We start from the raw sequence: 56088 nt of genomic DNA, 5'->3' as shown, positions 1-56088 counted from the left end.
CGCGCGGTCGACCATCGGCGCCCTCGCGGCCGACCGCGCCCGGATCACCGACGCGGCCGAGCTGCAGGAGCTGCTGCGCAGAGTCGCCCTCCGGGCGGAGCGCTGGGGCGAGCGCCTCGGCTACGACCGCGCCGCGATCCTCGACCGGGCGGGGCTCGCGCTCGCCGCCAACCGCGACCGGCTGATCGAGGTGATGGCGTCGGAGACCGGCAAGACGGTCGCCGAGGCCGACCCCGAGGTGTCCGAGGCGATCGACTTCGCCCACTACTACGCCACCCGCGCCCGCGAGCTGGACGCCGTCGGCGGCGCCACCTTCGTGCCCGAGCGCGTCACCGTGGTCGCGCCGCCGTGGAACTTCCCGGTCGCCATCCCGGCCGGCTCGATCCTCGCGGCGCTCGCCGCGGGGTCGGGAGTCGTCGTCAAGCCGGCACCGCAGGCCCGGCGCTCGGCGGCGGTGCTCGTCGAGGCGCTCTGGGACGCCGGGATCCCGCAGGACCTCGTCGCGCTCGTCGACCTCGACGAGGAGACGCTCGGCCGCGCCCTGATCACCGACTCGCTGGTCGACAGGGTGCTGCTCACCGGCTCCTACGAGACCGCGAAGCTCTTCCGCTCCTGGCGGCCCGACCTGCCGCTGCTCGCCGAGACCAGCGGCAAGAACGCGATCGTCGTCACCCCGCACGCGGACTACGACCTCGCCGTCGCCGACATCGTGCGGAGCGCGTTCGGGCACGCCGGGCAGAAGTGCTCGGCCGCCTCGCTCGTGATCCTCGTCGGCTCGGTCGCCCGCTCGAAGCGGTTCCGCGCGCAGCTGGTCGACGCCGTCACCTCGCTCCGGGTCGGCTGGCCGAGCGACCCCGCCGCCGCGATGGGCCCGCTGATCGAGAAGCCGACCGGCAAGCTCGCGCACGCGCTGACCACCCTCGGCGCCGGGGAGTCCTGGCTCGTCGAGCCGAAGAGCCTCGACGACACCGGCCGGCTGTGGTCGCCGGGCGTGCGCGAGGGCGTGACCGAGGACAGCTACGCCCACCTGACCGAGTTCTTCGGCCCGGTGCTCGGGATCATGCACGCGGCGACCCTCGAGGACGCGATCCGCCTGCAGAACGCCACCGACTACGGGCTCACCGCCGGGCTGCACTCGCTGCACTCGGACGAGCTCGCCCTCTGGCTCGACTCGGTCGAGGCCGGCAACCTCTACGTCAACCGCGGCATCACCGGGGCGATCGTGCGCCGCCAGCCGTTCGGCGGCTGGAAGCGCTCGTCGGTCGGCGGCGGGGCGAAGGCCGGCGGCCCGAACCACCTGATCGGGCTCGGCTCGTGGAAGCCCTCGCCGGCCCGACCGTCGACGACGCTGCACCTGCGCGGGCTGGACGACCGCGCCCGGCAGTTCATCGAGGCCGCGCAGTCCTCGCTGCAGTTCGAGCAGTTCGACCTGCTGCGCCGCTCGGCGCTCTCGGACCAGCTCGCCTGGGCGACCGAGTTCGGCGTCGTCACCGACATCTCGAAGGTCGGCGTCGAGCGCAACCTGTTCCGCTACCTGCGCGTGCCGGTCGCCGTGCGGCTCGCCGACGGCGGCGACCTCGGCGAGCTCCTGCGCGTCATCGCCGCGGGGCTGCTCGTGCGGGCGCGGCTCGACGTCTCGACGTCGATCCCGCTGCCGCCCAAGGTGGCCGGGATGCTCGCCGGAGACGAGCTGCTCGAGATGGCGGGCCTGGCGCCGAAGGTGGTCGTGGAGTCGGATGCGCAGTGGCTCGCCCGCGCCGCGGCCGGCCGGATCACCGCGTCGCGCATCCGGATCGTCGGCGACATCGTCTCGGACCGGGTGGACGCCTTCGGCGGACCGCAGGGCGGCACCGCGCCCTCCCTCGGCCCGGACGCCTCGGCCGAGGTGCTGCAGGTCGCCCGCGACTCCACCCGCTCGTTCACCGACGTGGTCAGCGGGATGACCCGCGGCAGCACCGGCAAGCCCGTTCCGCTGGTGCGCGCGGACGGCTCGCGGGTGCCGCTCGCGACGGCGCTCGCCGAGGCGCTCGGCGGCTCGCCGGACGTGGCGATCTACGCCGACCCCGTCACTCCGGCCGGCCGGGTCGAGCTGCTGCCGTTCCTCCGCGAGCAGTCCATCTCGATCACGAACCACCGCTTCGGCGCGCCGATCGACCTCTCCGACGACGTGCTGTGACGTCTTCCGAGCCGCCCCCTGTGCGGCTCGGCGCGGTCGGCTCGCGGAGTGGGCGCGTTCCGCAGAGCGGGGTGCGTGCGGCTTCGTGGAGTCGCTGGCACGCGAATCCGCGGATCGCCTCGTGAGTGGGCGCCGATTCGGAGGCGGGACGTCGCAAGGTCCTGCTCGCTTGCTTACTTGTCGCGGCAACAAAGGGCTAGGCTGGGGGGATGGACGCCGGGGGAGTGGAAGCAGCGGGTGCTGACGGCACGCGCTGGCTCACGCAGGAGCAGCTCTCCGCGTGGCTGCGGTTCGTCGCGGTGGTCGAGCTGCTGCCCGGCGCGCTCGACACGCAGCTGCAGCGCGACGCGGGCCTGACCCACTTCGAGTACATGACCCTCGCGATGCTCTCCGAGGCGCCCGAGCGCGCGCTGCGGATGACGACGCTGGCCGCCCGCACGAACGCGACCCTCCCGCGGCTCTCGCACGTCGTCACCCGGCTGGCCGCCCGCGGCTACCTCGAGCGCCGGCCGTGCCCGACCGACGGGCGCGCGACCAACGCCGTCCTCACCGACGCCGGCCTGCAGAAGATCGTCGACACGGCGCCCGGCCACGTCGCCACGGTGCTCGCCGACGTGATCGACCCGCTCGACGCCGAGCAGATCCCGCAGCTCGCGGACATCATGACGCGGATGCTGACGCGCCTCGATCCGGAGGGCCGGATGACCGTCGACGCCGTCCGCTCGGCCCTCGGCGATCCCGCCCGGCCCGATCGCGACGACCCCGCCGACCGCGACTGCTGAGCCTCTGGTGGGCGGAACCGCCGCGTGCCATCCTCGACCCGTGCGCTACGCGACGACGCTCCTTCAGATCGGGAACAACACCGGCATCGAGGTGCCGCCCGAGGTGCTCGACGCCCTCGGCGGCGGCAAGCGGCCGGCGGTGAGCGTCGTCGTCAGCGGCTACGCGTTCCGGGGCACGGTCGGCGCGATGGGCGGCCGCGCGCTGATCTCCTTCTCGTCCGACAAGCGCGCCGCGACGGGCCTCGCCGGCGGCGACCCGATCGAGGTCGACCTCGAGCTCGACACCGCACCGCGCACCGTCGCCGTCCCGGAGGACCTCGCCGCCGCCCTCGACGCGGCCGGGGCCACCGCCGCCTTCGACGCGCTCTCGCCGAGCGCGCGGAAGGCCCACGTCACCGCCGTCGAGGGCGCCAAGGCCGCCGAGACGCGCGCCCGCCGCGTCGCCACGGTGGTGGCGAAGCTCGGCGGCTGACACCGGCGGATCTCGATACGCCCGCTGCGCGGGCTCCTCGATCAGCAGGACGGCGGGGCGTATCGAGACTCGCCCCCGGAGTAGTCACAGCGGCTGACGCGCGGCCCGGCGACTGCTCGATAGGCTGCCGAGCGGTGCGCCACGGGGGAGTGCCGCGGGCGCACGAGCGCCGGAGTCGGGGGACAGACATGGGTGCGGTTCGACGATGGGTGTTCCCGATCCTGTGGCTGGTGGTGATCGGCGCGGTCGCGGTCGCGCTGGTGAAGATCGCCTTCTTCCCGGACGGGTCCGCCGAGGCCGATCCGACCGTTCCCACGGGTGAGCTGACGGAGCCGACCGTCGTCGTCGGCCGGGGCACCGTCACCAATGACCTCACCCTGCAGGGCACCGTCGCCGCCGACCCGGCCGTGCCCGTCAAGGCGACCGCCGTCGGCACCGTCGACGACGTGTACATCACCCAGGGCGCCACCGTCGCCTCGGGCGACCTGATCTACGACATCCGCGTCGAGACCGTGCGCGAGCCGGTCGAGACCACCGGCCCCGACGGCCTCGTCACCGTCACCCAGCCGCCGCCCTCGGTCCGCTTCGAGCGCGTCTACGCCCCGGCGGCCGGCGTGCTCAGCGCCCTCGGCGTCATCCACGACCAGGCCGTCGCGGTCGGCGAGGTCACCGGCCAGGTCGCCCCGCCGACCTACGCCGTCACCGGCTCGATCGACGCCGAGCAGCTGTACCGGATCCAGAACCGGCCGACCGAGGCGCAGATCGCCGTCACCGGCGGCCCGGCCGCCTTCACCTGCACCGGGCTCACCATCACCACGCCGCTCGCGGGCGAGGGCGAGACGCCGACGGGCGAGACCGGCGGCACGGGCGCGACCGGCGGCTCCGGCACCAGCTTCCGCTGCCAGGTCCCCGGCGAGGTGACCGTGTTCCCCGGCCTCGCCGCCACTGTCACCCTCGCGGGCGGCCTCGCCGAGAACGTGCTCGTCGTGCCGACCACGGCGGTCGAGGGCACCGCCGAGTCGGGCGTCGTCTACCGCCTCGCCGAGGACGGCTCGACCGAGGAGGTCCCCGTGACCCTCGGTCTCACCGACGGCGTCAGCATCGAGGTCACCGGAGGCGTCGACGAGGGCGCCGAGCTGCTGCAGTTCGTCCCCGGCGCGGCCGCGGGCGAGGGCGAGCAGCTCGAGGGGAACTGCGTGCAGAACGCCGACGGCTCGGTCTACTGCTCGTGACGGACGGACTCGTGACGGACGGGAAGCGCACGATCCTGCGGCTCGAGGGGATCCGCAAGGTCGTCCCGCTGCCCGACGCGCCTCCGCTGACCATCCTCGACGGCGTCGATCTCGAGGTCGGCGAGGGCGATCACGTCTCGGTCGTCGGGCGCAGCGGCTCCGGCAAGTCGACGCTCCTCAACATCCTCGGCCTGATCGACGAGCCGACCGAGGGGCGCATGCTGCTCGAGGGGAAGCCGACCGAGACGCTCTCCTCTCGGGCCCGGGCGCGGATCCGCGGCGGCAGCATCGGCTTCATCTTCCAGCAGTTCAATCTGCTCGAGGGCCGGACGGCCCGCGAGAACGTGATGACGCCGCTGCTCTACGCCACCGGCAGCGAGTTCTGGCGCCGCGCGGCGCTGGCCGCCGAGATGCTGGAGCGGGTCGGGCTCGGGCACCGGGTCGACTCGATGCCCGGCCGGATGTCCGGCGGCGAGCAGCAGCGGATCGCGATCGCGCGCGCCCTGGTGCGCCGCCCGCGGCTGATCCTCGCCGACGAGCCGACCGGCGCGCTCGACACCGACACGGGGGAGAGCGTGATGAGCCTGCTCGACGAGATCGCCCAGGAGTCCGGCTCGGCCCTGGTCACGATCACCCACGACCCGGCCATCGCGGCCAGGGCCGAGCGGCACTACCGGCTCGACCACGGCAGGCTCAGCGCCTCGACGTCCGCGACCGCCGCCCCCGCGACGAGCTCGGGGCGGCACTGATGGGCGGCCTCACCGGCGTCGTCGGCGCCATCGTCGAGGCGTGGACCGAGCTGCGCATCCACCGCGGCCGCGTGCTGCTCTCGCTGATCGGCGTGGCGGTGGCCGTCGCGGCCCTCACCGGCGTCGTCGCCGCGGGCGGGATCGCGCGCCAGGCGAACATCGAGGTGTCGGAGCGCAGCAGCGGCCGACCCGCCAGCCTCTTCCTCAGCGCGTACACGACCGGCCCCGAGGGCGTCGTCGACCCCGTCGTGATGCAGGCCGCGTGGGAGAAGGTGCTCGAGCGCTACCGCATCGACTACGCGAGCCGCACGACCTACGGCGGCACCCGCGTGCAGTTCGCGGACGGCGCCGTCGACGTCGGGATCACCGCCGTCGACCAGCCCTACGCCGAGATGCACCGGGTGGAGCTGGCGAGCGGCACCTGGTTCGCCGAGGGCGACGAGCGCCGTCTCGCTCCCGCGCTCGTGATCAACGAGGTCTTCTGGGAGCGCCTCGGGCGCCCGGATCTGCGCACCCACCCGACGGCGACGCTCCTCGGCGGGGAGCACGACACCACTGCCGTCGTGATCGGGGTGACGCCGTCCAACCAGTACGACACGACTCCGAGCGCGATGATGCTCGTCGACGCCTACTCGGCCGTCGCGCCCGAGGCGGACCCCGCGTTCGGCGGCCCGCAGCTGCCGAACTACGAGATGTGGGTGCCGCTCGAGATCGCGGACCCGCTGATCGAGGCCGTCAAGCGCGACGTGACGGCGGCGCTCGGCCCGGGCTTCGAGGCCGACGTCTACCGGCAGGACTACCTGAGCTACGACTCCGACCCCTTCGCGGTGCTCACCTGGGTGATCGGCGGTGTCGCCGGGCTCGTGCTGGCGCTCGGTGCGCTCGGGCTGCTCAACATCGCGCTCGTCACCGTGCGGCAGCGGATCCGCGAGATCGGCATCCGGCGCAGCTTCGGCGCCTCCTCGGGGCGGATCTTCTTCTCGATCATGATGGAGAGCGTCGTGGCGACGGTCGTCGCGGGCGTGGTCGGCGTGACGATCGCGGTGATCCTGGTGACGAACCCGTGGACCGTCGCCTTCGTCGAGGAGAACGGGATCAGCGACATCCCGCCGTTCCCGGTCGAGGCGGCGCTGCTCGGGCTCGGCGCGGCGACGCTGGTCGGCGCGCTCGCCGGGCTCGTGCCGGCGATCGTCGCGGTCCGGGTGAAGGTGATCGACGCGATCCGGTACTGAGGGCGCGGCTCAGGGCAGAGTCAGCACGAGCTCGTCGCCGTCGACGTCGACGCTCGCGTCGGAGTAGTGCGGGATGCGCGGCAGCCCGCGGGTGGTCTCGGACTCGTGCGCTCCGACGACGACGACGCGCATGCCGGCGGCGAGGCCCGCGAGGATCCCGGCCTCCGCGTCCTCGAAGACGACCGCGTCGGCCGGGTCGACGCCGAGGAGCCCGGCGGCCGCGAGATAGCCGTCGGGCGCGGGCTTGCCGTGCACGACGTCGTCGGCGGTGACGACGGCAGCGGGGGAGGGGACGCCCGCGGCAGCGAGGCGACCGGCGGCCAGCGCCGGACTCGCGGAGGTGACCAGCGCCACGCGGTCGCGGGGGATCGCCGCCAGGAAGTCGACGGCGCCCGGGATCTCGACGGTGCCCTCCGTGTGCTCGAGCTCGTAGGCGTTCAGCTCGCCGACGATCCCCGCCACGTCGCTGCCCGCGGGGGCGAAGCGGCGCACGCTGTCCTCCGCACGGACCCCGTGCACGGCGCCGAGGACCAGGCTCGCGTCGAGTCCGAAGCGCTCGGCGAAGGAGCGCCAGATCGTCTCCACCACCGCGGTCGAGTCGACGAGGGTGCCGTCCATGTCGAAGAGCAGGGCGCGGGCGCGGAGGGTGTGCGGCATGCGTCCATCCTGGCGGAGGCCCGTGCACGGCGTCCGCTCAGGCGGAGGAGAGGTCGCGGCAAGGCCGCGCCCAGGTGCGACCGGGGATCGCGGCGATACGCTCGACTCCGATGGCGGGCAGAGCGCCCGAAGGGGAGCGGAGGACGCGATGACGGACGACCAGGCCGGCAACGAGCACGGCGGCGACGACCGGAACGGCGAGCAGGAGCGGGGCACGTCCTCGGGTCCGCGCGCGGGCTGGTACCCGGACCCCGCCGGCTCGCCGCGACAGCGCTGGTGGGACGGCCAGGGCTGGACCGACTCGCTGCGCGACGCCCCGCAGAGCGCGGCCCCACAGGCTCCTGCCGCCCCGACCGCTCCCGCCGCGCAGAGCACCCCGCAGCCTCCCGCGGCGCCGCAGCCGCCGATCGTGCCGCCCGTCTCCGGCCCCGCCTACGGCGAGACCTCGAGCGGCCAGGCCACGAGCTACGGCCAGTCCGCGTCCGGGCAGTCCGCTCCCGAGCGCGAGATCCCGCAGCAGCCGCGGTACGGCGAGCAGACGTCGCAGCAGCCGTACGCTCAGCAGCCCCCGTACAGCGGACAGCCGAAGTACAGCCAGCAGCCGCAGCAGGAGTACAGCCAGCAGTACCCGCAGCAGTACGGCCAGCAGTACGGCCAGCAGCCCGCCTCCGCCGGCCGCCCCGCGCCGCAGCCGCGCGACCCGAGCATCGTCACCAGCACCCCGTGGATCTGGGTCGTCGTGCTCCTGCCGCTGCTGTCCGCGCTGTCGATCTTCCTGCTCCCGCCGGACGCGATCGCCGCCTCGGCCGTCTCGTCGACCTACGGTCCGCGCGCCACGATGGGCATGTCGACCGCCTACCTCGTCGGCCTCGGCGCCGTGCAGGTCGTCGGCTTCCTGATCTACGCCGCCGAGGTCGTCTTCGCGTTCCTCGACTACCGCCAGCTGAAGAAGGCCGGCGTGCAGCGCCCGTTCCACTGGGCCTGGGCGTTCCTCGCCGCTCCCTACGTCTACGTGATCGGGCGCAGCGTCGTCGTGAAGCGCGTGACCGGCGGCGGCCTGCTCCCGCTGTGGATCTTCCTCGGCGTCGTGGCGGTGTCCTTCATCATCGCGATCGGCTGGACCGCCACGCTGTTCTCGGAGATGATGCAGACGTTCCCGTCCGCGGGACTCTGATCCGCCGAGAGCCCCGAGCCGACCGAGGGAGCCCCACTGTGATCAACGGCGACGTGTCGTTCTGGTGGGCCTCCCTCGGTCGTTCCACGCCCCGTCCGGCGCTTCCCGGCCCGCTCGACGTCGACGTCTGCATCGTCGGCGCCGGCTACACCGGGCTGTGGACCGCGTACTCGCTCGCGAAGACCGACCCGTCGCTGCGGATCGCGATCCTCGAGCAGCGCTTCGCCGGCTTCGGCGCCTCGGGCCGCAACGGCGGCTGGCTGACGAACGAGATCACCGGAGGCGTCGCCTCCTACGCCCGGACGCACGGGGCCGAGGCGGTCGACCGCTTCCAGCTCGCGATGAATCAGACGGTCGACGAGGTGATCGCGGTCGCCGCGGCCGAGGGGATCGACGCGGACATCGTCAAGGGCGGCGAGTTCCAGGTGGCGCGCGGCGAGGCGCAGCGGGCCCGCCTCCTGGCCGCCGCGGCGGCGGCCCGCGCCCGGGCGCACACCGATGTCGAGCTGCTCGATGCGCGGGAGACCGCGGCCCGGATCGCGGTCGACGGCGCCTCGGCCGGCCTCTGGCATCCGCACTGCGCGCGCCTGCACCCGGCCAAGCTCGCCGACGGACTCGCCCGCACGGTCGAGGCGCTCGGCGTGCGGATCTTCGAGGACACCCGGGTCGACGAGATCCGGCCCGGTGCGGCCGTCACGGCCCGCGGCGTCGTCCGCGCGCCGATCGTGCTGCGCGCGACCGAGGGCTTCACCGCCGCGCTCGCCGGGCACCACCGGGAGTGGCTGCCGATGAACTCGTCGCTGATCGCGACCGAGCGGCTCGCTCCGGAGGTCTGGGACGAGATCGGCTGGGCGGGCCGCGAGACGCTCGGCGACGCGGCGCACGCCTACATGTACGCGCAGCGCACGGCTGACGACCGGATCGCGATCGGCGGGCGGGGCGTGCCCTACCGCTTCGGCTCCCGGATCGACCGCGACGGGGCGACCGATCCGCGGACGGTCGGCCGGCTGCGCGAGATCCTCGAGCGGTTCTTCCCGGTGCTGCGGGGCGTCGGCATCGAGCACGTGTGGTCCGGCGTGCTCGGCGTCCCGCGCGACTGGCACGCGACCGTCGGACTCGACCGAGCCACCGGCCTCGGCTGGGCGGGCGGCTTCGTCGGCACCGGGGTCACGGCGACGAACCTGGCCGGCCGCACCCTCCGCGATCTGGTGCTCGGCGAGAGCACGCCGCTCACCGAGCTGCCGTGGGTCGGCCACCGGGTGCGCCCGTGGGAGCCGGAGCCGCTGCGCTGGCTCGCGGTCACCTCGCTCTACCGCGCCTACGGCCTGGCCGACGCGGCGGAGGCGCGGGGCCGGGCGACGACGTCACCGCTCGCGAGCCTCGCCGACGTGGTTGCCGGACGCTCGCACTGAGCGGGAGCGATCCCGCTACGCCTCGCCGCGCTGGATCAGGCGGGAGAGCACGATCGCGGAGCGGGTGTGGTCGACGTTCGGCGCGATGCGGACCTTCTCGAGGGCGAGCTCGAGGCTCGGGATGTCGCGCGAGCGGATGTGCACGATGGCGTCGGCCGAGCCGGTGACCGTGCCGGCGTCGACGACCTCGGGGACGGCCGAGAGAATGCGGCGCAGCTCGTCGGGGGCGACGGTGCCGCGGCAGAACAGCTCGACGTAGGCCTCCGTCGCCATGCCGTCGACCGCCGGGTCGACCTTGATCGTGAAGCCGCGGATGACGCCGTCGGCCACGAGCCGGTCGACGCGGCGCTTCACGGCGGACGCGGACAGCCCCACGACACCGCCGATGTCGCCGTAGCCCGCGCGGGCGTTCTGGCGCAGCAGATCGAGGATCTTCCGATCGATGTTGTCCATGCGTCGAGCCTAGGGGCGGGGTCGGAGCCGGTCGGGCACCCGCGCGATCACGGCGGGTCCGCGCCTGAGGGCGGGTGTCTCGAGACGCGCTGCGCGCTACTCGATCAGCAGGAGGCGCGGGGGAGGGAAGGGTAGCCTTGCCTTCTACCGAGCGAGGAAAGGGAGGCGCCGCATGCCCGCCTTCCTGGACGAGCTGGGGTTCGTGGAGCTGCTCGCGGCGCTGTTCGTGATCGTGCTGCTGCGGGCGCAGGCGACGTACTGGCTCGCGCGGGCGGTCGTCACCGGGGCGGCCTCGCGCCGGTGGGGGCGGTGGCTGGAGTCGCCGGCTCTGAAGCGCGCGTCGGCACTGCTCGCCCGCTACGGGGCGCCCGCGGTCACCGTGAGCTTCCTCACCGTCGGACTCCAGACCATGATCAACGCGGCGGCCGGAGCGGCCCGGATGCGGTTCGGCGTCTATCTGCTCGCGATGCTGCCGGGTTGCGCGGCCTGGGCGCTGATCTACGCGACCGTCGGCTTCGCCGTGCTCTGGGCGGTGATCGGCGCCGCGGCCGGCTCGCCGCTGGGCGTCGCGGTCCTCGTCGCGCTCGCGGCCGCGGTCGTGACGGCGGCAGTGCTGCTGCGCCGGCGCGGCATCGCCCGCTGACCGCCCCGCGGAGGGATGCGGATCACCACTGGCGGAAACACCTCGCTCGGCTATATAGTTGCACTCGGTCAATAGTTGACCGCCGTCAACTAGTACCGCCGCATCGCCACCGGTGCCGCATCGTGAACAAGGAGCCGTATGTCCCGCGCAGAGCGCACGCGCACTCGAGAAGAGCGCACCACCCCCACCGGCCCCGACGGGGCCATGTCGCACCGCCAGGTGCTCGAATCCCTCAGCGGACTGCTGCTGGGCATGTTCGTCTCGATCCTCGCGGGCACGGTCGTGTCGACCTCGCTGCCGCTGATCATCTCGGACCTCAAGGGCGACCAGAACGCCTACACCTGGGTCGTCACCGCGACGCTCCTCGCGACCACCGTCTCCACCCCGCTCTGGGGCAAGTTCGCCGATCTCTTCAACCGCAAGCTGCTCATCCAGCTCGCGCTCGCGCTGTTCGTGATCGGATCGGCCGCGGCCGGCTTCTCGCAGGACACGAACATGCTGATCGTGTTCCGCGTCTTCCAGGGCCTCGGGGCCGGCGGCCTCGCGGCGCTGAGCCAGATCATCATGGCCGACATCATCAGCCCCCGGGAGCGCGGCAAGTACGCCGGTCTCTTCGGCGGCGTGATGGCGATCGGCACGGTCGGCGGCCCGCTGCTCGGCGGCGTCGTCACCGACGCGTTCGGCTGGCGCTGGAACTTCTTCATCGCGCTGCCGGTCGCGATCGTCGCGATCATCCTGCTCCAGGTGACGCTGCGCCTCCCCGCGCACCCCAAGCGCACGGTCAAGATCGACTACCTCGGTGCGGTCCTCATCGCGGGCGGCGTCTCGCTGCTGCTGATCTGGGTCTCGCTGGCCGGCAAGAACTTCGACTGGGCCTCCTGGGAGACCGCGGTCATGGTCGGCGGCTCCGTCGTGCTGCTGGTCGCCGCGGTGATCACCGAGCTCACGGTCGCCGAGCCGATCATCCCGATGGGGATGTTCAAGAACCGCACCTTCAGCCTCGCCGTCGTGGCGAGCATCTCGGTCGGCGTCTCGATGTTCGGCGTCGCGGTGTTCCTCGCGCAGTACATGCAGCTCTCGCGCGGCGCCACGCCGACCCAGTCGGGTCTGCTGACGATCCCGATGATGGCGGGCCTGCTGATCGCGTCCACCATCTTCGGCGGGATCATCTCGCGCACCGGCAAGTGGAAGGCGATCATGGTCTCGGGCGGCGTGCTCGCGGTCGTCGGCACCTTCCTCCTCAGCACCCTGCGCTACGACACGAACCTCGTGCTGGTGGGCGTCTTCATGGCGATCCTCGGCGCGGGCCTGGGCATGCTGATGCAGAACCTGGTGCTCGTCGTGCAGAACTCGATCGACATCAAGAACCTCGGCGTCGCGACCAGCGCGGTCACCTTCTTCCGCAGCCTCGGCGGCACGGTGGGCGTCTCGGTGCTGGGCTCGATGCTCGGCACGGTGATCGCCGACCACATCAAGACCGGCATCGCCGGACTCGCGCCGGCCGACCAGGCGATCGCCGCCCAGGCGCTCGGCAGCGGCACGATCCCGCAGGTCAACACGCTCCCGGACGCCGTGCGCGTCGTGGTCGAGAGCGCCTACGGCATCGGCGTCGGCGACGTCTTCCTCTACAGCATCCCGCTCGCGGTCATCACGCTGATCGCGGTCCTGCTGCTGCCGAACGCGCCGCTGGGCACGATGAACGCCGTGCAGCGCAAGACGGAGCCCTCGGGCGTCGTCGCCGGTGCGGAGGACGCGCTGATCGCGGCCTCCGACGGCCAGGCGGGCCTGCGCCCGGTCGGGCAGACCACCCGGAGCGACGACGCCGTGCACGCCGAGGACGAGGTGCACGGCCGCCACGCCGCTCCCGTCGCCCACGCCCGGCACGCCGCGACCACCACCGGCAGCCCCGCCACCACCGGCGCTATCGACGTGGCCGAGCGCCCCTGATGACCGCCGCACCGGCCGTCCCGACCCTCGCACCGGCTAGCGCGCTGCTCCAGGTCGAGGAGCAGATCACCGCGCTCGCCGTGCAGGTCCGGACGGCCGTCCGCGACGCGGCGGCGAGCATCGACCCCGGGCTGCCGCCGTTCGGGCTGCGGCTGCTGCGGATGCTGGAGCGCTGCGGTCCCGTGCACTCCAGCGTCGCGGCCGAGCGCCTCGGCGTCGACCGCAGTGTGATCAGCCGTCAGATCCGCCAGCTCTGCGCGCTGGAGCTGGTGGAGACCGCCGCCGATCCGGCCGACGGCCGCGCCCGCTTCCTCACGCTGACCGCCGTCGGCCGCGAGCGGATGGGCGACCTGGGCGGGCAGCAGCGCCAGCGGATGCAGGAGGCGCTGAGCAGCTGGCCCGAGGCCGACCTGCTCGCCTTCGCCGGCTACCTCGAGCGGCTCACGACGGCGGGCTGACGGCCGTCGGCCCGGCGGCGGGCGATCCCACCAGCGTCGCCACGTGCACGACGAAGGCGCGGCGGCGCTCGCGAGTGCCGTCGCCCCCGCGCTGGGCGAACGGCGTCAGGTGCCAGATCTCGCAGAGCCCGAGCAGGGCGATGAAGAGGTCCTCCGCCGACCAGCTCGCGTCGACGATCCCCGCCCGCTGCCACTCGAGCACACGCGCCTCCGGCGCGGGGCGGCTGCCGAGCCGCTCGCCCGCCTCCTCCCAGACTCCGCCGCCCTCGAGCCGCGCCCAGGTGAGCAGGCGGAGGAACTCGGGGCGGTCCCAGACGTGGTCGAACATCCGGCCGGCGAGATCCGGCAGGTCGGCCGCCTCGGCGAGCAGCGTCGCGTCGAGGGCCTCGAGCGCCCCGACCACGGTCGAGACGAACAGTCCGCGCTTGCCGCCGTAGTAGGCGTAGAGCCGCTCCTTGTTGAGGCCGGCCGCCGCGGCGACCCGGTCGACGCGGGCGCCGGCGAAGCCGTGCTCGGCGAACTCGGCGGTCGCGGCGCGGAGGATGCGCTCGCGGGCGGGCATCACCGCATCCGTCTCGAGATCTTCTGCAGCCACGCTTACCTCCTCGGCGCTCGAACTGTACACTCGTCGATGCCCAACCAACCAGTTGGGGTGGTCTAGCCTCACTGCCGCGGCTCGGATCCGGACCCGCCGGTCCCGCTCCCTCCGCTTCGAAAGGCTCAGCAATGCCCGCGCCCTCCTCCTCCCGCCGCTGGTGGGTCCTCGTGATCCTCGCGATGACCCAGCTCGTCGTCGTCCTCGACGGCACGATCGTCACCATCGCCCTCCCCGCCGCGCAGGCCGACCTCGGCCTCACCGACGTCGAGCGCCAGTGGGTCGTCACCGCCTACGCGCTCGCCTTCGGCGCGCTCCTCCTGCTCGGCGGCCGCATCGCCGACTACACCGGCCGCAAGCGCACCTACCTGATCGGCATGGTCGGCTTCGGCGCGGCCTCCGCCTGGGGCGGCGTCGCCTCCTCCGGCACCGAGCTGATCGCCGCCCGCGGTCTGCAGGGCGCCTTCGCCGCACTGCTCGCCCCCGCCGCCCTCGCGCTGCTCACCGTGTCCTTCCCCGGCGGGCGCGAGCGCAACACGGCCTTCGCCGTCTTCGGCGCGGTCGCCGGAGCGGGCGCCGCGGTCGGCCTCGTCCTCGGCGGTCTGCTCACCGAGTTCGCCGACTGGCGCTGGTGCCTCCTGGTCAACGTCCCCGTCGTGCTGGTCGGCGTCGTCGCCGGCGCGCTGCTGGTGACCGAGAGCCGCGCCGAGGGCCGCAACCGCTTCGACATCGCCGGCACGATCACCGTCGCGCTCGGCCTCGCGAGCCTCGTCTACGGCTTCACGCTCGCCGAGCAGGGCTGGCTCCGCGTCGACACTCTCGGCTTCCTGATCGCCGGCGTCCTGCTGCTCGCGGTCTTCGTCCGCATCCAGGCGCGCTCCGACCACCCCCTGCTGCCCCTGCGCATCGTCACCGACCGGATCCGCGGCGGCGCGTTCCTGATCCAGGCGATCGTCGGCAGCGTCATGATCGGCTCGACCCTCTACCTCACCCTGCACCTGCAGCTCGTGCTCGGCCTCGCGCCGCTCGAGGCGGGCCTCGCGAACCTGCCGATGACCGTCACGATCATGATCGTCGCGGGCATCGCCACCAAGCTGCTGCCGACCGTCGGCCCGCGCCTGCTGATGATCGTCGGCCCGCTGATCGCGGCCGCCGGCCTGCTCTCCCTCAGCCGCATCACCGCGGACGGCTCCTACCTCGTGCAGGTGCTGCCCGGCCTGATCCTGCTCGGCGTCGGCATGGCGATGATCTTCGTGCCGGTGCAGAACGTGGCGCTGACCGGGATCGCCGGCCACGACGCCGGTGCCGCCGGCGCGACCGCCAACGCCGCGATGCAGATCGGCGGCTCGATCGGCCTCTCCGTCTTCACCACGATCTACGCCGGAGTCGCGGGGGAGCAGTCCTCGCCGGTCGCCTTCGTCGACGGCTACTCCGCAGTGTTCGTCGCGGCGGCCGTCGGGCTGGTGCTCGCCGCGGTCATCGCGTTCACGATGATCCGGATCAAGAAGGAGCAGTTCCTCGCGCAGGCGCCGCGGGAGGCCGTCGCGCACCTGGGCTGACCCCCCCCGGCCGGCCCGCTCGGCTGATTAGGCTGGAGAGGACATGCGCGCCCTCACCGACCAGCAGATCCGCGACTCCTTCGTGAACGCCTCCCGCAAGGAGGTCGCGGATCTCTCGCTCCCCGCCGGCTTCGACGACCTCGACTGGGAGTCGTTCGACCATCTCGGCTGGCGCGACAGGAAGATCGGTCGCCGCGCCTATGTCGTCGTGCCGCTCGAGGACCGGCTCGTCGGCGTCCTGCTCCGCCAGGCCGACGCGAACCCGCGCTCGCGGGCGCAGTGCTCCTGGTGCCGCGACATCCGCCTGCCCAACGACGTGGTCTTCTTCGGCGCGAAGAAGGCCGGCCCGGCCGGGCGCGCGGGCGACACCCTCGGCACGCTGGTCTGCGCGGACTTCCAGTGCTCGGCGAACGTCCGCACCCGGCCCTCGGTCGCCTACGTCGGCTTCGACGTCGAGGCGGCGAAGGCCGAGCGGATCGCGACGCTGCGCGTGAAGACGACCGGCTTCGTCCGCGAGGTGCTCGGCGAGAGCTGAGCCGCCCCGCCGTCTCAGTGCCGCCGTCTCAGCGCCGCGTCGAGGCGCGGACGTGCATCCGCTCGCCCTGGCGCCCGAACAGGCTGAGGAACTCGACCTGCTGCTCGTCGGCCCGGCCGAACCAGTGCGGCACCCGGGTGTCGAACTCCGCGGCCTCGCCCGCCGGCAGGACGATGTCGTGCTCGCCGAGCCGCAGCCGGAGCCGCCCGCTGAGGACGTAGAGCCACTCGAAGCCCTCGTGCGTGCGCTGCTGCTCCGGCGCGGGGATCGGTCCGGCGGGGATCGTGGTCTTGAAGGCCTGCAGGGCGCCCGCGTCGCGGCTGAGCGGCTGGATCCGCATCCCGTGCCGGGTGAACGGCCGCCCGTGCACGCGCGGGTCCTCGGGCGCGGCGCCGACCAGCTCGTCGAGCGGCGTGCCGAGCGCGCGGGCGATCGGGAGCAGCAGCTCGAGCGTCGCGCGCCGGCCGCCGCTCTCCAGCCGCGAGAGCGTGCTCGCGGAGATGCCGGTCTCGGCGGCGAGCGAGGCGATCGTGCGGTCGCGGCGGAGGCGGAGGCGCCTCAGCCGCGGTCCGACGGCGGCGACGATCTCGTCGTCGGAAGGAGGGTCGTGCTCGGAGTGCTCGGGCATGCCCCGATCCTGGCACCCGGGCCGCGCGGTCGTGCCGGAACGGCACGGATCCTCGACGGACCGCGGCCGCCACCGGATGCTCGGGACATGACCGCTTCAGACCTCCCCGACGTCCTCGTCGCCGGTGCCTCCTTCGCCGGACTCGCCGCCGCCACCGCCCTCGGCCGCAGCCTCCGCGACGTGCTCGTCGTCGACGGCGGGCCGCCCCGCAACGCGCCCTCGCCCGGCGCCCACAACGTGCTCACCCGCGACGGCACCGCGCCCGTCGAGCTCGCCCGCCTCGCCCGGATCGAGGCCGAGGGCTACGGCGCACGCGTCGTCCCGGGGCGGATCGTCAGCGCCTCGGTCGCCGACGGCGGCGTCACGGCCACCCTCGCCGACGGCACCGTGCTGCGCGCCCGCCGCCTGCTTCTCGCCAGCGGCTCCACCGACCGGCTGCCCGAGATCCCCGGGCTCGCCGAGCGCTGGGGCCGCGACGTGCTGCACTGCCCGTACTGCCACGGCTTCGAGGTGCGCGGGCGCCGGATCGCCGTGCTCGGCAGCGGCTTCTCGGGCCACCAGGCGCAGATGTTCCGGCAGCTGAGCGACCGGGTGTCGATCCTCACGAACGGCGTCTTCGCGCCGGGAGCGGAGGAGGCCGAGGGGCTCGCCGCCCGCGGCATCGAGCTGATCGACGGCGCCGTCACCGAGGTCCTCGTCGAGGACGACCGCCTGGTCGGCGTCGTCGTCGACGGCCGCCGGCTCGAGCTCGACGCGCTGGTCGTCGGCCCGCGCGTCGAGGGCAACCTGCCCGACGGCCTCGGCCTCGAGCTCGTCGACCACCCCTCCGGCGCCGCCCGGCACCTCACCGTCGACCCGATGGGCCGCACCACCGCGCCGCGGGTGTTCGCCGCCGGCTCGCTCGTCGAGCCGATGTCGCAGGTGATGGCGGCCGCCGCCGACGGCCTCCGCGTCGCAGCGGCGATCAACCACGACCTGATCGAGGAGGAGATCGCGGAGGCGGTGCGCGCCACGAGGGCCTGACCGCGCTCGGGGTCGTCGGCCGGTGAATACTGGACCGATGACCCCGCCGCGCCCCCTCGAGCAGTCCTCCAAGCTCCGCAACGTCCTCTACGAGATCCGCGGCAAGGCGCTCGTGGAGGCGTCGCGGCTGGAGAGCGAGGGTCACCGCATCCTCAAGCTGAACACCGGCAACCCGGCCGGCTTCGACTTCGAGGCGCCGCACCAGATCGTCCGCGACATGATCGCCGCGATGCCCAGCGCGCACGGCTACAGCGACAGCCGGGGCATCCTCTCGGCCCGCCTCGCGGTGACCTACCGCTACGAGGAGGTCCCCGGCTTCCCACCGGTGGACCCCGAGTGGGTGTTCCTCGGCAACGGGGTGTCCGAGCTGATCACGATGACGCTCCAGGCGCTGCTCGACGACGGCGACGAGGTGCTGATCCCGGCGCCCGACTACCCGCTCTGGACGGCGATGACGAGTCTCGCCGGCGGCACCGCGGTGCACTACCGCTGCGCGGAGGACGACGGCTGGCAGCCCGACCTCGAGGACATCCGCTCGAAGGTCACGACGCGCACCAAGGCCATCGTCGTCATCAACCCGAACAACCCCACCGGCGCCGTCTACACCCGCGAGGTGCTCGAGGGGATCGTGGCGCTCGCCGAGGAGCACTCGCTGCTGCTGCTCGCCGACGAGATCTACGACCGGATCCTCTACGACGACGCCCAGCACATCCCGCTGGCGTCGCTCGCGCCGGACCAGCTCTGCCTCACCTTCAACGGGCTGTCCAAGACCTACCGCGTCGCCGGCTACCGCTCCGGCTGGCTCGCGATCACCGGGCCGCGCGAGCACGCGGCGGGGTTCCTCGAGGGGATCACCCTGCTCGCGTCGACCCGGCTCTGCCCGAACGTGCCGGGGCAGTACGCGGTGCAGGCGGCGCTCTCGGGCGTGCAGTCGATCGAGGCGCTGATCGCGCCGGGCGGGCGGCTGCGGCGCCAGCGCGACGCCGCGTGGAGCGGGCTGCAGGCCATCCCCGGCGTCTCCTGCGAGCTGCCGAGGGGCGCGCTCTACGCGTTCCCGCGGCTCGACCCCGAGGTGCACGAGATCCGCGACGACGGTCGGCTCGTCTACGACCTGCTGCTCGCGGAGCACATCCTGCTGGTGCCCGGCACCGGCTTCAACTGGCCGACGCCCGACCATCTGCGGATCGTGACGCTGCCGGAGGAGCGGGTCATCTCGGAGGCGATCGAGCGGCTGGGGAACTTCCTCTCGTCGTACACGCAGTAGCCGCTCAGACCCGGCGGTACTCCAGCTCCGGCCGTCCCGGCGAGCCGTAGCGCGGGGCGCGCTCGGCGACTCCCGAGTCGGCGAGGTGCTCGAGGTAGCGCCGCGCGGTGACCCGCGAGACGTCGAGCCGGGCCGCGAGCTCGCCCGCGGAGAGGCCGACCGGGCCCAGCAGCGCGGTCACCGCGTCGAGCGTCTCGGCGGAGAGTCCCTTCGCCAGTCCCGGAGCGTTGGACGTCCGCAGCGCCGCGAAGGCTCCGTCGACCTCGTGCTGGCTGGCGACGTCGGCCCCGTGCATCCGCTCGCGGTAGGAGCGGTAGCTGGCGAGCTTCGCCGCGAAGACGCTGAAGACGAACGGCTTGATCAGGTACTGCACGATCCCGGCGGCGACGCTGGCGCGGACCACGGCCGCGTCGCGCACCGCGGTGATCGCGATCACGTCGACGTCCAGGCCCGCCGCGCGGACGGCCCGGCAGAGATCGAGCCCGCCCATGTCGGGCAGGTTCATGTCGAGGAGGATCAGCGCGATCGCGGGGTCGGCGCGCAGGGCGCGGATCGCCTCCGCTCCGCTGCCGGCCACGGCCGCGACCTCGAAGCCGGCGACGCGCCGCACGTAGTCGGCGTGGGCGCTCGCGGTGAGCGGCTCGTCCTCGACGACGAGGACGCGGATCAGCGCGGTCACGACTGCGCCCTCGACGGCGTCCGCAGCGGCAGCTGCACTGTGAACACCGCGCCGACGTGCCGCGACACCTCGATGCTCCCGCCGAGCCGCTGCACCACCTGCTGCACCAGCGCGAGGCCGATGCCGCGGCCGAACGCGTCCGACTCCTTCGTCGAGTAGCCGCGGGCGAAGACGTCGGCCGCCTCGGCGACGCCGGGTCCGCTGTCGGAGACCTGCAGCACCAGCTCGGCGCCCTCGGCACCGGCGTCCTCGGCGAGGCCGAGGTAGACCTCGACCCACGGCTCGCGGTCGGCGGCGGAGGAGGCGGCCGCGTCGAGCGCGTTGTCGATCAGGTTGCCGAGCACGGTCACCAGGTCGCCCGGTTCGAAGCCCTGGGCGCCCGGCTCGAGGTGCGTCTCGAGGTGCAGCTCGACCCCGCGCTCGCGGGCCTGCGCGGCCTTGCCGAGCAGCAGCGCGGCGATCACCGGCTCCTGCACCGAGCCGAGCACCCGGTCGGCGAGCCGCTGGCTGAGGTTCAGCTCGCCGGCCGCGAAGGCGAGCGCCTCCTCCGCCCGGCCGAGCTCGATCAGCGAGGCGATGGTGTGCAGGCGGTTCGAGAACTCGTGGGTCTGCGAGCGCAGCGCGTCCGAGAGGGTGCGCATCGACTCCAGCTCGCCCGACACCCGCTGCAGCTCGGTGCGGTCGCGGAGCGTCGTCACCGTGCCGAGCGGGTGCGCGCCGGGGGAGGCGGCCGGCCGCTCGTTGACCACGAGGATCCGCTCGTGCGCCACGACCAGGCGGTCGGCGACCGGCTCATCGGCCAGCAGCACCGTGCGCAGGGCGTCGGGGAGGTCGAGCTCGTCGACGGGCACCGGGATCGACACGCCCTCCAGCCCGAGCAGCTCGAGCGCGTGGTCGTTGGCGAGCACCAGCCGCCCGCGGTCGTCGACGAGGAGGAGCCCCTCGCGCACCGAGTGCAGCACCGACTCGTAGTAGGCGAAGACCTGGCTCATCTGCTCCGGACCGCGGCCGCCCGTGACCCGGCGGAGGTAGCGGGCGAGCAGCCAGGAGCCGACGCCGCCGAGCGCCACCGCGCCGAGCACGCCGCCGGCCACGACCTGCAGGCGGGGGAGGAAGGAGGCGTCCACCCGGCTCACGGTCACGCCGGCCGAGACCAGCGCGACGACGGTGCCGTCGGCGCTCTCGATCGGCGCGACGGCGCGCACGGAGGGCCCGAGCGTGCCGGTGTAGGTCTCGGTGAAGGTGCGGCCCTCGAGTGCCGGAGCGATGGTGCCGATGAACGGCAGGCCGATCTGGGCGCGGTCGCGATGGGTGTAGCGGGTGCGGTCGGGGTTCATGATCGTGAGGAAGTCGACGCCGGTGTCGGCCATGATCTCCTCCGCGTAGGGCTGGAGCGAGGCCGACGGGTCCGCGCCCTCCGCCGCGTCGAGGACGAACGGGTTGTCGGCGACGGTGCGCGCGACCACCAGGCTCCGCGCGGCCGCGTCGTCGCCGGCGCGCCCGCGGGCGTCGAAGGCGAGGACCAGCACCGCGATCGCGCCGATCACGAGGATGCAGATTAGCTGGGCGGCGAACAGCCGGGCGGCGATGCTGCCGCGGGGGCTCGTTCCGGGCATCCGACCTCCTCGTCCGTGCGCGTTCGTGAACAGTATGAACGCAACCTCCGGCGGGCGGCCTGCGGGGTCGAGCATCGTCGTACCCCCTCCCAGCTCGATGAAGAGACAGGACATGCGCATGGCGAAGACGCCCGGCGGCCCCGACCGGCTCAGCCCCTCCCTCACCCCCGTGAAGACCCGCCGGCGGATCGACCGCAACCACTGGCTCTACATCGCCGTGATCATCGCGGTCGTGGCCGGCGTGATCGTCGGCCTCGTCGCCCCCGCGTTCGCCGCGACCCTCGAGCCCGTCGGCAAGGCGTTCGTCGGACTGATCAAGATGATGATCGCGCCGATCATCTTCTGCACCATCGTGATCGGCATCGGCTCGATCGCCAAGGCCGCGACCGTCGGCAAGGTCGGCGGCCTCGCCCTCGGCTACTTCATCGTGATGTCGACCTTCGCGCTGGCCATCGGCCTGGTCGTCGGCAACATCCTGCACCCGGGCGAGGGCCTCGACATCTCGAGCGCCACCTACGACACCAGCGACCTCAAGGCGGAGTCGACCAGCGACTTCATCCTCGGGATCATCCCGGTCTCGCTGTTCTCCTCGCTCGTGGACGGCAGCATCCTGCAGACCCTCTTCGTCGCCCTCCTGGTCGGCTTCGCGCTGCAGAAGATGGGCGCCAAGGGCCAGCCGATCCTCGGCGCGATCAAGCAGCTGCAGGTGCTGGTCTTCCGCATCCTCTCGATGGTGCTCTGGGTCGCCCCGATCGGCGCGTTCGGCGCGATCGCCGCGGTCGTCGGCAAGACCGGCTGGGGCGCGGTCGTCGCCCTCGCCACCCTCATGATCGGCTTCTACCTCACCTGCGCGATCTTCGTGGTCGTCATCCTCGGCCTGCTGCTGCGCCTGGTCACCGGCGTCAACATCTTCTCGCTGATGAAGTACCTGGCCCGCGAGTACCTGCTCATCGTCGGCACTTCCTCCTCCGAGGCCGCTCTGCCCCGCCTGATCGCCAAGATGGAGCACCTCGGCGTCTCCAAGCCCGTCGTCGGCATCACCGTCCCGACCGGCTACTCGTTCAACCTCGACGGCACCGCGATCTACCTCACGATGGCCTCGCTCTTCATCGCCTCGGCGACCGGCGCCCCGATGTCGATCCCGGAGCAGATCGGGCTGCTGCTCTTCATGATGGTCGCCTCCAAGGGCGCCGCGGGCGTCACCGGCGCCGGCCTCGCCACCCTGGCCGGCGGTCTGCAGTCCTTCCGTCCCGACCTGGTCAACGGCGTCGGCGTCATCGTCGGCATCGACCGCTTCATGTCGGAGGCCCGCGCGGTCACCAACTTCACCGGCAACGCGGTCGCCACTCTGCTCGTCGGCACCTGGACCAAGCAGATCGACATGGTCCAGGTCCGCGAGGTGCTCGGCGGCCGCGCCCCCTTCGACGAGGCCACGCTCGGCGCGGACGAGCACGAGGCCCCGGCCTCCGGCACCTCGATCACCGAGGGCATCGCCTCGATCCAGGACTCGGACGAGGCCGAGCGCACCCGCGCCGAGCTGAGCGCGAAGCGCTAGCCGGAGCCGCATGCGGTCGAGTAGCCCGCGCAGCGGGCTACTCGATCAGCATGCTGTGGCCGTCAGTGCCGACGGACGCCCAGCAGCGGCAGGGTCACCGAGCAGAGCGGGCCGATGAGCAGGGCGAAGGCGAGGGTGCCGAGGCCGACGTCGCCGCCGAGGGCCCAGCCGATCAGGAGCACGGTGAGCTCGACGCCGCCGCGGGCCGCCCAGATCGGGAGGCCGAAGCGCGCGTGCAGTCCGGTCATCAGCCCGTCGCGCGGGCCGGCGCCGAGGCGGGCGCCGATGTAGATCCCGCTCGCGACAGCCAGCAGCACCAGGCCGCCGGCGAACAGCAGCGCCTTCCCCCACCACTCGGCGGGCACGGCGAGCAGCTCGATCCCGACGCCGATCGTGGTGCCGACGACCAGCACGTTCAGCACCGTGCCGAGGCCGGGCCGCTGCCGCAGCGGGATCCACAGCAGCAGGACGAGCAGTCCGATCACGTTGGTGAGCAGTCCGATCCCCAGTCCGGTCTGGCGGGCGACGCCGAGGGCGAAGACGGTCCACGGGTCCACGCCGATCGACGCGCGGATCATCATCGCGTCGGCGAAGCCGTACAGCACGAGCCCGACCAGCAGCCGTGGCACCGGACGGATCCGCCACTGGCTCGCCGGGGGAGCGGGGACGGCGAGGGGCGCGGTGATCGTCATGCCGAGCATCCCATCGCAGGAGTGGCCTTCTCCGCGCGGTCCAATCCGGCTATCTTGGACGCATGGCTGATGTCCACTTCGGCGTTCGCGCCCTGCAGAACCTCCTCGGCGACTGGCGCGAGCAGCGCGGCACCCGGCCCGCGTACCTCGCGCTCGCCGACCGGATCCGCCTGCTCAGCATCGACGGCCGCATCCCGACCGACAGCCGTCTGCCCGCCGAGCGCGAGCTCTCGGCGCGGCTCGGCGTCAGCCGCACGACCGTCGCGGCGGCCTACCGCGAGCTGCGCGAGAGCGGCTACCTGGTCAGCGTCCGCGGCTCCGGCAGCGCGACCCGCCTCCCGGGCGCCGCGGTGCACGCCGTGCCGACCCTCGCCCCCGACTTCGTCGACTTCACCAAGGCGGCGCTGCCCGCGGTGCCCGAGCTCGCCGAGGCCTACGCGCGCGCCGCCCGCCTCGCGCCGGAGTACTTCGAGGACGGCTCGTACGACACCGTCGGCCTGCCGCTGCTGCGCCGCGCGATCGCCGAGCGCTACACCCGGCGCGGCCTCCGCACGGAGCCCGGCCAGATCATGGTGACCATCGGCGCCCAGCACGCGATCGCGCTCGTCGCCCGCACCCTGCTCGCCCGCGGCGACCGCGCCCTGATCGAGGCGCCGACCTACCCGCACGCCTACGAAGCGCTGCGGCTCGCCGGCGCGCGGCTGGTGCCGGTCAACGTCGACGGCGCCGACGGCTGGGACGGCGAGGGCCTGATCGCGGCGATCCGCGGCACCAGTCCGACGCTCGCCTACTTGATGCCCGACTTCCACAACCCGACCGGCCGGTCGATGGCGGTGGACCTGCGCGAGCGGGCGATCGCCGCCGCGGCCCGCCAGGGCACGCTGATCATCGCCGACGAGACGACCGCCGAGCTCGACATCGACCGGCGGATGTCGCCGCTGCCGTTCGCCTCGTACGGACCCGAGGGCACCGTGATCTCGATCGGCTCGGTCGGCAAGACGCTCTGGGGCGGCATCCGGATCGGCTGGATCCGCGCGGAGCGGAGCGTCATCCGGAAGCTGGTCGCCGCGCGCTCGGCCGGCGACCTCGGCAGCCCGATCGTCGAGCAGCTCCTGGTCGCCGACATGCTCGGCCGGATGGACGGCGTGCTGGAGCTGCGCCGCGAGCAGCTGCGCGCCGGCCGCGATCACCTCGAGGCGGCGCTCGCCCGCGCGATCCCGGAGTGGAGCGTGCCGCGGGTCTCCGGCGGGCTCTCCACCTGGGTCGGCCTGGGCCGCCCGGCCAGCTCGCAGCTCGCCCTCGCCGCCCGCACCTCGGGCCTGCTGATCACCGCCGGTCCGCGCTTCGGGATCGACGGCGCCTTCGAGCGCTTCCTGCGCATCCCGATCGGCTACTCGCCGGAGACCACCGACCGAGCCGTGGAGGCGCTCGCCGTCGCCTGGAGCCAGATCGCGCGCCACCCGGCGGCCGACACCGGCTACCTCGCCGACGTCGTCTGATCCTCCAGGTCCTCCCGGAGGGGGACGAATACTCAGCCAGCTGATGGAAGACTCACGGCGTGCATCTCCTCGCGGTCCTCAGCATGAAGAACCGGGCGCTCATCGCGCTCGTCACCGTCGTCATCGCCGTCTTCGGCGGCGTCGCCCTCACCGGGCTGAAGCAGGAGCTCGCGCCGTCGATCTCCTTCCCGCAGCTGGCGGTGATCTCGAGCTACCCGGGTGCCGCTCCGGAGGTGGTCAACGACGACGTCTCGACGCCGATCGAGACCGCGATCCAGGGCGTGCCCGGGCTCGAGGCGACCAGTGCGACGTCGTCGACGAACTCCTCGCTGATCTCGGCCTCCTTCGCCTACGGCACCGACCTGGCGACCGCCGAGCAGAAGATCCTGCAGGCGATCAACCGGATCGCGAGCACGCTGCCCGACGGCGTCGACCCGCAGGTCGTGACCGGCTCGTTCGACGACCTGCCGGTGCTCCAGCTGGCCGTCTCGAGCGACGGCGACGCGAAGGCGCTCGCCGACCGGCTGCGCACGAGCGTCATCCCGGACCTGGAGAAGGTGGAGGGCGTCCGCGAGGTCGCCCTGGTCGGCGAGAGCGCCCAGCGCGTCACGATCACCCCGGACGACGCGGCGCTCGCCGCCGCCGGCCTGTCGACCGCGGACATCCGCACCGCACTGCAGCAGAACGGAGTGCTCGTCGCCGGCGGCGAGATCACCCAGGACGGCAGCACCTTCTCGGTCCAGTCCGGCGTCAAGCTGGACTCGACCGATGCGATCGCGGCGCTGCCGCTGATCCCGTCCGCGAGCGCCGCGGCGCTCGCTCCCACGGCGCCCACCACCGCCCCCACCCTCGGGTCCGTCGCCACCGTCGCCGTCACCGACGCCCCGATCACCTCGATCTCGCGGGTCAACGGCCAGCCCGCGCTGACCCTCTCCATCACGAAGCTCCCCGCGGCGAACACGGTCGAGGTCTCGACCGGTGTCACCGCGCTGCTGCCGGACCTCGAGGCGTCGCTCGGCGAGAACGCGACCTTCACCTCGGTCTTCGACCAGGCCCCCTACATCCAGGACTCGATCGAGTCGCTCGCGCAGGAGGGGGCGCTCGGCCTCGTCTTCGCGGTGCTCGTGATCCTGCTGTTCCTGCTCTCGGTGCGCTCGACGCTCGTCACGGCCATCTCGATCCCGACCTCCGTGCTGATCACCTTCATCGGCCTCCAGACCGCGGGCTACACGCTGAACATCCTCACCCTGGGCGCGCTGACCATCGCGATCGGCCGCGTGGTGGACGACTCCATCGTCGTGATCGAGAACATCAAGCGGCACCTCGACGCGGGGGAGGAGCGCGCGGCGACCATCGCGGTCGCGGTGCGCGAGGTCGCGGGCGCGATCACCGCGTCCACGATCACCACGGTCGCCGTGTTCCTGCCGATCTCGTTCGTCGGCGGCACGACCGGCGAGCTGTTCCGGCCGTTCGCGCTGACGGTGTCGATCGCGCTGCTCGCCTCGCTGATCGTCGCGCTGACGATCGTGCCGGTGCTGGCGTACTGGTTCCTCCGGCCCTCGAAGCGTGCCGGCGTCCGCGAGGCGGCGCAGGCGGCGCTCGCCGAGGAGCGCGGCGCGGCGGGCGAGACGGTCGTGCCGGCTGCCGGAGCCGAGCCCGAGCACGCCCGCCACAGCGCGCGCGCGACTCCCCGCCGAGCCTCCGGCCTGCAGCGGGTCTACGGCCCCGTGATCGCCTGGACCCTGAAGCACTCCGTCGCGACCGTCCTGCTCGCGCTGCTGGTGCTCGTGGGCACCGGCGCGCTCTACCCGCTGATGAAGACGAACTTCCTCGGCGCGAGCGGCCAGAACACCTTCACCGTCACCCAGACCGTGCCCGACGGGCAGAGCCTGGACGCGCAGGACGCGACCGCGCAGCAGGCCAGCACGGCGATCCTCGGGGTCGGCGGAGTCGAGACGGTGCAGCTCTCGATCGGCTCCGCGAGCGGCGGGCTGCAGAGCGCGTTCGGCGGCGGAGGCGGCGGCACCTCGATCCGCTACTCCGTCACCACCGCCGAGTCGGCCGACCAGGAGACCGTGCAGGCCGACGTCCGCACGGCGCTCGGCTCGATCGCCGAGGCGGACGACATCAGTGTGGCCGCGTCGTCGGGCTTCGGCGCCTCCTCGAACATCGAGGTCGACCTCTCGACCGCCTCGCAGAGCGACCTGCAGAGCGCGAACGACGCGCTCCTCGCGGCGCTGCGCGGCACCGACGGGATCAGCCAGGCCGAGAGCAACCTCTCCTCCTCGCTGCCCTACATCGCGGTCCGGGTCGACCGCGCGGCGGCTGCGGACGCCGGCCTCACCGAGGTCGCCGTCGGCACTCTGGTCAGCCAGGCGCTGCAGCCGACGCAGACCGGCAGCGTCGTGATCGACGACCGCACGCTCTCCGTCTACCTCGCCGACGCGCAGCCGCCGGCCACCCTCGCCGAGCTGTCCGCGCTCGAGATCCCGACGCGCACCGGAGCGGTCCCGCTCTCCTCGCTCGCGGTCGTCGAGCAGACCGACGGTCCCGCGAGCATCACCACCGAGCGCGGGCAGCGCACCGCCACGATCACGGTGACGCCGGAGGGCGACGACCTCGCCTCGGCGAACGTCGCGGTGCAGAGCGCGATCGACGACACGGAGCTGCCGGCCGGCGTCTCCGCGGCGCTCGGCGGCGTCACGGCCGACCAGAGCGACGCGTTCTCGCAGCTCGGGATCGCGCTGCTGGTGGCGATCCTGATCGTCTACGTCGTGATGGTCGCGACGTTCCGCTCGCTCCTGCAGCCGCTGCTGCTGCTGGTGTCGGTGCCGTTCGCGGCGACCGGCGCGATCCTGCTGCAGGTGCTCACCGGGGTGCCGCTGGGCGTGCCCTCGCTGATCGGCGTGCTGATGCTGATCGGCATCGTGGTCACCAACGCGATCGTGCTGATCGACCTGGTGAACCAGTACCGCGAGCGGGGGATGCCCGTGCGCGAGGCGCTGCTGCACGGCACCGAGCGGCGGCTCCGGCCGATCCTGATGACGGCGCTCGCGACGATCTTCGCGCTGCTGCCGATGGCGCTCGGCATCACCGGTCACGGCGGGTTCATCTCGCAGCCGCTCGCGATCGTCGTGATCGGCGGCCTGGTGTCCTCGACGGTGCTCACGCTGGTCGTGCTGCCGGTCGTCTACAACCTGGTCGAGGGGTATCGTGAGCGGCGGCGTGCCGCCCGCGCCGGAGAGGCGTCGGCATGAGCGACACAGGATTCAGCACCCCGGCAGTGGAGACCACGGCAGCGGAGGTCGCTGCGGCGGCCTCCGAGACGATCGGCTCGCGCTGGCTGAGCGGCCCCGATCGCGCCGCCGCCGCGATCGCCGAGGTCGGCCCCGAGCGCTTCGTCGCCGCGGACTACCGCCCGGGCACCATCCGGCACATCGTGCTGTTCCGCTTCCGGCCGACGGCGCTCGTCGCCGAGGTGGACGGCGTGATCGCGTCCTTCCTCGCGCTCGGCCGGGAGTGCCGCCGCGACGGCCGCCCCTACATCGTCTCGATCGAGAACGGCCCGCAGCTCAGCACGGAGGGCGCGGGCGAGGGCTTCGACCGCGCGTTCCTGCTGACGTTCGCCTCCGAGGGCGACCTCAACTACTACATCGGCCGCCCCGCGGTCGACGCGCCCGGGCTGTTCGATCCGGCGCACGACGCCTTCAAGGGCCTGGTCGGCCCGCTGCTCGACACGGCCGGGGTGGTCGCCTTCGACTTCCGCCCCGAGCCGTTCGACGCCGGCGCGCTCGCGAGCTGAGGCGCGGGAGCCGGACGCCGTGGCGACCCCCGACTTCATCCTCCGCCTGCGCGAGCGGGTGGGCACCGAGCTCCTCTGGCTCACCGGCGTCACCGCGGTGATCGTCCGCGAGGAGCCGGTCCGCCAGGTCCTCCTGGTCCGCCGCGCCGACACCGGCGCCTGGACCGCCGTCACCGGGGTCATCGACCCCGGCGAGACGGTCGCCGGGACCGCGCGGCGCGAGGCGCTGGAGGAGGCGGGCGTAGAGATCGAGGTCCAGCGGGTCGTCTGGCTGCACACGCTGCCGCCGATGGAGTACCCGAACGGCGACCGCGCGCAGTACCTCGACCACGTCCTCCGCGCCCGCTACCTCTCGGGCGAGGCGCACGTCGCCGACGACGAGTCGAGCGAGGTCGGCTGGTTCGCGCCGGACGCACTCCCGCCGATGAGCGCGGAGCACCGCGAGCGGATCAGCCGCGCGCTGTCCGACGAGACGGCCTGCGCCTTCGATTGAGCGCTAGCGCCTTCTCAGACCTGCTCCGAGACGAGCACGGCGCTCGTCCCCGGCTCGAGCGCGTCGAAAAGGTGCGGCTCGTCGCCCGGGTAGGACAGGCAGTCGCCGGGCGCGAGCTCGACCGGGTCGTCCGCCGGCCCGGCGAGGGCGCGTCCCGCGGACAGGATCAGGTGCTCGACGGTGCCGCGGGCGTGCGGATCGGAGTTCCGGGCCGCTCCGGGCTCGGCGGTGATGCGGTAGACGTCGCGGCGGGCTCCCGGCGGGCAGGCGCTGAGCAGGGTGGCGGCGTAGTCCGCGGTCGCCGAGGCGATGCGCGGCCCCTCCCCGGCGCGGACCAGCTGCACGGAGCGGCGCGGCGGCTCGACCAGGTGCGAGAACGGCACCCCGAGCGCGCCGCCGAGCGCCCAGAGCGTCTCGAGACTCGGGTTGCCCTCGCCGGCCTCGAGCTGCGAGAGCGTCGACTTGGCTACCCCGGCGCGGCGGGCGATCTCGGAGATGCTCAGGCCGAGGCGCCCGCGCTCGCGGCGCAGGGCGGCGGCGACCAGGTCGCGGGGTGAGAGGGCGTCGGTCATCGCACCGAGCGCGCGAAGCAGACACCCGAGTCGTCGCCCACGTGCGCGCCGAAGCCGTCGATCTCGGTGAAGCCGAGCGAGCGGGCGGCGGCGAGGGCCGCCTCCGCCTGGACCGGCACGCGGAAGCGGAGCGTGCGGATGCGCTGCACGCTCGCGTAGGAGAGCGCGGCGGCGACGAGCCGGCGGGCGACTCCGCTCCGCCGCGACTCCGGGGCCACCTCGAGGGCGAGCAGCTCGGCGAAGTCGTCGGGCCCGGGCGTCAGCGCCAGCACGCCGATCGGCTGCTGCGTGGCGCCGTCGCGGGCGACGAGGAGCCGGGCGTGCGGTGGAAGCTCGGCGGTGAGCAGCGGGACGAGCGCCGCCGTCTCGGGCCGCTCGAGCCGGACGACGACCCCGGTGCTCACGACGCGGGCGCCGCGGCCGGCTCGGTCTGCGTGGCGGGCTCGAGCGAGAGCGTCTGCTCGGCCGGCGCGTCGAGCTGCGCGTGCAGGAACTCGACGACGGTGCGGCGGAGGGAGTCGTCGAGCATCGCGATCGAGTGCCGGGTGCCGGGCACGACGACGAAGTCGACGCTCGCGCCCGCCGCGTCGAGCGCCTCGGCGAAGTCCTGCGACTGGCTCAGCGCGACGCGCTCGCCGGCCGAGTGGGCGATGAGGAAGGGCGGCTCGGAGCCGTCGACGTGCGCGATCGGGGACGCCTCGCCGGCGACGGCGCAGTCGTCGAGGTCGGCGCAGTCCAGGTATCCGCGGACCGCGGCGCCGACGCCGACGATCGGGTCGTCGTCGGCGAGGCCCGCTGCGGTGAGATCTGCGGGGCCGCTGAGGTCGACGACCGCGGCGAGACGCGAGGTGCCGGTGCCGTCGGCGGTCAGCGCGTCGTCCGTGCCGAGCAGCGAGACGAGGTTGCCGCCGGCTGAGCCGCCGAACGCGGCGACGCGGGACGGATCGATGCCGAAGCGCGCGGTCTGCGCCGGCGCGAGGATCCAGTCGAGCGCGGCCGAGACGTCCTGGATCTGCGCGGGGAAGACGTCGGCCGGGGCGAGGCGGTAGTTCACCGAGACGGCGACGAAGCCCTCGGAGGCGAGCCACTGGCAGAGCGGGCGCCAGTTGGGGTCGGCCTTGTCGCCGCGGGTCCAGCTGCCGCCGTGCACGACGAGCACCGCGGGGAGGGCGGCTCCGCTGGCCGCGTCGACCGGTGAGCAGACGTCGAGCGCCTGGCCGGTCGCCTCGTCGTAGACGAGTCCGGCGGTGACGGGGACGTCGTCGTAGGCGGTGACGGCGGCGACGCCGGCCGCCTGGGCGATCGGCTGCGAGACCGGGGCGCTCGAGCAGCCGGCGAGGCCTCCCGCGAGCAGGGCCAGGGTCGCCGCGACGAGGGCGATCGATCGCGTGGGTCGGGTGGGCTCGCGCATGGGTGAGGCGAGCATAAGGGAGAAGACGCCGCCCGCCTAGAGCGACCCCGCGATCAGGGGGTGGACAGCGGAACCGGAGGCCGGCCGTCGCTCTCCTGCCGCTCCTCCGCCACCGCGCCGGGCGCCTCCGCCTGCAGCCGCACGAGCACCACTCCGGCCAGGATGAGCGCCCCGCCGCCGAACTGGATCGGCGCCGGCAGCTCGCCGAGCAGGGCCCAGGCGGCGACGATCGAGAACAGCACCTCGGTCAGCCCGACGAAGGACGCGATGCGGGTGCCGAGCCGCGAGCCGCCCTCGATCCCGAGCAGATAGGCGAGCACCGTGGACATGCCGAGGATGACCGCCGCGGGCAGGAACCACGGCACGTCGTTCCCGACGAAGACGACGTCGCCGAAGGTCGCCCGCAGCGGGACGAGCCCGGTGACGCCGAGGACGAGCAGGAGCCCGGCGCCGACCGTCATCGCTCCGGCGGTGAGCGCGATCGGCGGCAGCTCCGGGTCGATCCGGCCGGCGATCACGTAGTAGACGCAGAGGCCGAGCGAGGCGGTCAGCGCCCAGGCGACGCCGACCAGCTCCGGAGTGGACTCGCCCGAGAGGTCGAGCACGAGCACGAGACCGGCCAGCGCCAGCGCAGAGCCGGCGAGGGTGAAGCGACCGGGGTGGCGGCGGGTGCGCGCCCAGGCGAAGAGGACGAGGAACACGGGTGCGAGGTACTCGATCAGGAGCGCGACGCCGACCGACATGTGCTCGATCGCACTGTAGAAGCAGAGCTGCGCGGCGATCACGGCGAAGACCCCGTAGAGGCCGACGGTGCCGAGGTTGCGCCGGAGCACGTGCCAGCGGCCGCGCAGCGACAGCACGGCCGGGATCGCGAGGATCAGCGCCGCGCCGCCGGCCCGCCAGAGCACGGCCGCCGAAGGGCTCCAGCCCGCCTCGAGCAGCGGCTTGACGAAGGGCCCGCCCAGGCCGAACGCAGCGGCAGCGGCGAGGGCCAGGAGCAGGCCGGAGCCGAGCTGCCGCGGTGGCGCAGTGGGAGTCACGTCAGCCTCTTTCAGGAGTCAAAGTCGTTATGCTCGTGACAGTACTGATCGAACGTGTCAGGAGTCAACATGGTCTTCGCTTATGACGTGGAAGCGGCGCTCACCTCGACGGCGGTGCTCGTCAACACCCTCCCCGAGCTGTCGCAGTCCGGCGAGGACGAGATGGCGTCCGTCGAGCAGCTCGACGAGTTCCTGCTCGAGAACCGCTACACCGGCAGCCGCGAGCACAGCACCGCCGAGCTGGAGGCGGTCCGGGCCGTGCGCGCCCCGCTCCGCTCGCTCTGGCGCAGCCGCGCGGAGGAGGACCTGGTCGCCGTCGTCAACGGCATGCTCGAGGACGGCCGCGCCCTGCCGCAGCTGGTGCGGCACGGCATCTTCGGCTGGCACCTGCACGCGACCCGCGACGAGAGCCCGCTCGCGACCCGCATCGTGGTGGAGGCGGCGATGGCCTTCGTCGACGTCATCCGCGGCGACGAGCGCGACCGCATCCGGATCTGCGCGGCGGACGACTGCGAGGCGGTGCTCGTCGACTTCTCGCGCAACCGCTCGAAGCGCTACTGCGACACCGGCAACTGCGGCAACCGAGCGAACGTCGCGGCGTACCGGGCGCGGCGCGCGTCGAGCTGACGCGGCACTCGCGCCGGCGCACTCGAGCGCGCGCACTCTAGCCAGCGCCCGGGCTCGCGTGTAAACTCTCGTGGTCGGCTCTTGACTCCGTGCGTCGCCGCGCGGATGGGTTTGTCAGTCAAGCGGGCCGGATCTCCGACAGTCGTCGCGAGATGAATCACATGTGTGAATCGGCCCCGGTCAGCGTCTCAGAGCAGCGACTCACCCGGGTTCCCGCAGCGCCCTGTCCGTTCGCACCCCACGAGGGTGATCGATCGGCGTGTGCCTGCTCGCGCAAGACCTGAACCCAGGAAGCAGCCATGCCCAAGAACAAGAAGCCCGCCGGCGGACGCCCCGCCAAGAACTTCGAGCCGAACCGCTTCGGCGCCTCGAGCGGCAAGTCCCAGCTCGGCGGACGCCCGCGGTTCGCCGCGCCCAAGTCCGGCTCGCGCAGCGAGGGCCACCGCGGCTACCGCCCCGTCGACGAGAACGCGCCCAAGAAGGCGCGCTGGAACGCCGAGGAGCGCGCCGCCAAGCTGACGGAGCGGGGAGAGTCCCGCAGCAGCGACCGCGGTGCAGACCGTCCGGCCCGCTCCTACGACCGGACCGACCGCCCCGCGCGCAGCTTCGATCGCGACGCGCGTCCCGCGCGCTCGAACGACCGCGACGACCGTCCCGCCCGCTCGTACGACCGCGGCACCGACCGCCCGGCGCGCAGCTTCGACCGCGACGCACGCCCGGCCCGTTCCTACGACCGGTCCGACCGTCCGGCCCGTCCGAACGACCGCGACGACCGTCCGGCCCGTTCCTACGACCGCAGCGACCGTCCCGCGCGCAGCTTCGACCGCACGGATCGCCCGGCGCGCTCCTTCGACCGCACCGATCGCCCCGCCCGCTCCTTCGATCGCGACGACCGCCCGGCCCGCTCGTACGACCGTGACGCCCGTCCGGCCCGCACGAACGACCGCGACGCCCGTCCCGCGCGCAGCTTCGACCGCACCGATCGCCCCGCCCGCTCCTCCGACCGCACCGAGCGCCCGGCGCGCGGCTTCGACCGCGGGACCGAGCGCCCCGCCCGCGGCGGCTACGACCGCGCCGACCGCGGCCCGCGCCGCGACTCCGGCTCGGACTTCTACCCCAAGCGCGACGGCCGCGCCTCGCACCAGGCCGACGACGTCGTGCTCGAGCGCCTCGAGGCGACCGCCACGCTCGCCGTCGACGTCGAGGGCGTCAGCTTCGGCGACCTCGGTCTCGGCGCGAACATCGTCCGCCAGCTGACCCAGATGGGCGCGGCCTCGCCGTTCCCGATCCAGGCGGCGACGATCCCCGAGGTCCTCGCCGGCAAGGACGTCCTCGGCCGCGGCAAGACGGGCTCGGGCAAGACGATCGCGTTCGGCGCCCCCGTCGTGGAGCGCCTGATGGAGAACGACGGAGCGAAGGGCCGCAAGCCCGGCCGTGCGCCGCGCGCCCTCATCCTCGCGCCGACCCGCGAGCTGGCGATGCAGATCGACCGCACCATCCAGCCGATCGCACGCTCCGTCGGCCTGTTCACCGCGACGATCTTCGGCGGCGTGCCGCAGTACAAGCAGGTCGGCGCCCTGCAGCGCGGCGTGGACATCATCATCGCCACCCCGGGCCGCCTCGAGGACCTGATCGAGCAGGGTCGCCTCGACCTCTCGACCATCACCGTGACCGTCCTCGACGAGGCCGACCACATGTGCGACCTCGGCTTCCTCGAGCCGGTGCAGCGGATCCTCCGCCAGACCAAGCGCGGCGGCCAGCGCCTGCTCTTCTCGGCCACCCTCGACAAGGGCGTCGCGACGCTCGTCGACGAGTTCCTCGTCGAGCCGAGCGTGCACGAGGTCGCAGGCGAGGACCAGGCGTCCTCGAGCATCGACCACCGCGTCCTCCTGATCGAGCACCGCGACAAGGGCGCGATCATCGAGGAGCTCGCGGCGCGCGCCGGCAAGACGCTGATCTTCGCCCGCACCCGCGCGTTCGCCGAGCAGCTCGCCGAGCAGCTCGAGCACGCCGACATCCCGGCGACAAGCCTGCACGGCGACCTCAACCAGTCGCGCCGCACCCGGAACCTCGCGCTGCTGACCAGCGGCCGGGTCGACGTCCTCGTCGCGACCGACGTCGCCGCGCGCGGCATCCACGTCGACGACATCGACCTGGTCATCCAGGCCGACGCGCCGGACGAGTACAAGACCTACCTGCACCGCTCCGGCCGCACCGGCCGCGCGGGCAAGAAGGGCACGGTCGTCACGCTGATCACGCGCAACCGCCGCCACCGCATGGAGGAGCTGCTCGAGCGCGCCGAGATCCGCGCCGACATGATCCAGGCCTACCCGGGCGACCGGGTGCTGGCGGAGATCAGCGCCGGCGAGTAGCGCGTCTGCGCGCGAGCGCAGCAACGCCGAAGGGCGGACACCCGGTGGGTGCCCGCCCTTCGGCGTTTCGTGGTGCTTGCTGCTTACGCAGCGGGCATGAGGACCGTGTCGATGAGGTACACGGTCGCGTTGGCGGTCTGGACGCCGCCGCAGATGACCGACGCGTCGTTCACCTTGATGTCGTCGCCGGAGCCGGTGACGGTGACGTCGGTGCCCTGGACGGTGGTGTGGGTGCCGTCGATGTCGTCAGGGGCGATCTGGCCGGGGACGACGTGGTAGGTCAGGACCGACGAGAGCGTCGCAGCGCCCTCGGGGGTGGCCAGCGTGGCGAGCGTCGCGGCGTCGAGCTTGGCGAACGCGTCGTCGACGGGGGCGAAGACGGTGAACTCGCTGCCGTTCAGCGTGTCGACGAGGTTGACGTCGGGGTTGAGCTGACCGGAGACCGCAGCGTTCAGGGTCTTGAGCAGCGGGTTGTTCGACGCGGCGGTGGCCACCGGGTCGAGGGCCATTCCGCCGACCGAGCCGGCGCCGTCCGGGACCTGCTCGGCGTACGCGGCGCAGCCGGAGCCGACGAGGTTGGCGGCCGGGTCCATGGTCGCCATGGGGGTGGCGGACTCGGTCATCATCGGGGTCGACATCTCGGACGCGGTGTCGCTGGCGGCGTCGGTGGTGCCGGCGCCGGACGAGCAGGCGGTGAGGCCGAGGGCGGCGGTGCCGAGCAGGGCGAACGCGGCGAGAGTGGTGCGCTTGGTGGATCGCATGGGGATGCTCCTTCGTGATACGGCCCCCACGGGATGCGGAGGACCTGGCTGTGTGTGGACCGTTTCGCGGCCGTTGAAGAGTCTTCGGAGCCCTCCCCGAGGGGGTTTGGAATCGATCGGAGCAATCGGGTCACGGGTTCATAACGGCGGAGGCAGGGCGATTACCCTGGATGTCGGTCCGCGCGCGCTGCGCGGCACGAGAGACCAGGAGTCGAGCGGATGCAGACGCGAGGGGCACGGACAGCGCGCGGCGTCGTCGCCGCCGTCGCCGCGACCGCGACCGCCGCCGCCTCGCACACCCTCGCCGGTGCCGAGGCCCCCGCCCCGGCGATCCTCGCGCTCGCCACCGCCTTCGCGGCCGTCGTCTGCGTCCTCCTGGCCGGCCGCACGCTCTCGCTCGCGCGCCTCGCGGTGGCCGTGCTGCTCAGCCAGCTGGCGTACCACTCCCTCTTCCTGGTGACCGGCGGCGGTGGCGACGTCAGCGTCGCCGGCACGACCGCGGGCGGCCACTTCCACGGCGGCGGCACGGTCGAGCTGATCGCGGGGACGTCGGGTCACGCCGCGCACACCCCCCTGATGCTCCTCTCCCACCTGATCGCCGCCGTCGTCACGGTCGCGGCCCTCCGCCACGGTGAGCGCGTCTTCTGGACCCTCGGCACCGCCGTGCTGCGCGTCGTCGTGCGCCTGGTCGCGCGGGCGTCCGCTCTGCTGGAGCCGCTCGGCGCCTCGGTGGCCGTCCTCGGCTCCGTGGAGCCGAGCGCCCCCCGAGCCCTCGACGCGGTCCTGCGGGTCCTGCGGCACCGCGGCCCGCCCGCGCGCGCCCTGCCCACCGTCTGACGTCCTCCCGCCCGCTCGCCCGTTCGGCACGCGGAAGCCTCGGCCGGTGAGCCCGCGCGCACCGCGATCCCGCGCTGCGCCCTCACCCTTCTCTGCACCGCCTTCCCGGCAGTGCCGACTCCCGCTAGGACTCCTCACGATCATGACCACCACCCGAACCTCCACCTCCTCCTTCTCCTCCCGCGTCCGCCTCGTCGGCGGCGGTGCGCTCGTCGCCGCGGGCTCCGTCGCCCTCGCGCTGGCCGCGCCGACCGCCGCGAGCGCGCACGTCACCGCCGCGGCGTCGAGCACGGCCGCCGGCTCGTACACCGTCGTCACCTTCTCGCTCGCCCACGGCTGCGAGGGCTCGCCGACGACCGGCCTCAGCATCACGATCCCCGAGGGGATCAACTCGGTCAGCCCGACCGTGAACCCCAACTGGGACGTCGTGAAGAACGAGGTCGAGATCGCCGACCCGGTGACCGACTCGCACGGCAACACCGCGACCGAGCGCGTCTCCGACGTCGTCTACACCGCCAAGACCCCGCTCGCGGACGGCTACCGCGACACCGTCTCGCTGCAGCTGCAGCTCCCCGAGGACGCGGCCGGCTCGACCCTCGAGTTCCCGGTGCTGCAGACCTGCGAGACCGGCTCGACCGCCTGGGACCAGCCGACCGTCGAGGGCGAGGCGGAGCCGGAGCTCCCCGCGCCGACCGTGGCGGTGACCGCCGCGATGGAGGGCTCCGGCCACCACGACGACGACGGCGACGGTGACGACGCGGTCGCGACGACCGCCTCCGCCACCACCGCCACCGGCCAGGGCGACGACGTGCTCGCGCGCGTCCTCGGTGTCGGCGGACTCGTCCTCGGTGCCGTCGGCGTCGCCTTCGGGCTCGCCTCGCGTCGCCGCAGCCCGAAGGCGTCCGCGTGACGGTCGCTCTCCGGAGGGGCGGACGGCTCGTCCTGGCCGCCGCCGCGATCGGGCTGATCGGCTCGGTCGCGGCGGCGGCGCCCGCCAGTGCGCACAACTACCTCGTGTCGACGACGCCCGCCGCCGACTCGACGGTGACCGAGCAGCCCGGCACCCTCGCACTGACGACGAACGACGACCTGCTGGTCCTCGGCAACGACGGAGCCGCCGCGGCGCTGCGCGTCGTCGGGCCGGACGGCCTCTACTACGGCGACGGCTGCGTCAGCGTCGTCGGACCGGAGGCGTCCATGCCGCTCGAGCTGGGCGCGGCCGGCGCCTACGAGGTGACCTGGCAGGTCGTCTCGACCGACGGGCACCCGGTCTCCGGGCAGTACGGCTTCGACTGGCAGCCGGGAGCGGGCGTCGCGCTGGCCGAGGGCTCCGAGTCGATCCCGGACTGCAACGGCACCGTCGCGGTGTCCGACGCCTCGGCGCCGTCCGCCGACGAGGCCGAGGCGGCGACCGGGTCCGACCCGGCGCTGCTCGGCGACGTGCTGTGGATCGGCGGCGCGCTGGTCGCCGTCGTCGCGGCGATCGGGATCACCCTGCTCGTGCTGCGGAGGCGACCGCAGAGCTGACCGCGGGCCGGGCCTCCTGCCCTACCCCCGGGGTCAGCGCAGGAGGCTCGCCAGCGGTCCGCCCTCGAGGTCCGCGAGGATCGCCGCGGCGTCCTCGTAGACCGCGACGGCGCCGGCCTCGCGCAGCTCGTGCTCGCCGGTGCCGCCGGACTGCACCGCGATCGTCGCCAGGCCGGCCCGCTCGGCGGCGAGGACGTCCCAGGTCGCGTCGCCGACCATGATCGCGTGGTCGGTCGTGACGCCGGCCCGCTCGAGGGCGATGCTGATGAGGTCGGGCGACGGCTTCGCGGTGTCGACGTCCTCGCCGCTCGTCACCGCGTGCACGGTGTCGCCGAGGTCGAGGACGTCGAGCAGGATCTCCAGCTCGTTCTGCGGCGCGGAGGTCGCGAGCACGACGCGGACCCCGCGTCCGGCGAGCGCCCGGATCAGCTCGCGCGCCCCGGGCAGCAGCGCGATCCGGGCGGACGCCTCCGCGTAGTTCTTCGCGTGCAGGCCCTTCACCAGGGTCCGCGTCGCGTCGTCGACCTCGTCGTCCAGGAGCAGATCGAGCAGCTCCGACGAGTCCGCGCCGATCGCCCGCTGGATCCGCCAGGTCGCGACGTCGAGGTCCGCCTGCCAGAACGCGCGCGACCAGGCCTCGACGTGCAGGAAGTTCGTGTCGGCGAGGGTGCCGTCGATGTCGAAGAGCGCGGCGGTCGGAGTCGTGGGCATGTGATTCGTCCTCTGCTGGTCGTGGAAGCCGAGTGCGGGAGCCGAGTGTCTCACCAGGCCGAAGTGGGAACCCTACGCCTGCGCGCGGGCATCAGCAGGACCCCTTGACTCGTGATCGGCGGGTCCTGACGGACGACTCCGCGGGCCACCTCGTCGGCGATCACCTCGAGCCGAGCGACGCCGTCGAGGTCGCCGGGCAGGATCACGCGGTCGTAGCCGAGGTTCACCACGAGGTGCTCGGGCCCGAGCGCCCAGTGCAGTTCGCCGGCGCCCACGGTGTGCGGGACGATGCTCGCCTTCCTGCCGCGGTCGGCGGACCGGATGCCGATCCGGCCGCGCCACGCGTCGTGGAGGCGGACGAGCAGCGCGTGCAGAGCGGCGACGACCTCCGGGTCCGGCGTCCGAGTGTCGGGGGTGGACTGCGGCGGCTCGCACGGCGGCGGGAGCTCGGCGTCCGCGTCGATCTCGAGGGCGACGCGGAGGGTCGCGCCGCCGGTGGAGCGGTCCCAGGACGCGAGTCGCCGCAGCCTCCGCTGGGAGGGGTCGGGGACGAGGACGCCGCCCTCGCCGATCGCCGGGATCGCGCCGAGCACGGTCTCGTCGACGATCCCGCGCACGACCCCGGTCACCGTGAGTGCGTCGGGCAGAGCCTGGTGGTGCTCCTCCGCGTAGCGAGCCGGACCCGTCGGTCGGGCCGGGTAGCTCAGAAGCGACCACGTGGCACGGTCACCTACCGCGAACGGCGCGCCGCAGCAGTCCATCTCCCAGCCCTCGCGGACGACCTCGATCAGGCGCGTCGAACAAGCGATCACCGATGACCCCCGATTCCGTTCTCTCGCTGAAGACGTCCCCCTTCCGATCCTCGCATCGACACCCTCCCGACCTCAGAACGGCGGTGACTCGTTCTTCACGGCGTCCGGTTCTCTGTCCGGTGCCGCGCGGCCTCTCGGCGGCCCGGTGCGCGCGGGGTGGGTGACGTGCCGCCTGCCGGTCGGGCTCGTCCAGTGCAGAACTCCGGCGGGCCGGTGCTCGACCTGCCAGGTGCTGGTGTGCCGGAGCCTGTGGTGGTGGCGGCAGAGGTGGGCGAGGTTGTCGGCGTCGGTGCGGCCGCCGTGCTGCCACTCGACGCCGTGGTCGACGTCGCTCGCGGAGGCCGCTCGGGTGCAGCCCGGGAAGCGGCAGGTCTCGTCGCGGTGTAGCAGGTAGCGCCGCAGATCGGCGGGCACCCGGTACGAGGTGCGTCCCACGGAGAGCACCGCGCCGGTCTCCGGATGGGTGAGGATCCGCGTGAAGGAGGGCGCATCGGCCGCGAGCCGGCGCGTGGTCTCGGGGTCGATCGGCCCGTAGCCCTCGAGGGTGCCGGGCTCGTCGGAGCGGCCCAGGAGCGTGAGGACGGGGACGGTGACCGCGACCCGCGGACGGATCCCGACCGGAACGGCGGTTCCCGTCGCTCGTCGCTCCGCGCCGGCGGTCTCGCCGTCGATGAGGAGCGCTGCCCCGACGTCCGCCCGCAGCTGCCCGATCGTCCGCTTCTCGCCGGGCAGCTCGCGCAGGGAGCGCGCTACGCGGTCGATGCGGTCGAAGGCGCCGTGCGCCTCGGGGGCGGGGAGGTGCAGGAGCAGGGTGGCCCTGCCGTCGCTGTCGCCGTCGAGCCAGACGCCACGCCGCGCGGCGCAGCGGCGGTGGCGCTCGGTCGTCGACTCGGGATGCAGTCGCTCCCGCAGAGTCCGGAGGCGACGCTGCAGCTGCGGGGGAGTGCGGTCGGCCGCGACCACGGCGGCCTCCTCATCGAGGCGCCCGCGCACCTCGGGCGGCAGCTCGGCGGCGGCGCGGAGGATCACCCGCGCGTGCTCGGGCGAGATCCGACCCTCACGGAGTGCGGCGAGGGTGAGCGGGAGCTCGTTGACGAGCAGCCGGCTCTCCTCGATCAGCCCGGAGACGTGCGCTTCCGACATCCGCAGCGCGGTGGCGAGTTCGGCGACGAGCGCCCGCTGCGCCGCCTCCCGCCGTTCCACGCGGTTGCGCACCAGCGGATCGACGAGCACCTCGTACGAGGCCGCCGCCGCGAGCCGGGCGCGCTCGACCAGCTCGGCACGCTGCGCCTCCGCTCGCGCCCGGAGCGGATCGGCCGCGCACACCGCATCGACCGCGGAGGCGAGCGCAGCATCTGCGCCCCTGCGCCCCTCGCGGGGTCGCTCCCCGTCCTCGTTCTGAACCATACGAGAATGGTTCCAGAGACCACCGACGCGCGGTCGCCTCCTCCGACGGATCGTCGGAGAACTCGCCGAAGTCGTCCCTGTGGAGGAGTGCCCACCCGCTCCTCGCTCTGCCGAGGCGACCTAGGGAGTCACGGCCTCAGAGCACGAACGTCCTGTCACACCCGCCGCGGCACCGTGAACACCGTCTCGACGCCCGGCGAGTACAGCACCGAGTCCGGCGCCCGCGACGCCAGCCCCGGGAAGCCCGCGACCTCGAGCAGCCCGTCGTCGAGGGCGAGCAGCTCCGCGCGCTGCAGCGGCCACGGCCGGTGCAGGTTGCGGCCGTACCAGGTGGAGCCCAGGTGTCGCTCGTGGTAGGCCCAGCGCGAGGTGAGGAAGCCGGCGATCGGATCCTCGGACGCGTCGGTGCCCGGGGTCGGCCGCACCACGATCCGCGAGCGGGCGGCGGGGTCGCTGATCCGCTCGGTCGTGTAGATGACCGCTCCGTGGCGGTGCTCGATCCCCATCCGCGCCCAGCGGTAGGGCAGGCCGAAGACGGCCTGCGCCGTGAGCACGGGCAGCAGGTGCGACGCCTCGAGCGAGACGAAGACGACTCCGCGGCGCCCGTGCCGGTCGATCGAGTACAGCCGCACGTTCACCTCGGGGAAGGTCCCCAGCCACGGCACGCGCGGCCCGCCGAGGAACGCCGTCCGCGACAGCCGGAACGGGATGAGGCCCACCCAGGAGGCGCCGTCGTGCTCGTCCGGACGCACGCCGGGCGGCAGGTGCGGCGCGACCAGCGCCGGGTCGACGCGCCAGTGCAGGAAGGCCGCCTCGGTCCAGCGCTGGCGGAGGATGCGCGGCCCGCCGAGCGCGGGCGCGGAGCGGGTCACGGATTCGACGGAGGTCACGCGGCCATCGTGCTCCCCGCTGCTGCGAACCGGCCGGTGCAGCGCAGTATCGGCGCGCCCCGCGGCAACCGCGGCGCGATTCACCGCTCGGAGCCGGCTCCCGCGAGCTCCACCAGCGCCGCGACCGCGACGCGCACCGGCGCGGATGACGCCACCGACCCGCGCACCACGGCGTGGATCGACCGCAGCGGGCGCGGCCGCACCAGCGGCACCGCCACGAGCCCCGCCGGGAGCGGCTGCGCAGCGAGCGCCGGCAGCACGGTCAGCCCCATCCCCGCCGCCACGAAGGCGACCGCCGTCACGTGGTCGTTCGCCTGCACGTGGAAGCGCGGCGTGAAGCCGGCCGCCGCGCAGGCGTCGACGAGGGTCCGGCGGCACCAGCCGGTCGGCAGGTCGTTGTCGATCCAGCGGTCGCCCGCGATCTCCGCCAGCTCGATCTCGGCGCGCTCGGCGAGCGGATGCGACCGGTCCAGGACGGCGAGGTACGGGTCGTCGATCAGGTGGTGGGCCGTGAAGCCGGGGGAGTCGGCCGTCCGGCCCGGCTCGGCGACCAGCAGCTGGACGTCGGGCCGCTCGGCCGGGTCCTCCGCCACCTCCTCGCCCAGGCGCAGATCGAGCGCCAGCTGCGGGAACCCGGCGATCAGCCGCCGCGCCACCTCGGGCATCCAGGCGCTGCCGACGGAGGCGAAGTAGGTCATCGAGAGCCGGCCGGCCCGGCCCGCGCGCAGGTCGGCGACGACCGCCTCCGCCTCGCCGAGCCGCTCCAGCACCCGGTCGGCCTGCTCGGCGAGGGTGCGGCCCGCGGCGGTCGGCCGGACGCCGCGGCCGACCCGCTCGAGCAGGGTCAGCCCGGTCTCGCGCTGCAGGGCGGCGAGGTGCTGGCTGATCGCCGACGGCGTGTAGCCGAGCGACGCTGCGGCGCCGACGATCGAGCCGGCCGCGACGACGGCGCGGAGGACCCGGAGGCGCTGGACGTCGAGCATGCGCCGACCCTAGCGAGGATGAAGCCGCACTGCACGATCCGGTAGAACCGTGGACTGGTGCTGATGCCCGCCGTCCCGCCACGATGAGTCCATGACCAGCACCGCACCCTCCAGCACCACCGCCGCTCCGAGCCGCCGCGACGCGGTCCTGCTCTGGTCGGCGATCGCGGTGACGGTGCTGCTCTGGGCGTCGGCCTTCGTCGGCATCCGCTTCGCCGCGGACGACTTCGGCCCGGGCGCCCTCACCCTCGGCCGCATCGTGGTCGGCTCGATCGCGCTGACGGTGGTGCGCGTCGTGATCACGGCACGCCGGGGCCCCGAGCGGCCGGAGCGCAGCCGGGTGCCGCGCGGCCGGATCCTGCTGCTCGTGCTCGTCTGGGGCGTCGCCTGGTTCGGCGTCTACAACCTCGCGCTGAACGCGGCCGAGCGGCACGTCGACGCCGGTACCGCGGCGCTCCTGGTCAACATCGCGCCGATGATCACCGCGGTCCTCGCGGGCCTCCTGCTCGGCGAGGGCTTCCCGCGGCGCCTGCTCGGCGGCATGGCGGTGGCGCTCGCCGGAGTCGCGGTGATCGCCTTCTCCACCTCCTCGGGGCAGTTCGACGTGATCGGCGTCGTCCTCGGCCTCGCCGCCGCGGTCCTCTACGGCGGTGCCGCGACGCTGCAGAAGCGCCTGCTCGGGCACGTCGACGCGATGACGATGACCTGGATCGGCTGCCTCGCCGCGACCGTCGCCTGCCTGCCGTTCGCGCCGGACCTGGTCGCCTCGCTCCAGGCCGCACCCGCCTCCTCGATCGCCGCCGTCGTCTACCTGGGCGTCTTCCCGACGGCCGTCGCCTTCACCACCTGGGGCTACGTCCTCTCGCGCTCCAGCGCCGGCCGCACGGCCGCCACCACCTACGCGGTCCCGGCCGTCGTGGTGCTGCTGTCCTGGCTCCTGCTCGCCGAGACGCCTCCGGCCGCCGCGCTGATCGGCGGCGCGATCGCGCTGGGCGGAGTCGCGGTCGCCACGCTCCGGCGGCGGCCCGCCGGAGTCTGAGGGAGCGCTCACTCCCCGGCGATATGCTGGGGCCACGTTCGTCCAGTCGGCGCCGAGCGCCGGTCACGGTGCGCGCCCGTTACGGTGAGGATCCCCCGATGACCGAGGCCCTGCAGCCGCCCCAGAACGCCCTCTCGCTCACGCCGCCCGAGCCCGTCGCCGCGGTCGCGACCACGTCGGCGCCGTCGATCGCGCCGAAGGTCCCCGAGCAGGCGCTGCCCGGCCTCGAGGCGAAGGTCGACGGCTATCTCGCGTCGCTGATGTCGGCCGAGGCCCGCAGCCCCGAGTTCGCGGCGAAGGCCAACGACATCCGCACGATGGGCGACGCCGACATCCGCTCGGCCGCCGACTCCTCGAACCGCCTGCTGAAGACGCCCGTGCGGGCGCTGCAGGAGGGCGGGCTCTCCGAGGGCTCGACCATCGGCAAGACGCTGCTGGAGCTGCGCCGCACGGTCGAGGACCTCGACCCCTCCGAGGACAACATCCAGAAGAAGATCCTCGGCTTCATCCCCTTCGGCAACAAGATCACCGACTACTTCCGCCGCTACGAGAGCGCGCAGTCGCACCTCAACGCGATCATCCAGGCGCTCTACGACGGCCAGGACGAGCTGCGGAAGGACAACGCGGCGCTCAACCTGGAGAAGCAGAACCTCTGGGACACGATGACGCGCCTCAACGAGTACATCTACGTCGCGGAGCGCCTCGACGTGAAGCTGTCGGCGAAGATCGCCGAGCTCGACGCGACCGACCCGGACCGCGCCCGGGCGCTGCGCGAGGACGTCCTCTTCTACGCGCGGCAGAAGCACCAGGACCTGCTGACCCAGCTGGCCGTCTCGATCCAGGGCTACCTCGCGATCGACGTCGTGATCAAGAACAACGTCGAGCTGATCAAGGGCGTCGACCGCGCGACCACGACGACCGTGTCGGCGCTGCGCACGGCGGTCATCGTCGCGCAGGCGCTCGCCAACCAGCGCCTGGTGCTCGACCAGATCACCGCGCTCAACACCACGACCTCGAACATGATCGAGGCCACCTCGCGGATGCTCGCCGAGCAGTCCGCGAGCATCCAGTCGCAGGCGGCGTCGGCGACGGTCGGGCTGCCGCAGCTGCAGGCCGCGTTCGCGAACATCTACCAGACCATGGACTCGATCTCGGACTTCAAGATCAAGGCGCTCGACAGCATGGCGCAGACCGTCGGGGTGCTGCAGGTCGAGACCGCGAAGGCCGGCGAGTACGTCGAGCGGGCCCGGCGCAGCAACTCCGACATCGACGCGGCCTCCTCGCTCGATCTCGGCCGCTAGCCGATGGGCTGGCTCTCCCGCCTGTTCGGCGGCACCGACCCGGTGCCGGAGGAGACCGCGCCCGCACTCCCGCGCGTGCCGTCCAGCGACGACATCCTCGCGGCGCTCGACCGGGTCGCGGCGGAGACCGCGGGCAAGGTCCCGGCGATCGTCGCGGCCCGCATCCGCCGGGTCGACGAGACCGTGCGCGAGATGGTGCCGCGCCTGGACCGCCTCGGCGGGATGAGCCGGCAGGGCCACACCGTCGTCGCCACCGCCACCAGCTACCTGCCCGAGGCGGTCGAGGGCTACCTGCGCCTGCCGCGCGACTTCGCCGACCGCCGCGCCGTCTACAAGGGGAAGACCTCGCTGATGATCCTCTGCGACCAGCTCGACCTGCTCGGGGGCACCCTCGACCGGATCTCCGACGCCGTCTCGCGGCAGGACGCCTCGGCGCTGATCGCGCACGGGCAGTTCCTCGCCGAGAAGTTCACGGAGTCGTCGCTGTCGAGCGGACTGGACGCGCCTCCCGCATCGTCCACGCCCACCACTCCGGGCTCGCTGACCCCGCCGAGCGCCTCGTGAGCACGCTCGCGGCGTCGCTCGACGCGCTCGTCCTGGTCGGATCCGCGGCCGGACTCGACGCTGCCGCCGTGCGCGCCGAGGGCGCTCGCCTCGCGGCCGCGGTCGCGGAGTCGATCACCGGGGCCGGCCAGGACTGGCTCGCCGAGACCGGGACGACCGGCGGTCTCGAGGCGTTCTTCACTGCCGCGTCGAGCGCGCGGCGCTGGCGCAGCTCGCCGACCGACCTGCTCGCCGGGCTGGTCGCGGCCCGGTCGGAGCAGGCCGGTGCGTACGCGCGGGCGCTGACCGAGGTCGTGTCCGCGGCGAGCGCGCTGGGGGAGCCGGGGATCGGCGGGATCGCGGCGGCGTCGGCGACGGCGGCGGCGCAGCTGGGGGCGGTGCAGGCTCCTTCGACGTCGGCGCCTGCCGCTCGGCGCGATCTTCCCGCCGGCGTTCCCGGTGTCGACGAGATCCTCGCGCGGCTGCGGCGGACCGAGCACGACGGGCCGCAGGACGAGCCGGGACCGGTCGCCGCCGCGCCGCCCGCCTCTCCCGCGCCGGAAGCCGAGCCCGAGCCGCTCGAGCCGCCTGAGGCGATCGAGGACCTGCTCGCCGAGCTCGACGCGCTGATCGGCCTCGACCGGGTGAAGGGCGAGATCAAGCGGCAGACCCAGCTGCTCCGGATCGACACCCTGCGCCAGGCCGCGGGTCTCACCACGCCGACGCTCACCCGGCACCTCGTCTTCACCGGCAACCCGGGCACCGGCAAGACCACGGTCGCCCGCCTCGTCTCGCGGATCTACCGCTCGCTCGGCATCCTCTCGAAGGGCGTGCTCGTCGAGGTCGACCGCTCGGAGCTGGTGGCCGGCTACCTCGGCCAGACCTCGATGAAGACGGCCGAGGTGATCGCCTCGGCCCGCGGCGGCGTGCTCTTCATCGACGAGGCCTACGCGCTCGCGCTCGACCAGTACGGGGCGGAGGCGGTGACCACCCTGGTCAAGGACATGGAGGACCACCGCGGCGACCTCGTCGTCATCGTGGCGGGCTACTCCGGCCCGATGCGGGGCTTCCTCGACACCAATCCCGGCCTCGCGAGCCGCTTCTCCACCACCATCGACTTCGCCGACTACAGCGACGAGGAGCTGTCCGCGATCTTCGCGCGCCTCGCCGCCGCCGCCGACTTCACCCCGACCCCGGAGGCGGTCGCCGCCTTCGCCGACGTCGCCGCCGCTCAGGAGCGCACCGAGGCGTTCGGCAACGGGCGCTGGGTGCGCAACGTGCTCGACGCGGCCATCGCCCGGCACGCCTGGCGCCTGCGCGACACCGAGGAGCCGACGCTCGACGAGCTGCGGACCCTGGAGGCGGACGACGTCGTGGAGGCGGAGCTGCCGGAGGCGGAGTCCGAGACCGACGCATCGACCGAGGAGATCGCATGAGCATCGCCACCGCCGCGCCGCCGGCTCCGCCCGCACCCGCGCAGGCTGCGCCGGCCGCTCGGCGGCCGACGCTCCTCGCCCGCGCGACCTCGACCACTCCGCGCACCCTGCGGCTGCTGCTCGTGCTCACCGCGCTCGCCGCCGTGCTGTTCGGCGTCTTCGCCCAGCAGGCCGCGTCGCTGCAGGCGCGCGCCGCGCAGGAGGCCCGCGAGCAGGCGGCCCAGCTGATCGGCGTCCAGGACGTGCGGAACCTCCTCGTCGACGCCAACGCGATCGCGGCGAACACGTTCCTGGTCGGCGGACTCGAGCCCGCGGAGCAGCGGCAGACCTACGTCGACAACCTCGCCGGCGCGTCCTCGCGGATCGCCGAGCTCGCCTCCACGCAGCCCGACGACGCCGAGACCCTCGCGACCATCGCCACCAAGCTGACCACCTACAGCGGACTGATCGAGCAGGCCCGCGCCAACAACCGGCAGGGCTTCCCGGTCGGCTCGGCGTACCTCGACCAGGCGTCCTCACAGCTGACCGGTGAGGAGGGGATCCTCGCCGATCTCAACGGGCTGGTCACCCGCGGGGCCGACCGCGTCGCCGGTGCCTACGACACCGTGCGCTTCAGCGTGCTGCTGCTGATCGGCTCGCTGGCGATGCTGCTCCTGCTGATCGCGGCGCAGGTCTGGCTGGCGCGGCGGACGCACCGCTACCTGAACCGCCCACTCGCCACCGCCACCGGACTGCTGCTGCTGGTCGGGATCGGCGGCGCCCTCGTGCTCGGCTCGATCGCGGGGCGTGCTGCGGCGGTGCGCGCCGAGCCGTACCAGGCGACGCTCGTGGTCTCGCAGGCGCTCACCGCGGCGAGCGACGCGAAGTCGCTGGAGAGCTTCACGCTGATCAAGCGCGGCTCGGGCGCGGCCCTCGAGGCGGAGTTCCAGGCGGCGGCGGAGGACGCGGGGGATCGGCTGCAGGCCGGGGTCGACGACGGCATCGTCGACGGGGCGCTGCTGACGGAGCTGAACGCGTGGCTCGACCTGCACGCGGCGATCCGCGCCGAGGACGACGGCGGGAACTGGGACCGGGCGGTCCTGCTCGCCACCTCGACGGAGCCCGACTCCGCCAACGTCGCGTTCGACGCCTTCGCCGATGATGCGCGCCTGGCGATCGTCGACGACACGACCACGACCCGGACCGAACTCGACGACGGGAGCGCGACCGCCTCGGTCGCCTCCTGGATCCTGCTCGCTGCCGGCCTGGTGGGCGCCCTGCTCGCCTGGCGCGGCGTCGCGCAGCGACTGGAGGAGTACCGATGACCCGCCTCAGCACCCTGCGCACGGGCGCCGTCGCGCTCCTGCTCGGCACCGTGCTCGCCGTCTCCGGCTGCACCAGCGGCGCGAGCGACCTCGGCACCCTCACCGAGGCGACGACGCCGACCCCCACGGCGTCCGCGCCGTCGACCGCCGCTCCCGCCACTGCGGAGTGCTCGCCGTCGGCGGTCACCTCCTACGCGCCGACCGGCGTGACCGACAGCCCCCGCCTCGCGCAGATCCGGGACGACGGGAAGCTCCGCGTCGGCGTCTCGGCCGACACCCTGCTGATGAGCTCGCGCAACCCGCTGACCGGCGCGATCGAGGGCTTCGACATCGACGTCGCCCGCGAGATCGCTCGCGCGATCCTCGGGAACCCGGACTCGATCGAGTTCGTGGTCATCACCTCGGCCCAGCGCCTGCCCGCCCTCAGCGGCGACGCGGCGACGCCGCAGGTCGACATGGTGGCCCGGACGCTCACGATGACCTGCGATCGCTGGAGCAGCATCGCCTTCTCCTCCGAGTACTACAGCGCCGGCCTCAAGGTGCTCGTCTCGGACAGCCGCGACGCGGACGGCATCGAGGACCTTGCGGGGCTGGACGTCTGCGCCCCGCGCAGCACCACCACGCTCAGCCGGCTGCAGAACGACTACCCGGAGGTGACCGCGGTCGCCGCCGACACGCACACCCAGTGCCTCGCGCAGTTCCAGGAGGGCTCCGTCGATGCGATCGCCGGCGACGACACGATCCTCGCGGGCTTCGTCGCACAGGACCCGTACGCCAAGGTGATCGGCGACCCGCTCAGCGATGAGCCCTACGGCCTCGGGATGCCCGCCGGCGACCCCGACTACGTGCGCTTCGTGAACGCGGCGCTCGAGAGCATCCGCGCGAACGGCCGCTGGCAGAGCATCTACGACCGCTGGCTCGGCGATCTCGGCACGGCGACGCCGCCCGCCGCCGTGTACGGGCGCTGATGGCGGCCGGGACGAGCGCCCCGGGCGTCTCGGGGGCGGGGGTCTCGGAGGGGACGCCCGTCGCTCCGGGGCGCCTGGGCGAGGCGATCCCGCAGCGCGCGCTCTTCGACTACCTCGCGCAGCTCGGCCGCTGGCTGGAGCGGACGACCCGCGAGCTCTCGCGGCTCGACGCCGCCGCGCTCGCCTCGCCGCAGGCCGACAGCTACACCGCCGACGTCGTCCTCGCGCAGTCGCTGCGCGAGTCGGTCACCCGGCGCCTGGCCGAGCTCGAGCTCGTCTGGGACTCCGGCCGCGTGGACACCGTGGCCCGCGAGCGGATGTCGCAGCTGATCTGGGGGAGGCTGGACTCCTCCGGCTCGGGCGGGAGTGCCGCCGTCTCGCTGGTCGAGGCCGTCCGGCTCTGCGACGCCGTCATCGGCCAGCTGAAGTCGCGCCTCGAGCTCGACCCGAGCGGCACCGACGTGGCCGGCCGGATCGTCGGGGTGCGCGCCGAGATCGAGCGCTGCCGCGACCTCACCCGCGATGCGCGCGGCACCGTCGACCAGGCCGCCGCTCAGCGGGTCGCCGTGCTCCGCTCGCGACTGGACGCCCTCGCCGAGAAGGCCGGCCGCGGCGCCGACGTCTCCGGCCCGCTCGGTCAGCTCGAGAGCGACTCCGCCCGGCTCGAGCGCGACCTGATCATCGCCGCCTCCGAGCGCCGCGGTCTCGAGCACGACCGGGTCCGCGCCCGCGAGCTGGCCGCCGCCGCGGAGCTGCGCGAGGCGCCGCTGCGCGAGCTCGTCGCTCGCTGCCGCCGCGAGATCGCGGATCCGCCCCGCCTCGCCGTGCCCGACGTCTCGCGCCTCGGCGAGCCTCCGAGCGGGCGGGAGGATCTCGACGCTCACCTCGCCCGCCTCACCGCCGTCGGCCGGGCGTTCGACGCTGTCGAGGCCGCGTACACCTCGCCGCTGCGCGAGCGGGCGGCGCTCGGCTTCCGGCTGCGGGCCCTGCGCGAGCGCGCCGCCGCCAACGGCCGGGCCGCGTCGCCCGTCGGCGTCGCGGCCGAGGCCGAGGTGCGCGCCGCGCTCGACGCGGTGCCCTGCTCGGTGCCGCTCGCCCGCCATCTGGTCGAGCAGTACGACGTGGTCACCCGCGACCTGCCCACCGCCCCGTCTCCCTCGCTCCCTCGGAAGGCCCGCTCATGAACGGTGACCCCTGCACCTCCACCCCGGGCTGCACCGGCGTGATCGAGGACGGCTACTGCAACGTCTGCGGGCTGCCGGCGGAGGCGCCTGCGGCCGCGGTGTCGGCTCCCACCGCGCGGCGCTCCGCGCCCGGCGCCCCCGCGCCCGCCACCGCCTCCGCCGCCTTCGGCACCGGCTTCGCCGAGGGCGCGCCGAACGCGCAGGCCCCCGTCGGATCGAGCACCGAGGAGGCGGCCACCGCCCGCAGCGGCCGCACCTCCTCCGCCCGCCTGGCGACCGCCGCGCTCGGCTCGGCCCGCACGGCGCAGACCGGCTCGAAGACCACCCGCCGCGTCGGCACCACCTCGACCCGCCTGCGCGGACCGCGGCTCGGCGCCGGGCTGACGACCGTCCCCTCCCGCCCCGCTGCCGATCCGATGGCCGCGCTGATGAAGGAGGCGGTGCTCCCCGAGCGCAAGCGCTTCTGCTCGAACTGCGGCACCGCGGTCGGCCGCGGTCGCGACGGCAAGGCCGGCCGCACCGAGGGCTTCTGCCCCAACTGCCGCACCCCGTTCAGCTTCACGCCGCAGCTCGCGAAGGGCGACGTCGTCGGCGGGCAGTACGAGGTCGTCGGCTGCCTCGCCTACGGCGGGCTCGGCTGGATCTACCTCGCCCGCGACCGCAACGTCTCCGGCCGCTGGGTCGTGCTCAAGGGCCTGCTCAACTCCGGCGACCCGGACGCCTACGCAGCGGCGGTGACCGAGCGGCAGTACCTCGCCGAGGTCGAGCACCCGCTGATCGTCGAGATCTACAACTTTGTCCTGCACGAGGGCGCCGGCTACATCGTGATGGAGTACGTCGGCGGGCCCAGCCTCAAGCAGATCCTCCAGGAGCGCCGCGACGCGAACGGCGGCTCCGCGGACCCGCTGCCCGTCGATCAGGCGCTCGCCTTCGTGCTCGAGGTGATGCCCGCCTTCGCCTACCTGCACGACCACGGCCTGCTCTACTGCGACTTCAAGCCGGACAACATGATCCAGGTCGGCGACCAGGTCAAGCTGATCGACCTGGGCGGCGTGCGCCGGGCCGACGACGAGGAGTCGGCGATCTACGGCACCGTCGGCTACCAGGCGCCCGAGGTGCCCGAGCTCGGGCCGTCGATCGCCTCCGACGTCTACACGATCGGGCGGACGATCGCCTCGCTCGTCCTCGACTTCCGCGGCAACCAGACGACCTACGTCGCGTCGCTGCCGCCGGTGTCCGAGACGCCGCTGTTCCAGACGTACGACTCGTTCTACCGCCTGGTCGCGAAGGCCTGCGCGCCAGACCCGCAGGACCGGTTCGCCACCGTCGACGAGATGCGCGGGCAGCTGCTCGGCGTGCTGCGCGAGGTCGTCGCGACCGACCGCGGACCGGGTCACCCCGCGTTGCACTCGACCGAGTCGGCGCTGTTCGAGGCGCCCGTCGCCGACGTGGTCGACCGGCCGCTGCCCTGGGACGCGCTGCCCGGGCTCAAGACCGACGAGTCCGACCCGGCCCGCGCCTGGCTCGCGGGCGTCAACGTCGCCGACCCGATCGTCCGGCTGAGGGCCCTCGCGCTCGCGCCGACCGTCACCGTCGAGGTGCGGCTCGCCCGCGCCCGCGCGGCGATCGAGGCCGAGCGCTGGGAGGACGTCGCCCGGGCGACCGGCGAGATCCTCACCGAGGACCCGTGGGAGTGGCGCGCGGTCTGGATGAGCGGGCTGGCCCAGCTCGCTCGCCACGACGACATCGGCGCCCGCGCCTCGTTCAACACCGTCTACGGCCAGGTGCCGGGTGAGCTCGCGCCGAAGCTCGCGCTCGCCGCGGCCTGCGAGTCGAGCGGCGAGCCCGAGGTGGCGGAGTCGCTCTACGTGATCTGCGCCCGCGCCGACGCCAACTACACCGCGCCCGCCGCCTTCGGCCTGGCCCGGGTCCGGCAGCACCGGGCCGATCTGGACGGCGCGCTCGACGCGCTCGACATCGTCACGCCGACCCGCTCCTCCTACGTCGACGCCCGCCGCCGCCGGGCCGAGCTGCTGGCCGGCTCGGGGCGCGGACTGCCGGCGCTGTCCGCGGCGCTCGCCAGTGTCGACACCGTCGCGATCGACGCGCGCACCCGGCTCGAGCTGACGACGGGGGTGCTGGAGTCGGCGCTCGAGCTGGTCCAGCGCGACGGGCCCGCCGAGGGAGCGACCATCGGCGGGATCGACGCCACCGAGCCCGCCCTCCGCGACGGTCTCGAGACCTCCTACCGCTCGCTCGCGGCCGCCACCCGCGAGAAGCAGGAGCGCCTGCGCCTCGTCGACCGGGCGAACGCCGTGCGCCGCTGGACGCTGACGTGAGCGGGGCGAGCGACGTGAGCGGGGAGAGTTCCGTGAGTGCCGCGCTGTCCACGCCCTGCCCGAACTGCGGCGAGCCGGTCTCGACCGGCGACGCCTTCTGCGAGGCCTGCGGGACGACGCTGATCGTCCCGGCCGCCGCGGCCGCCCCGCCCGCCGCCGGATCCGAGGGCCCGACCGCCTGCCTGCACTGCGGGGGAGCGATCGCCGACGACGGCTACTGCGAGCAGTGCGGTCAGCGCGCCCCGACCGAGCGCGAGCACTGGGCGGAGGCGCCGCACCCGCTGGTCGGCGGCGTCTGCGACCGCGGGATCCGCCACGCGGCCAACGAGGACGCGATGGCGATCGGCGCGACCGCCGGCGAGGACGGCGCCCTGCGGACCGCACTGCTGGTGGTCTGCGACGGCGTCTCCTCGACCCCCGACTCCGACGCCGCCTCGCTCGCCGCGGCCCGCGCCGCACTGAGCGCGCTGCGCAGCGAGGTCGGCGGCGAGGTGCACGGCGCCGAGCGCTGGGGCGCGCTGCTGCAGATGGCGGTCGCGCGCGCCTCCGGAGCGATCGACGCCGCGGTGCCCGAGAAGCGCGACAACCCGCCCTCGTGCACCTTCACCGCCGCGATCCTGGACGGCGCGCTGCTGGTCACCGGCAACGTCGGCGACAGCCGCAGCTACTGGATCCCCGACGCGGGCCCCGCCCGGCAGCTGACCGTCGACGACTCCTGGGCGCAGGAGCAGATCGCCTCGGGCGTGCCCCGCGCCGAGGCCGAGTCCGCGCCCGACGCGCACGCCATCACCAAGTGGCTGGGCGCCGACGCGCACGACGAATCGCCGACCCTGGGCTCCACGGTGCTCGACGAGCCGGGCTGGGTGCTCGTCTGCTCCGACGGCCTGTGGAACTACGCCTCGCCCGCCGAGGAGCTCGCGGCCGTCCTGCACGACGCGGTCGCCCGCGTCGGCGACGACCCGGTCGCGCTGGCGGAGGCCCTCGTCGCCTGGGCGAACGAGCGCGGCGGCCAGGACAACATCACGGCGGCCCTGGCGCGCTTCGCCCCGGGCGGGGACCAGACGCCCCACGCGGACGAGTAGGCCGCCTGCGGCTGCCTGCATGCTGATCGAGTAGGCCGCTCGCGGCCGTATCGAGATCCACTCGTGCCGCTCCGTCCACCCGGGATCCCTTTCGCTGGACAGATCCGCGCCTCGCGTCCGCCCGCTCGCCACCTACCCTCGACCCCATGAGCATCGCCGAGTCGCCCGCCACCTCGCTGTCCACCGTCGGCCACTGGATCGACGGCGCCCCCTCGCCGTCGTCGTCCGGCCGCACCGCGCCCGTGTACGACCCGGCGCTCGGCGTCGCGACCAAGGAGGTCGCGCTGGCCGACGCCGCCGAGATCGACGCGGCCGTCGCCTCCGCCAAGGCCGCGTTCCCCGCCTGGCGCGACACCTCGCTGGCCAAGCGCCAGCAGATCGTGTTCAAGTTCCGCGAGCTGCTCGAGGCGAAGAAGGGCGAGCTCGCCGAGATCATCACCTCCGAGCACGGCAAGGTCCTCTCCGATGCGATGGGCGAGATCACCCGCGGCCAGGAGGTCGTCGAGTTCGCGACCGGGCTCGCGCACCACCTCAAGGGCGAGTACTCGGAGCAGGTCTCCACCGGCGTCGACGTCTACTCCGTGAAGCAGCCGCTCGGCGTCGTCGGCATCATCTCGCCGTTCAACTTCCCCGCGATGGTGCCGATGTGGTTCTTCCCGATCGCCATCGCCGCGGGCAACACCGTCGTCGTGAAGCCGTCCGAGAAGGACCCGTCGGCGGCGATCTGGCTCGGTGCGCTCTGGAAGGAGGCCGGCCTCCCCGACGGCGTCTTCACCGTCCTGAACGGCGACAAGGTCGCGGTCGACGGCCTCCTCGAGCACCCGGACGTGAAGTCGATCTCCTTCGTCGGCTCCACCCCGATCGCGCAGTACGTCTACGAGACCGGCACCCGCCGCGGCAAGCGCGTGCAGGCGCTGGGCGGAGCGAAGAACCACATGCTGGTGCTGCCGGACGCGGACCTCGACCTGGTCGCGGACTCCGCCATCAACGCCGGCTTCGGCTCGGCCGGCGAGCGCTGCATGGCGATCTCGGTCGTCGTCGCCGTCGAGCCGGTCGCCGACGAGCTGATCGCCAAGATCCAGGAGCGCGCCGCGACCCTGCGGATCGGCGACGGGCGTCGCGGCTGCGACATGGGACCGCTGGTCACCGAGGCGCACCGCGACAAGGTCGCCTCCTACATCGCGATCGCGGAGGAGGACGGCGCGAAGGTCGTCGTCGACGGCCGCGGCATCGAGGTCGACGGCGACGAGAACGGCTTCTGGCTCGGGCCGACCCTGCTGGACGACGTCCCGATCACCTCGAAGGCCTACACCGAGGAGATCTTCGGCCCGGTCCTCTCCATCGTCCGCGTGCAGTCGTACGAGGAGGGCGTCGCGCTGATCAACAACGGCGCCTTCGGCAACGGCACCGCGATCTTCACCAACGACGGCGGGGCGGCTCGCCGGTTCCAGAACGAGGTCGAGGTCGGGATGATCGGCATCAACGTGCCGATCCCCGTGCCGGTCGCCACCTTCTCGTTCGGCGGCTGGAAGTCGTCGCTCTTCGGTGACACCAAGGCCCACGGCGCGGAGGGCGTCCGCTTCTTCACGCAGCAGAAGGCGATCACGAGCCGCTG

52 protein-coding genes (2 of these 52 cut by a window edge) are annotated in these 56088 nt (G+C 73.6%); 35 read left to right on the top strand and 17 right to left on the bottom strand.

Going from position 1 to position 56088, the window contains the following annotated elements; translation table 11 throughout:
• From HRK28_RS06160 to HRK28_RS06135, 6 genes are all read left to right on the top strand, one after another.
• A protein-coding gene (locus HRK28_RS06160) for a bifunctional proline dehydrogenase/L-glutamate gamma-semialdehyde dehydrogenase (protein ID WP_173250716.1) crosses the window boundary here: on the top strand, positions 1–2176 show its 3' portion. 1763 nt of this gene lie to the left of the window's left edge; 2176 of the gene's 3939 nt are visible here — the last part of the coding sequence; its start codon lies off the left edge, out of view; its stop codon occupies positions 2174–2176.
• A 209-nt stretch (positions 2177–2385) separates the two neighbouring features.
• Positions 2386–2958 carry a MarR family winged helix-turn-helix transcriptional regulator gene (locus HRK28_RS06155; protein WP_160087334.1) on the top strand — a complete coding sequence of 191 codons (573 nt, stop codon included), beginning with the start codon at positions 2386–2388 and terminating at the stop codon, positions 2956–2958.
• 40 nt (positions 2959–2998) lie between these two features.
• On the top strand, positions 2999–3430 hold the full coding sequence (locus HRK28_RS06150) for a YdeI/OmpD-associated family protein (protein ID WP_173250715.1): 432 nt from the start codon (positions 2999–3001) through the stop codon (positions 3428–3430).
• A 209-nt stretch (positions 3431–3639) separates the two neighbouring features.
• Complete coding sequence (locus HRK28_RS06145; RefSeq protein WP_160087337.1) at positions 3640–4662, top strand: efflux RND transporter periplasmic adaptor subunit; 1023 nt, start codon at positions 3640–3642, stop codon at positions 4660–4662.
• Positions 4659–5411, top strand: coding sequence for an ABC transporter ATP-binding protein (locus HRK28_RS06140; RefSeq protein WP_367948347.1), 753 nt, complete (start codon positions 4659–4661; stop codon positions 5409–5411). The genes HRK28_RS06145 and HRK28_RS06140 overlap by 4 nt, the downstream gene beginning before the upstream one ends.
• Positions 5411–6643, top strand: a complete 1233-nt coding sequence (locus HRK28_RS06135; RefSeq protein WP_160087339.1) for an ABC transporter permease — start codon at positions 5411–5413, stop codon at positions 6641–6643. Before HRK28_RS06140 ends, HRK28_RS06135 begins: the two co-directional genes overlap by 1 nt.
• A 9-nt stretch (positions 6644–6652) precedes the next feature.
• Here the strand turns inward: HRK28_RS06135 and HRK28_RS06130 are convergent, their stop codons facing one another.
• Positions 6653–7300: an HAD-IA family hydrolase gene (locus HRK28_RS06130; RefSeq protein WP_160087340.1), complete on the bottom strand. Its 648-nt coding sequence runs from the start codon at positions 7298–7300 to the stop codon at positions 6653–6655.
• A gap of 148 nt (positions 7301–7448) precedes the next feature.
• Between HRK28_RS06130 and HRK28_RS20460 the strand changes: the two genes are divergently transcribed.
• Positions 7449–8474: a DUF2510 domain-containing protein gene (locus HRK28_RS20460; RefSeq protein WP_173250713.1), complete on the top strand. Its 1026-nt coding sequence runs from the start codon at positions 7449–7451 to the stop codon at positions 8472–8474.
• Positions 8475–8512: 38 nt separating this feature from the next.
• Positions 8513–9886 (top strand): FAD-binding oxidoreductase, encoded by a 1374-nt coding sequence (locus HRK28_RS06120; protein WP_173250712.1) that lies wholly within the window; start codon positions 8513–8515, stop codon positions 9884–9886.
• Positions 9887–9901: 15 nt separating this feature from the next.
• On the opposite strand, the gene HRK28_RS06115 is transcribed toward HRK28_RS06120, so the two are convergent.
• On the bottom strand, positions 9902–10339 hold the full coding sequence (locus tag HRK28_RS06115; protein ID WP_055786568.1) for an Lrp/AsnC family transcriptional regulator: 438 nt from the start codon (positions 10337–10339) through the stop codon (positions 9902–9904).
• A 172-nt stretch (positions 10340–10511) separates the two neighbouring features.
• On the opposite strand from HRK28_RS06115, the gene HRK28_RS06110 reads away from it, so the two are divergent.
• The 3 genes from HRK28_RS06110 (at position 10512) to HRK28_RS06100 (ending at position 13387) form a co-directional block, all read left to right on the top strand.
• On the top strand, positions 10512–10982 hold the full coding sequence (locus HRK28_RS06110) for a DedA family protein (RefSeq protein ID WP_173250711.1): 471 nt from the start codon (positions 10512–10514) through the stop codon (positions 10980–10982).
• Between the two features lie 204 nt (positions 10983–11186).
• Positions 11187–12929: an MDR family MFS transporter gene (locus HRK28_RS06105; RefSeq protein WP_173251002.1), complete on the top strand. Its 1743-nt coding sequence runs from the start codon at positions 11187–11189 to the stop codon at positions 12927–12929.
• Positions 12929–13387: a MarR family winged helix-turn-helix transcriptional regulator gene (locus HRK28_RS06100; RefSeq protein WP_160087344.1), complete on the top strand. Its 459-nt coding sequence runs from the start codon at positions 12929–12931 to the stop codon at positions 13385–13387. Before HRK28_RS06105 ends, HRK28_RS06100 begins: the two co-directional genes overlap by 1 nt.
• On the opposite strand, the gene HRK28_RS06095 is transcribed toward HRK28_RS06100, so the two are convergent.
• Positions 13371–13982 carry a TetR family transcriptional regulator gene (locus HRK28_RS06095; RefSeq protein WP_160087345.1) on the bottom strand — a complete coding sequence of 204 codons (612 nt, stop codon included), beginning with the start codon at positions 13980–13982 and terminating at the stop codon, positions 13371–13373. The two genes, HRK28_RS06100 and HRK28_RS06095, sit on opposite strands and share 17 nt — an antisense overlap.
• A gap of 131 nt (positions 13983–14113) precedes the next feature.
• On the opposite strand from HRK28_RS06095, the gene HRK28_RS06090 reads away from it, so the two are divergent.
• Together HRK28_RS06090 and HRK28_RS06085 are read left to right on the top strand one after the other, a co-directional pair.
• Positions 14114–15541, top strand: a complete 1428-nt coding sequence (locus tag HRK28_RS06090) for an MFS transporter (protein WP_173250710.1) — start codon at positions 14114–14116, stop codon at positions 15539–15541.
• A gap of 43 nt (positions 15542–15584) precedes the next feature.
• A complete protein-coding gene (locus tag HRK28_RS06085) occupies positions 15585–16076 on the top strand; it encodes an FBP domain-containing protein (protein ID WP_160087347.1) in 492 nt (163 codons plus the stop codon).
• A gap of 28 nt (positions 16077–16104) precedes the next feature.
• Here HRK28_RS06085 and HRK28_RS06080 read toward each other — a convergent pair whose 3' ends face one another.
• Complete coding sequence (locus HRK28_RS06080) at positions 16105–16704, bottom strand: helix-turn-helix domain-containing protein (RefSeq protein ID WP_160087349.1); 600 nt, start codon at positions 16702–16704, stop codon at positions 16105–16107.
• Positions 16705–16791: 87 nt separating this feature from the next.
• On the opposite strand from HRK28_RS06080, the gene HRK28_RS06075 reads away from it, so the two are divergent.
• Both HRK28_RS06075 and HRK28_RS06070 read left to right on the top strand, forming a co-directional pair.
• A complete protein-coding gene (locus tag HRK28_RS06075; RefSeq protein WP_173250709.1) occupies positions 16792–17727 on the top strand; it encodes an NAD(P)/FAD-dependent oxidoreductase in 936 nt (311 codons plus the stop codon).
• A 37-nt stretch (positions 17728–17764) separates the two neighbouring features.
• Positions 17765–18991, top strand: a complete 1227-nt coding sequence (locus HRK28_RS06070; protein ID WP_173250708.1) for a pyridoxal phosphate-dependent aminotransferase — start codon at positions 17765–17767, stop codon at positions 18989–18991.
• A 4-nt stretch (positions 18992–18995) separates the two neighbouring features.
• Here the strand turns inward: HRK28_RS06070 and HRK28_RS06065 are convergent, their stop codons facing one another.
• Positions 18996–19661, bottom strand: a complete 666-nt coding sequence (locus HRK28_RS06065; protein ID WP_160091219.1) for a response regulator — start codon at positions 19659–19661, stop codon at positions 18996–18998.
• 5 nt (positions 19662–19666) lie between these two features.
• A complete protein-coding gene (locus tag HRK28_RS06060) occupies positions 19667–21286 on the bottom strand; it encodes a sensor histidine kinase (protein WP_173250707.1) in 1620 nt (539 codons plus the stop codon).
• A 118-nt stretch (positions 21287–21404) separates the two neighbouring features.
• On the opposite strand from HRK28_RS06060, the gene HRK28_RS06055 reads away from it, so the two are divergent.
• The gene (locus tag HRK28_RS06055; RefSeq protein ID WP_173250706.1) at positions 21405–22841 is read left to right on the top strand and encodes a cation:dicarboxylase symporter family transporter; all 1437 of its coding nucleotides are present in this window, start codon (positions 21405–21407) and stop codon (positions 22839–22841) included.
• A gap of 62 nt (positions 22842–22903) precedes the next feature.
• Here HRK28_RS06055 and HRK28_RS06050 read toward each other — a convergent pair whose 3' ends face one another.
• Complete coding sequence (locus tag HRK28_RS06050; RefSeq protein ID WP_217274405.1) at positions 22904–23533, bottom strand: YitT family protein; 630 nt, start codon at positions 23531–23533, stop codon at positions 22904–22906.
• 62 nt (positions 23534–23595) lie between these two features.
• Between HRK28_RS06050 and HRK28_RS06045 the strand changes: the two genes are divergently transcribed.
• From HRK28_RS06045 to HRK28_RS06030, 4 genes are read left to right on the top strand one after another with little or no spacing between them, the layout of a single operon-like run.
• Positions 23596–25032 (top strand): PLP-dependent aminotransferase family protein, encoded by a 1437-nt coding sequence (locus HRK28_RS06045; RefSeq protein WP_160087359.1) that lies wholly within the window; start codon positions 23596–23598, stop codon positions 25030–25032.
• A 59-nt stretch (positions 25033–25091) separates the two neighbouring features.
• Positions 25092–28289: an efflux RND transporter permease subunit gene (locus HRK28_RS06040; RefSeq protein WP_173250705.1), complete on the top strand. Its 3198-nt coding sequence runs from the start codon at positions 25092–25094 to the stop codon at positions 28287–28289.
• Positions 28286–28834, top strand: coding sequence for a Dabb family protein (locus HRK28_RS06035; RefSeq protein ID WP_173250704.1), 549 nt, complete (start codon positions 28286–28288; stop codon positions 28832–28834). The genes HRK28_RS06040 and HRK28_RS06035 overlap by 4 nt, the downstream gene beginning before the upstream one ends.
• Positions 28835–28853: 19 nt before the next feature.
• The gene (locus HRK28_RS06030) at positions 28854–29327 is read left to right on the top strand and encodes an NUDIX domain-containing protein (RefSeq protein WP_173250703.1); all 474 of its coding nucleotides are present in this window, start codon (positions 28854–28856) and stop codon (positions 29325–29327) included.
• A gap of 14 nt (positions 29328–29341) precedes the next feature.
• Here the strand turns inward: HRK28_RS06030 and HRK28_RS06025 are convergent, their stop codons facing one another.
• Genes HRK28_RS06025 through HRK28_RS06010 form a run of 4 tightly spaced genes read right to left on the bottom strand, consistent with a single transcriptional unit; the run spans position 29342 to position 32350 of the window.
• Positions 29342–29899: a helix-turn-helix domain-containing protein gene (locus HRK28_RS06025; protein WP_173250702.1), complete on the bottom strand. Its 558-nt coding sequence runs from the start codon at positions 29897–29899 to the stop codon at positions 29342–29344.
• Positions 29896–30303 carry a GNAT family N-acetyltransferase gene (locus tag HRK28_RS06020; protein ID WP_173250701.1) on the bottom strand — a complete coding sequence of 136 codons (408 nt, stop codon included), beginning with the start codon at positions 30301–30303 and terminating at the stop codon, positions 29896–29898. Before HRK28_RS06020 ends, HRK28_RS06025 begins: the two co-directional genes overlap by 4 nt.
• Positions 30300–31310, bottom strand: a complete 1011-nt coding sequence (locus tag HRK28_RS06015) for an alpha/beta hydrolase (RefSeq protein ID WP_173250700.1) — start codon at positions 31308–31310, stop codon at positions 30300–30302. The genes HRK28_RS06020 and HRK28_RS06015 overlap by 4 nt, the downstream gene beginning before the upstream one ends.
• A 53-nt stretch (positions 31311–31363) precedes the next feature.
• Positions 31364–32350 carry a DMT family transporter gene (locus HRK28_RS06010; RefSeq protein ID WP_160087373.1) on the bottom strand — a complete coding sequence of 329 codons (987 nt, stop codon included), beginning with the start codon at positions 32348–32350 and terminating at the stop codon, positions 31364–31366.
• A gap of 69 nt (positions 32351–32419) precedes the next feature.
• Here HRK28_RS06010 and HRK28_RS06005 point away from each other — a divergent pair, with 69 nt between their 5' ends.
• Both HRK28_RS06005 and HRK28_RS06000 read left to right on the top strand, forming a co-directional pair.
• Positions 32420–32977, top strand: a complete 558-nt coding sequence (locus tag HRK28_RS06005) for a CGNR zinc finger domain-containing protein (protein WP_160087375.1) — start codon at positions 32420–32422, stop codon at positions 32975–32977.
• 299 nt (positions 32978–33276) lie between these two features.
• Positions 33277–35349, top strand: coding sequence for a DEAD/DEAH box helicase (locus HRK28_RS06000; RefSeq protein ID WP_173250699.1), 2073 nt, complete (start codon positions 33277–33279; stop codon positions 35347–35349).
• An 83-nt stretch (positions 35350–35432) separates the two neighbouring features.
• Here the strand turns inward: HRK28_RS06000 and HRK28_RS05995 are convergent, their stop codons facing one another.
• Positions 35433–36110, bottom strand: coding sequence for a fasciclin domain-containing protein (locus HRK28_RS05995; RefSeq protein WP_173250698.1), 678 nt, complete (start codon positions 36108–36110; stop codon positions 35433–35435).
• 219 nt (positions 36111–36329) lie between these two features.
• On the opposite strand from HRK28_RS05995, the gene HRK28_RS05990 reads away from it, so the two are divergent.
• The 3 genes from HRK28_RS05990 (at position 36330) to HRK28_RS05980 (ending at position 38474) form a co-directional block, all read left to right on the top strand.
• Complete coding sequence (locus tag HRK28_RS05990) at positions 36330–36947, top strand: hypothetical protein (protein WP_173250697.1); 618 nt, start codon at positions 36330–36332, stop codon at positions 36945–36947.
• A gap of 142 nt (positions 36948–37089) precedes the next feature.
• Positions 37090–37857, top strand: a complete 768-nt coding sequence (locus HRK28_RS05985; protein WP_173250696.1) for a YcnI family protein — start codon at positions 37090–37092, stop codon at positions 37855–37857.
• Positions 37854–38474: a copper resistance CopC family protein gene (locus HRK28_RS05980; protein ID WP_160087385.1), complete on the top strand. Its 621-nt coding sequence runs from the start codon at positions 37854–37856 to the stop codon at positions 38472–38474. The genes HRK28_RS05985 and HRK28_RS05980 overlap by 4 nt, the downstream gene beginning before the upstream one ends.
• Before the next feature lie 33 nt (positions 38475–38507).
• On the opposite strand, the gene HRK28_RS05975 is transcribed toward HRK28_RS05980, so the two are convergent.
• From HRK28_RS05975 to HRK28_RS05955, 5 genes are all read right to left on the bottom strand, one after another.
• On the bottom strand, positions 38508–39185 hold the full coding sequence (locus tag HRK28_RS05975) for an HAD family hydrolase (protein ID WP_173250695.1): 678 nt from the start codon (positions 39183–39185) through the stop codon (positions 38508–38510).
• Positions 39186–39235: 50 nt separating this feature from the next.
• Positions 39236–39997 carry a DUF6578 domain-containing protein gene (locus tag HRK28_RS05970; RefSeq protein WP_217274404.1) on the bottom strand — a complete coding sequence of 254 codons (762 nt, stop codon included), beginning with the start codon at positions 39995–39997 and terminating at the stop codon, positions 39236–39238.
• Positions 39998–40069: 72 nt separating this feature from the next.
• A complete protein-coding gene (locus tag HRK28_RS05965; RefSeq protein WP_173250693.1) occupies positions 40070–41404 on the bottom strand; it encodes an HNH endonuclease signature motif containing protein in 1335 nt (444 codons plus the stop codon).
• 155 nt (positions 41405–41559) lie between these two features.
• On the bottom strand, positions 41560–42294 hold the full coding sequence (locus tag HRK28_RS05960) for a YqjF family protein (RefSeq protein ID WP_367948346.1): 735 nt from the start codon (positions 42292–42294) through the stop codon (positions 41560–41562).
• 80 nt (positions 42295–42374) lie between these two features.
• Positions 42375–43277, bottom strand: a complete 903-nt coding sequence (locus tag HRK28_RS05955; RefSeq protein ID WP_173250692.1) for a LysR family transcriptional regulator — start codon at positions 43275–43277, stop codon at positions 42375–42377.
• A gap of 91 nt (positions 43278–43368) precedes the next feature.
• On the opposite strand from HRK28_RS05955, the gene HRK28_RS05950 reads away from it, so the two are divergent.
• The 10 genes from HRK28_RS05950 to HRK28_RS05905 all read left to right on the top strand — a co-directional run.
• Entirely contained in the window at positions 43369–44316 is a 948-nt protein-coding gene (locus HRK28_RS05950) for a DMT family transporter (protein WP_173250691.1), read from the top strand.
• A 98-nt stretch (positions 44317–44414) separates the two neighbouring features.
• On the top strand, positions 44415–45617 hold the full coding sequence (locus HRK28_RS05945; RefSeq protein WP_123444926.1) for a toxic anion resistance protein: 1203 nt from the start codon (positions 44415–44417) through the stop codon (positions 45615–45617).
• Between the two features lie 3 nt (positions 45618–45620).
• On the top strand, positions 45621–46181 hold the full coding sequence (locus HRK28_RS05940) for a hypothetical protein (RefSeq protein ID WP_173250690.1): 561 nt from the start codon (positions 45621–45623) through the stop codon (positions 46179–46181).
• Positions 46178–47596: an AAA family ATPase gene (locus HRK28_RS05935; protein WP_173250689.1), complete on the top strand. Its 1419-nt coding sequence runs from the start codon at positions 46178–46180 to the stop codon at positions 47594–47596. Before HRK28_RS05940 ends, HRK28_RS05935 begins: the two co-directional genes overlap by 4 nt.
• Positions 47593–48900: a hypothetical protein gene (locus HRK28_RS05930; RefSeq protein ID WP_173250688.1), complete on the top strand. Its 1308-nt coding sequence runs from the start codon at positions 47593–47595 to the stop codon at positions 48898–48900. The genes HRK28_RS05935 and HRK28_RS05930 overlap by 4 nt, the downstream gene beginning before the upstream one ends.
• Positions 48897–49868: a glutamate ABC transporter substrate-binding protein gene (locus tag HRK28_RS05925; RefSeq protein WP_173250687.1), complete on the top strand. Its 972-nt coding sequence runs from the start codon at positions 48897–48899 to the stop codon at positions 49866–49868. Before HRK28_RS05930 ends, HRK28_RS05925 begins: the two co-directional genes overlap by 4 nt.
• Positions 49868–51052, top strand: a complete 1185-nt coding sequence (locus HRK28_RS05920; protein ID WP_173250686.1) for a hypothetical protein — start codon at positions 49868–49870, stop codon at positions 51050–51052. The genes HRK28_RS05925 and HRK28_RS05920 overlap by 1 nt, the downstream gene beginning before the upstream one ends.
• Positions 51049–53391, top strand: coding sequence for a serine/threonine-protein kinase (locus HRK28_RS05915; protein ID WP_173250685.1), 2343 nt, complete (start codon positions 51049–51051; stop codon positions 53389–53391). Before HRK28_RS05920 ends, HRK28_RS05915 begins: the two co-directional genes overlap by 4 nt.
• Before the next feature lie 32 nt (positions 53392–53423).
• A complete protein-coding gene (locus HRK28_RS05910) occupies positions 53424–54473 on the top strand; it encodes a PP2C family serine/threonine-protein phosphatase (protein ID WP_367948345.1) in 1050 nt (349 codons plus the stop codon).
• 146 nt (positions 54474–54619) lie between these two features.
• Positions 54620–56088 carry the 5' portion of a CoA-acylating methylmalonate-semialdehyde dehydrogenase gene (locus HRK28_RS05905; protein ID WP_302051441.1) on the top strand. The gene runs 49 nt beyond the window's last position, so the window shows 1469 of its 1518 coding nt (coding positions 1–1469); it begins with the start codon at positions 54620–54622; the stop codon falls past the right edge of the window.

Source organism: Rathayibacter sp. VKM Ac-2835 (assembly GCF_013266705.1).
Lineage (GTDB): Bacteria > Actinomycetota > Actinomycetes > Actinomycetales > Microbacteriaceae > Rathayibacter.
Note: the sequence above shows the minus strand (reverse complement) of the source record. Positions and strands in the feature narration are given on the sequence as shown.

What these genes read in the sequence shown, in the direction of transcription:
- HRK28_RS06130 (WP_160087340.1), bottom strand. Translation starts at nt 7,300, where the DNA reads ATGCCGCACACCCTCCGCGCCCGCGCCCTGCTCTTCGACATGGACGGC.
- HRK28_RS05955 (WP_173250692.1), bottom strand. Translation starts at nt 43,277, where the DNA reads ATGCTCGACGTCCAGCGCCTCCGGGTCCTCCGCGCCGTCGTCGCGGCC.
- HRK28_RS06110 (WP_173250711.1), top strand. Translation starts at nt 10,512, where the DNA reads ATGCCCGCCTTCCTGGACGAGCTGGGGTTCGTGGAGCTGCTCGCGGCG.
- HRK28_RS06135 (WP_160087339.1), top strand. Translation starts at nt 5,411, where the DNA reads ATGGGCGGCCTCACCGGCGTCGTCGGCGCCATCGTCGAGGCGTGGACC.
- HRK28_RS06035 (WP_173250704.1), top strand. Translation starts at nt 28,286, where the DNA reads ATGAGCGACACAGGATTCAGCACCCCGGCAGTGGAGACCACGGCAGCG.
- HRK28_RS05995 (WP_173250698.1), bottom strand. Translation starts at nt 36,110, where the DNA reads ATGCGATCCACCAAGCGCACCACTCTCGCCGCGTTCGCCCTGCTCGGC.
- HRK28_RS05985 (WP_173250696.1), top strand. Translation starts at nt 37,090, where the DNA reads ATGACCACCACCCGAACCTCCACCTCCTCCTTCTCCTCCCGCGTCCGC.
- HRK28_RS06070 (WP_173250708.1), top strand. Translation starts at nt 17,765, where the DNA reads ATGACCCCGCCGCGCCCCCTCGAGCAGTCCTCCAAGCTCCGCAACGTC.
- HRK28_RS06115 (WP_055786568.1), bottom strand. Translation starts at nt 10,339, where the DNA reads ATGGACAACATCGATCGGAAGATCCTCGATCTGCTGCGCCAGAACGCC.
- HRK28_RS05915 (WP_173250685.1), top strand. Translation starts at nt 51,049, where the DNA reads ATGAACGGTGACCCCTGCACCTCCACCCCGGGCTGCACCGGCGTGATC.
- HRK28_RS06085 (WP_160087347.1), top strand. Translation starts at nt 15,585, where the DNA reads ATGCGCGCCCTCACCGACCAGCAGATCCGCGACTCCTTCGTGAACGCC.
- HRK28_RS06025 (WP_173250702.1), bottom strand. Translation starts at nt 29,899, where the DNA reads ATGACCGACGCCCTCTCACCCCGCGACCTGGTCGCCGCCGCCCTGCGC.
- HRK28_RS06055 (WP_173250706.1), top strand. Translation starts at nt 21,405, where the DNA reads ATGGCGAAGACGCCCGGCGGCCCCGACCGGCTCAGCCCCTCCCTCACC.
- HRK28_RS05975 (WP_173250695.1), bottom strand. Translation starts at nt 39,185, where the DNA reads ATGCCCACGACTCCGACCGCCGCGCTCTTCGACATCGACGGCACCCTC.
- HRK28_RS06000 (WP_173250699.1), top strand. Translation starts at nt 33,277, where the DNA reads ATGCCCAAGAACAAGAAGCCCGCCGGCGGACGCCCCGCCAAGAACTTC.
- HRK28_RS06100 (WP_160087344.1), top strand. Translation starts at nt 12,929, where the DNA reads ATGACCGCCGCACCGGCCGTCCCGACCCTCGCACCGGCTAGCGCGCTG.
- HRK28_RS06050 (WP_217274405.1), bottom strand. Translation starts at nt 23,533, where the DNA reads ATGACGATCACCGCGCCCCTCGCCGTCCCCGCTCCCCCGGCGAGCCAG.
- HRK28_RS06080 (WP_160087349.1), bottom strand. Translation starts at nt 16,704, where the DNA reads ATGCCCGAGCACTCCGAGCACGACCCTCCTTCCGACGACGAGATCGTC.
- HRK28_RS06090 (WP_173250710.1), top strand. Translation starts at nt 14,114, where the DNA reads ATGCCCGCGCCCTCCTCCTCCCGCCGCTGGTGGGTCCTCGTGATCCTC.
- HRK28_RS06155 (WP_160087334.1), top strand. Translation starts at nt 2,386, where the DNA reads ATGGACGCCGGGGGAGTGGAAGCAGCGGGTGCTGACGGCACGCGCTGG.
- HRK28_RS20460 (WP_173250713.1), top strand. Translation starts at nt 7,449, where the DNA reads ATGACGGACGACCAGGCCGGCAACGAGCACGGCGGCGACGACCGGAAC.
- HRK28_RS06105 (WP_173251002.1), top strand. Translation starts at nt 11,187, where the DNA reads ATGTCGCACCGCCAGGTGCTCGAATCCCTCAGCGGACTGCTGCTGGGC.
- HRK28_RS05965 (WP_173250693.1), bottom strand. Translation starts at nt 41,404, where the DNA reads ATGGTTCAGAACGAGGACGGGGAGCGACCCCGCGAGGGGCGCAGGGGC.
- HRK28_RS05930 (WP_173250688.1), top strand. Translation starts at nt 47,593, where the DNA reads ATGAGCATCGCCACCGCCGCGCCGCCGGCTCCGCCCGCACCCGCGCAG.
- HRK28_RS05940 (WP_173250690.1), top strand. Translation starts at nt 45,621, where the DNA reads ATGGGCTGGCTCTCCCGCCTGTTCGGCGGCACCGACCCGGTGCCGGAG.
- HRK28_RS05945 (WP_123444926.1), top strand. Translation starts at nt 44,415, where the DNA reads ATGACCGAGGCCCTGCAGCCGCCCCAGAACGCCCTCTCGCTCACGCCG.
- HRK28_RS06045 (WP_160087359.1), top strand. Translation starts at nt 23,596, where the DNA reads ATGGCTGATGTCCACTTCGGCGTTCGCGCCCTGCAGAACCTCCTCGGC.
- HRK28_RS05920 (WP_173250686.1), top strand. Translation starts at nt 49,868, where the DNA reads ATGGCGGCCGGGACGAGCGCCCCGGGCGTCTCGGGGGCGGGGGTCTCG.
- HRK28_RS06060 (WP_173250707.1), bottom strand. Translation starts at nt 21,286, where the DNA reads ATGCCCGGAACGAGCCCCCGCGGCAGCATCGCCGCCCGGCTGTTCGCC.
- HRK28_RS05990 (WP_173250697.1), top strand. Translation starts at nt 36,330, where the DNA reads ATGCAGACGCGAGGGGCACGGACAGCGCGCGGCGTCGTCGCCGCCGTC.
- HRK28_RS06015 (WP_173250700.1), bottom strand. Translation starts at nt 31,310, where the DNA reads ATGCGCGAGCCCACCCGACCCACGCGATCGATCGCCCTCGTCGCGGCG.
- HRK28_RS05950 (WP_173250691.1), top strand. Translation starts at nt 43,369, where the DNA reads ATGACCAGCACCGCACCCTCCAGCACCACCGCCGCTCCGAGCCGCCGC.
- HRK28_RS06005 (WP_160087375.1), top strand. Translation starts at nt 32,420, where the DNA reads ATGGTCTTCGCTTATGACGTGGAAGCGGCGCTCACCTCGACGGCGGTG.
- HRK28_RS05925 (WP_173250687.1), top strand. Translation starts at nt 48,897, where the DNA reads ATGACCCGCCTCAGCACCCTGCGCACGGGCGCCGTCGCGCTCCTGCTC.
- HRK28_RS06075 (WP_173250709.1), top strand. Translation starts at nt 16,792, where the DNA reads ATGACCGCTTCAGACCTCCCCGACGTCCTCGTCGCCGGTGCCTCCTTC.